Below are 53492 nucleotides of genomic sequence, written 5' to 3' on the forward strand. Positions count from 1 at the left end.
GTTAAGGTAAAAGTTCGAAGGGGCGGTTTTTGTACATTCTGAGGAGACCCAACAATGTTGTTCGATCCTCGGTCGTTTGTTCCTGACATCCATCCGGGACAGCAACCCGCATGGACGCCACACCGAAAGCATCCCGCTGCCGGAGGTCGGCCTGCCCATGATTTTCTGACGCTGCCGAAGCTTCCAGACTCTGTACCAGCTACTGCGCGCCTCACCTATGGCGATGAGATGGAGGTCGTGGATCTGGTGCTCGCGCAGTTTGCGGCCGGCATGCTAAGGGCTAGCGATGTGTCGAACCCGACCAGTGCGGGGGATGCTCTCGCACAGGCCATGTTCGCATGGCTGGGTAAGCGAATCCCAACGTGTCAGCGATTGCAGTTCGGCGTGACGCTGATTGATCGCGGCGCTGCCATGGACCAGGTCATGCAGTTCGGCTGGGAAGACGGGCTTGAAGCGCCGCTCTACCTGGCCATCGAATTGCCCGGCGAGGAGGTCTATGCGATCGGGGAAGCGCGGGCGCAAGCCATTCGTGCGGCCCACCCGTCGTTGCTCTTCACCGCAATGAACCTGATCAATGCCGCGTGCGGCAAGTCGCTGTTCGTCCGTACGCCTGACATGCTGCTGGACCAGTTCGCCCGCTGGCATTGGGATCACGACGCGACCCTGGCCGACGATGAGAACGCCCGGCAGTTCCTCAAAGAGAACTTCGGCGGCGAGGAAGCCGACATCGAGCGCTATCTGCCGTCGGTGGTGCGCGCCGAGCTTGCACCGGACGACACCCTGCCACTGTATGCGCACGTTGATGCGGCTTCCGCGCATCTGCGGGAGCTGGGTCCGCGCAACTTGCGCGCTCTGGCTCGCTTGCATAGTGGGTGGCTGGGCGAGCTTTGTACGGCGCTCGCCGACCTTCGGCTGCTGCTGGCCAGGGCGGGGGAGCGGTCGGCCATCGCCGGCGCCCAATGGGCGGAGCCGGCCTATTCGGCCGCGACCATCGCCTATCGTCCCAGTGACTATGTGTCGGAGATCCTTGACGACCACTATGAATGCCTGAACAACGCTGGCGACGCCACGATGTTCCAGTGCTTCATTCCTCTTGCAGACGACGCCGCGGCGATCCGCCAGCAGTTCCGCGATATGGCGGACATGCTGCAAATCATCGGCGCGCTTGACCGCGTGCTCACACACATTTCTTCATAGGAGGGCCCCCATGGCCGAGATCCTGACCACTTCGCGGTCGCATGACGTGGTCCTGCAAGGGGCCATTTTGCTTTATGGCCGCGCTGTCGGAGACTTTTCGTATGCCACTGCGCATCGAATTGAAACGGACGGAAACACCGGCCGCCCTGTGATCGGGGCCGGCACGCCGCTCAATCGGCTGGCGCTGATTCAAGCGGTGCGCCAGGTCGCCGAGGCCTCGTTGCCAAAGGGCGAGTTCCTGACGCCCAATGTGCTGTCGATCAGCCCCGCCGCAGTGACGTGGTGGAGTCCAGCAGCGCATCGCCGTGTGTTCTTCAACTGCAAGGAGCTTGGCGAGTGCAGCGCCGTGGTGCCGCATCCGGCCCTCGTTTTCCAGGCGTCGCACACGGGGTTCCGTGTCTTCGCACTGCCCGGGCAGGAGCGGCCGGTGTCGGCAACGGTGCTTTTCGAGCCGCCTTACTTCAATACGTGGGACAACGGGAAGATCTGCATTGGGAGCGCACATGTGCCAAAGCAGATCGACGTCGCCTCCATTGCAGGCTGGGAATCCGGGTTCTTCAACTCGGCATTCACCCATCCCAACCACGGCGGCCAGCGCGTGAAGTACAAGCGCGGCGCCTACGCCTTCTGGAAGGACATGCTTGACGGGAAGTTTCCGGACTACCCGAGGCAGGTTCTCATCCCCATGAAACGTACGCTGGCCGATCTGATCGCCGGCAAATTGGACCATTGACCATGCATCCTGCTGATGTGACCCTGCAACAATCCTTCCCGTCCATCATGGTTCCGCGCCTTTCCACGCTCGAACCCATGACCCGGGCGGGGGAACGGCTGCTCATCGCAGCCAACGGTGTGTTCCTCGAGATCACGCGGCCCTGGCTAAAGGTCGTTCGCCGGCTCGGCGGTTTCCAGCATCGCACGACCATCCCGTATGGCAACGCGAGCGAAGAGACCGATCTTCTGTGCGGCCGCATTCCCGCACGATTGATCGGCGAGTTTGCCGAAATGGCGCGCACCGCGTATCCCAAGGAAACGGGTGCGTGGGTGGTGTGGAATACTACGAGCCAGGCCTTCAGGCTGGTGCCAGTGCAGATCCTCGAGCACAGTGCTGGCCACCTGAAGTATGACCGGCCAGCGCTGGCAGACGATGATGTGCTGGTCGTGGACTGCCACTCCCATGGCCGATCGCCGGCCTACTTCTCGTCGACGGACGATGTGGACGACCAGCACGACGTGAAGTTTGCGTTCGTGTTGGGCAACTGCGCTGCGCCTGTCCCTTCCATGGCCCTGAGGCTCTGTGCCAAGGGCATCTTCGAGGCGGTGGAGAGCGTGCCGGCAGAGTGGTACGCAGCTGCCAGCCTGGAGGTCGTGTCATGATCGAGCATCGTATTCCCGAGGTCATGACCCGACGCGCCTGGAATGTCGTCGTCGTTGGTGCTGGCGGTACCGGCAGCGCCTTGCTTCCCAATCTGGCGCGGCTGCATCACGCCATGCTTGAGCTGGGCCACCCCGGTGGCATCGAGTGCACGGTCTACGATGACGATACGGTCAGCGAGACCAATGTCGGCCGCCAGGGCTTCTATCCCGTGGACGTCGGTCAGCCCAAGGCGACTTTGCTGGTCAACCGGCTCAACAATCTGATGGGCACGCGCTGGGAAGCGCGCGTCTGTCGCGTTGGTAGCCGGGATCGCTTTACCTGCGACATGGTGGTCGGGTGCGTCGACACACGTAAGGCTCGCAAGGCCATCCTGGGCGCGATGAGCCGGGGGACCGGTGGCTACTATCTTGACTGCGGCAACGAGTCGGACAGTGGCCAGGTCATCCTCGGTCAGGTTCGCGGCAAGGCCGCTGAGCGACTGCCTCACGTGGGCGATCTCTTTCCGGCGCTGTTGGACCCGAAAGGGGACAAGAAGGACACGGCTCCGTCGTGCTCCATGGCCGAAGCACTTAGCAAGCAGTCGCTGGTCATCAACCAGGCGATGGCGGTGCAAGCGTACAACCTGCTGTGGACGCTGTTTCGCACGGGCACCCTGCAGTACTGCGGCGCGTTCGTGAATCTGGCGGTTGGTCGCACGAACCCGCTGCCAGTTGATCCTCAGGCTTGGGAACGATTCGGGTATCACCTCCCCGAGCCGAAGCGGCGGGGGGGAACCCCCCCCCGGAGCCGAAGCGGCGGGCGAAACCCGCCCCGCGCCGAGCCGGTTGAGCCCGTCATCTCCGCGTTGTTGGGGATGGCTTTTCCCTTTGGCGCGTTCGGGTTGCATTAATCCGGGGCCTGTTTGACCGTTATACCCGCGCCGCTGGCGCGAACCACCTTCATCAACCCCTTGGGGCACTAGCCCTGCGGGCGTGCTCCATCTCTTACCTTGGAGCACTTCATGAGCCATTCTTCCAACACGCCGCGCGCTTATCGTCGCATCTTCGTGACCGGGAGCTGGCTGCCGGACAACACAGCGGTCGGCGCCTACTGGAACGGCACGATGTGGAACGGCTTTCCGGTCCCTATGTTCACACGCGAAGACGGCGACGGACTCTGTGCGGCCATGCCGAACCTTGTCTACGTGGAGCGCCGGCAGGCGTTCCTTTTCGACGAAAATCAGCAAGTTGAATGGTTTCGTCCCTCGATCGCCGTGGTGGACGGCAAGGAACAGCACCTCTACGCAATCGGCGATGGCTGGTGTTGGCAGTTCGCGGACTACGCGGTCGATCCGAACCTGGAGAACTGGCTTGCGGGTAGCTACCTGCAACTTCACCTGCGACCAAGTGTGCGGGCGTGGATCCAGGAACTCGCATGGGCGAATGGCCAGTCGCTGGAGCACCACGCCGAATTTCTTCTGGCGTGTTTCTGCGAAGAGCGCAGAGACGGGCGGCCCAAGTTCGATCTATCCGGCTTCGAGGCTACAGCGTCGCGCGCGCAGCACACAACACCCATTTCGGGTGGCGATGCTGTGCGCGCGCGCCGTGGGCCGTGGCTCAATGTCGTAGACGCTGTGTTGTCGCTTGTCGCAGCCGAAGACGGCGGCGAGCCATCGAGGCTCTCGCGCGAGATATTTGCAGAAGTCGTGCTGGATGGTCTCGCTCGCGAGCTCGGCGGTGTGGTGTAGCCGGACCGCTCCACATTCTCCGCCGAGCCTGCTACCATTACGTTACCTACCGCGTCTCAGACGCATCGACCCTTCCGGTTGTATAGCCGGACAACTCTTCTCTCCCCACCTACGGGCCTTCCTGCCCGTGGGCATGTTGGCCTTTTTTTCCCCTGAGGCCATCATGTTCAAGCGATTCTTTCTGCTTTTCCTTTGCTGCGCCATTTTCACCGGCTGCGCTGCACAGCCGACTTCGCCGAACACCTATCGGGGTTCCGAAGCGCTGCGCCGTGGTGGTGCCGAAGCTGTCACGGTCCTCCGGGTCCGACCGGTCACGATTGTCGACAGCGACGGATTGATGTCCGCAAACACCGGCGTGCCTGGCGTTCTTGGTGCCGTTGTCGGCGCGGTCCTTGGCGCTCGCGTCATTGGTAACGGCAACGGTCGTTACCTGGCTGGCGCCTTGTCGGGCACCGTCTCCGCGGTGATCGCGCAGACGGCGGCCAACCATCTGGGCCGCCGCGACGGTGTTGAGGTCATTGTCCGCACGGACAACGGCCGGCAAATCGTCGTCACCCAGGATGCCGATCAGCAGTTCGTCACTGGCGAGCAGCTGTACCTCGTCTCGTGTGCCGGTGGCTATCGCCTGACTCGCTAACGGGCTCCAGTCCGGAGCCTCGTCTCTTTCACCTTCCCCACGCGGGCCTCCCGCGCGGGGGGCTCTGTCGCGACCTGGAGTTCACCATGTTCGACGTTGCAGAAGCATCACCCATCACCATTACCCCGATCGAAACGAAAGGGAAATACATGTTTGAAGTCGCGGATGGCATCCGTCGGCAACTGCGCAGTGCTGGGCTCGAGCCGGAATGGCTGAACGCCGCCAACTTTATGGATGACGACAACGAAGCCTTGTACGGTCCGAAGTCGTCCCGTCAGTGGCCCCAGTTCGGTGCACGTGAACGGCTTGCCGTCTCCGTGCATCGTGGCTGGTCGGAAGGATGGGCGGTCTTCGTTGACCGCGTTGGTTATACCGACGATGCGTCCAACCTGGTCACCACTGCCCAGAAACTGTTGGTCGGCAAGATGCTGTCCGAGCGCCAAGCTTGGGACACTGTCCGCGCGATCAGCAAGATGTTCGATATTGCCTGATATCCAGGCCTATCCATTCGCAAGCCCGGGAGGGCTTGCCCAACCCCTTGGGGTTCGGCAAGTCGCTTTCACCCGCGTCATCGACGCATCGACCCACTGTCCGGCAACTCCGGACCAACCCATTGCGGGACACTCGTCCCGACAAGGGAGGGGATGTCCCCATCTGATTCGAGGATATCCATGAAGCTTCCCAAGTCTCTTCTTCGTCCCCACGCTCCCGGCAATCCGGCAGCATGCCTGGTGCTGCGTCGCGACGCATGCCGCATGCTGCGCCGCTTTGCCGGTGACATGGCATTGCGCCCACGCGATTACACGATCCGTGAGCATCGTCAACGCCGGCGCGAGGTGGCCGTGTTCGCGCTTCAGACGGAATCGTTGCTGCTCGAGATCCAGCATCGGCCAGGCGCCGACGGCATTCGCATGTCCTATCGGACGTGCCGCGGTCGCAATGACCTCAGCGGTGGCAGCAACAACGCCATCGACTTGCCTTCACTCTCCACCGATGAGGGCTATACCAATCTGCTGACCACGCTTCGCGTGGTTGCCGGTCGGCGCAGCTGAGGGATCATCATGACGACTCTTATCAAGGTCACATTCACATCGACGGCAGGCGAGGAGATCAACGGTCAGGCGCAGTTCGAGCCGATGTCTGAGCTCGTGACGCTGCCCTCACGATTGCTTGAGCTTGTAAAGCGAGCCAGGGCTGCAGGTGATGGGCATGCCCTCGTCGCACATGAGGACGGGTATCGCTATCCGCTGGAGCCGGTTGAAGTTGGTGTCTACCAGCTTGACCGCTCGCGTCGGCATCGGCAAAGGCTGCTGGAGCAAGCCTGGAAGGCTGTTACGGCTCCAACCAAGGATCAGCGGCAGCAGTCTGGCCGCTTTGCACACACGCTGTCAGCCGCTGCGCTCATCGGCGCCAGCGTCTACGTGGGGTCTAGCAACGTATGGACGCTGATCGCCCTAACCGACGTACTTTGCCTCGTCGGCGTCGGCGCTGCACTATTTCTCGTCGGCACAGTTCTTTCCAAAGGAGACTGAGCTATGACTCTCGGCCTTTTTGTATTGATTCTCGGCGGTGCCATCTCGGCCTTCCTGCTCTGGGCAGACCGAAACGGTCGTCGTGTACACAAAGACTAAGCGCTGTTTCGTCCAGGCCCAGCCATTTGCGGTCGCAAGTCCGCAAGCGCCGATCCAATCGGCTCACCGCATGAACGCACTCCACATAAGGATTGCGTTTTCATTTCCAGACCCACACGGGCGTCGTCCCGATGGGGCGGCTCCCTCCCAAAGGAGTATCCCCAATGGACGACATCGTCTATGGCGCTGGCTCGGCCAGCTATCCTGCTGGCGTGCTGGTGCGCGTTGGCCTCTATGGCTCGAACCTGCGCCCGGCACTCCAGCTGGTCTGCGCTGACGATGGCATGCCCTATGCCTCGCTCAGCGTGAACTTGCCGGAGGCGCCATTGCTCGCCGGCGAATTCTGTGTGGCGGCCGACTGGAACCTGCCCGCAGACCTGAAAGCGGCGTTGCTTGCCACCGGCAAGTTCGCTGACACGGGCCGCGGTACCGCAGGCTGCGACCAGGGCGGCTCTATCTGGCGCATCACGTGTCCCGAGCTGCTGTCGCAGGTTGCGGCTGCCCGGATTGTCGCCAGCCGGTCCCGTCCGACCCCGCGCATGGCCGCCTTCGCTTAGCACTACATCCCATTCCAACCCTTTCGGGGCACGTCCCCGAAGGGGCGTGCTCCGTCCTGGAGCACATCATGTATGTCATCACCCTCGGCCAGCGTGCCGAAACTCGCACGACGCTCGCCGGCGTGCTGCATCTGCTCAACGACGACCGAGGCGAGACGGCCCAGCCGCGCTTCGAAGAGATCGCGGTGCGCCACGTGGAGGGCGGCAACATCCCCGTTGTGTGCCTGTCGCATGGCAAGCTCGGCGTTCGTCCTGGCGGAAGCGCCCGTTCGATTCTCGCGCGGGTCATCGATGAGGTGGATCGCTTCCTCGTGCGCGTGGGCGGAAAGGTCCTGCGGCCGCAGGAAATGAGTCGTGCCTCCTGGGGTGCCGTACTGGCGGCGGGCCGCTTGGCCTACTTCCCGGAGGAAGCCATCGACTTGTCACAAGGCGCGGCCGGACCGCTGTTCCAGACGGCGGATCTCTTCGAGAAGTCGGGGCCCTTCGACATTGCGCAGTACGTGCAGTCCGAATTTGTCCGGCGCTTTGGCTATGGCACCAACGGGCCGTTGTACGACCCAGCGCAGATCCCGAACGCCCGTCATGAAGTGCACGTCGCGTACGCGCTCTTGCGAGGCGAAAAGCTTCGTGAGTGTGTGCTGAACACGTACCGCGACAATCCGCGCTTCGGGCGGTCGGACCTGGACTGGCTGGAGCCGCTGATCGCTGTGCCTGCACTGCGTGGCGCGCTGCCGGCCCATCACCTGCAGGCTCTCTGCCGTCTCCTGCGACTTGAGAAGATCGCAATCACGCCGCAGAACGCGCCGAAGCTCCTGGCGATCGTTCGACGCGTCCCTGCCGACGGCACCGATGTGCACATGGACGACGCCCTGTACGAGGCTGGCGTACTTGCACCACGGCCCACCCCTGTGGCGCGCCCGGCGGAGGGGCAGGCCGCAGCGCCCGTCTCTGCGCTTGCCTCGCGGATTCATCACCTCATCACGCAGCGGCAGTTCCATGCGACGATGGATAGGGCGAAAGCGCAGCGCGAAGCGTTGGAGATCAGCCAGCGGCATTTCGATGATATTGCCAGGCGCGCGGTGCATGCTCGCGTGTCGACCAGCTTCGACTGGCCCAACAAGGTTGCACTGGCGGTCCTTCAACGGGACGTGGCCACGCTTCTGCATATCTTCGACAATCCGAAGGACTGGAATGTCGACTCCAAGCGTGCCTTGCGCGAAGAGCTCGACGTCGATCTGCTGCAATGCACGGCGTCGGTTCGTCGCCAACGCATCTTTGAGATGTGCGGCTTCTCCGCGGCGGAGCAACAACGCTGGGAGCAGCAGGCGGCGGCCGCGAAAGCTAACCGGCTGGCGTTGCAGGATTTCGAGGATGCCCGCACGCGGGCTGAGGCGTCGAACTGGCGGCTTGAGAGCGGGAAGGTACTCAATGGCCGTGAGTACGTGGACTTCTGCATTGCCGAGGGCTTCTCGGAGATCGTCGATGTGCCGCGCGGCCGCGCGCGCGAATATCACATCCGCGATCCGCGCCGCAGCATGTCCCGACGCCTGCGCGCCAAGGATGGCACGCTGGCCTATGCCAGGGCAAAGCTGGCGCAGGCCGGAACGCCCAGGGCGCTCGCAGCCTGAATGAACTTACCCCTGGCCAAGCGGCCGGGGGATTTCCCTGAAACACATAGCAAAGGTGCGAGTTTTCAGCGGCACCGAACGTCACGTCGTCAGTTAGCCTCTGTCTATCGCGAGCTGTGTTCGCACTGATCGGAATCAGTCCAAACACAGTTTCACCCGCGTCCTGGACGCATCGACCCCAACGCCGGCCTGCCGGCCATCTCTTGAACCTCCCCACAGGGACCGCTCCCTGTGGGGACGGCCTGTGGGATCCCCCTAAGGAATCCCATGGAACTCAGTCCTTCCCAACTGCAGAAGCTGCTTGCTGCTTGCATTCCGGACACGCTGCCCGTCCTCGTGACGGGTGCGCCTGGCATCGGCAAGAGCGATCTCGTCGCCCAGGCCGCCGCGGACGCTGGCCATGAGCTGCTCATCTCTCATCCCGTGGTCGAAGATCCGACCGACTCGAAGGGCTTGCCCTTCCCGTCATCCGACGGCGCCCATGCACGCTTCCTGCCCTTTGGGGATCTGGAGCGTGCCCTGAACGCACGGCGGCCAATGGTCTGGTTCATCGACGACCTGGGCCAGGCGGCGCCAGCCGTCCAGGCAGCCAAAATGCAGCTGCTGCTGGCCCGCCGGATCGGCGAGCATGCTTTGCCGCCACATGTCACCTTCGTTGCCGCGACCAACCGCCGTGTCGACAACGCCGGTGTCTCCAACATTCTCGATCCGCTGAAGTCGCGCTTCGCGACCATCGTGGAACTGACAACCTCGGTCGAGGACTGGACGCGCTGGGCGGTAGCAACGAACCAGCCGCCGGAGCTGATCGCGTTCTTGCGCTTCAAGCCTGATCTGCTGCTGTCCGAAGACCGGACCCGGGAAATCGAGAACCTTCCCAGCCCCCGAAGCTGGGGGATGGTCGGCAAGCTGTCGAAGGTGGTGCCTGCCGAACTCGAGCATGTAGCCTTCGCCGGCGCTGTCGGGGAGGGCGCTGCGACGGAGTTTGTCTCGTTCAAGCGCTTATTCCGCCAGATGCCGTCTCCGGATGGCGTACTTGCGGCGCCCGCCACCGCACCGATCCCGACCGATGTCGCGGTGCAGTACGGCATTGCCACGGCGCTCGCGCGCCTGGCCAACGCCAACAACTTCGATCGCGTGATGGTCTATGCGAACCGGCTCCACGAAGCGGGGCTCGGCGAGTTTGCCGTGCTTCTTGTGCGGGACGCCGTGGAGCGCGATGCGTCGATCGCCAGCACCCCTGCATTCATCGTGGCGCAGGGCGGCCCGATCGGGGCTCACATCCGCGGCGAGTAAAGCCGCCTTTCTGCAACAGCAACACATCTGCCGGCCGGCTCGGGTCTACCCGAGTCGGCCTTTTTCCTTTCCGCTGCCGCTTTGCGGCACATCCCTCTGAGGATTCATCATGAACATTACCAACCTGACGTCCCGCGTCATGCTGTCGACCCTCAACATCTCCGTCTGGCGCGCACGTCGCTTCGATACCCGTGCTACGAAGGAGGTGGAGGCCAAGCACGAAGCCAAGGACATCGGTCGCTTCAACAAGCGGCTGCTGACCGACGGTGCAACGTCCTACAAGGAGGTCTGCGCCATTGGCAATCGTGCACGCTCGCTGTTCGATAGCCACTCGCTCGACTACGACCAGCTGGGCGTGCGTCTGCTGCCCACGACCGTCTACATGGAGGTCGCTGAGAAGCTGCGTGCCCTGCGCGACGAGTTCGACGGCGCCACGGCGCAGTTCCTGGCCGACTATCCGCGCCTGAAGGACGAAGCACGGGTCGCGCTCAACGGTCTCTTCGACGAGGCGGATTATCCGACCGAGGCAGAGCTGCGCAAGAAGTTCGGTATCCGCTTCTCCGTGCTGCCTTTCCCCGATGCTAGCCAGTTCGGCATCGATCTGCCGCCCGACGTGCTACAAGGCCTCCGCGATCAGATGGACGCGCGAGTCATGGGCGCTGTGAAAACGGCCAACAACGACCTCGTCGGCCGTCTGTATGAGGCCGTGCAACACTTCGCCAACCGCCTGTACGGGGAGGGCAACGTGCGGCTTGACGTGGCCGACAAGTTGCGTGAGCTTAGTGCGCTGCTGCCGAAGCTGAACTTCTCGGACGACCCCGCGCTTGCGGCCATCCTCGCCAAGACTCAGGATCAGCTTGCCTGCTACACCGGGGCGCAGCTCAAGGATGACCCGTTGCTGCGGCTGAACGTGACTGAGCGCGCGATGGAAATCGAAGCGCAGATGGCCGCATTCATGGGCGGCCCGCAGCCGGCGATGACGCGCGAGCGGAGCGACATGCCCATGCTCCAATTGCTTGCTGCGTGAGGTTGCCATGCATGCGCGAATCGTGAAGCAACGCGCGGCGCTGGTGCTATCGCAACCGTTCTTCGGTGCGCTGGCCCTGCGCCTGGCCCTCGTTGAGGATCCTGCCTGCGAGAGCCTGTGGGTCGATGGCGTGCGCCTGGGCTACAACCCGGCGTATGTCACGTCCCTGGATGACCTCGAGCTGCGGGGCGTCCTCGCGCACGAAGTGCTCCACGTGGCCAATGGCCATTGTTGGCGCATGGGCGCGCGGGACCAGGAGCGGTGGAACCGCGCGTGTGACTACGCGGTGAACCCGCTGGTGCTCAACGCCCAGTTCAAGCTGCCTCAGGGCGTCTTGCTGGATGGGCGATACCTGGGCAAGTCGGCTGAGGAAATCTACGCGATGCTGCGACAGGAAGAATCGTCGCAGCAGCCGGATGCCGCGGCGGGCGGCGGCTCGGGAACTGGGTCGTCACCGCAAGCCAGTGGCCAGCAGCCAGCACCACTGTCGACAGGATGTGGCGAGGTCCGGCAATACACGGGCGCGGACCGGCCGACGGTGGAGGGCGAATGGCGCGTAGCCGTGAATCAGGCTGCGAAAGCGGCCAAGATGCGCGGCGCGCTGCCTGGCGACCTTGAGCACCTGGTGGAAGCCGCGCTTCGGCCGTCTGTTGACTGGCGAGCGGTGCTGCACCGCTTCGCCGCCCAGGCGGCCCGGTCGGACTACAGCTGGAAGGTGCCCAACCGTCGTTATGCCCATTTGGGCCTCTATCTGCCGTCGTTGCATTCCGAAGCGGTGGGAGACGCGGTGTTCGTGCGCGACTCCAGCGGCTCGGTCTTCGACGAGACGCAGCGGCAGTTTGCGGCGGAGATTATTGCGCTGCACCAACAGCTGCAGCCGGCTCGGCTCATCGTCATCGATTGCGATACGCGGGTCTCGCAGGTCCAGGTTTTCGAGCGTGACGAGGTGGTTGATCTCCGGCCGTTGAAGGGTGGGGGAGGAACTAGCTTTAAGCCGCCATTCGTATATCTGGAGCAGGAGGGAATCGAGCCCGCCTTCCTCGTCTACCTCACGGACCTGTATGGGGCGTTCCCTGCCGCGGCACCGGCCTATCCAGCCCTCTGGGCTTCAGTCACGCCGTTGGACCGCATCGCCGCACCTCCTTTCGGTGAATGCGTAGAGGTGATCGTTTGACCTAAGCCCTGGCTCCGGCCGGGGCGCTTGGAACGAAGTCACTACTGAGCTGTCAATTCCTGTCACCCTCAAGCGAGCCACAAACGTGCCGATGGTGGGTACCGAAGTGGTCGTAGCAGGCTCCAGCCCCGGCGCGCCCGGGGCTCTTCTTTTTGGATTCCTATGTCAGCAAGCATTGTTCAATCCGAAGTATGTGGTCGGACTATTCGCGTCGCCGAAACAACGGCAGGTGCCAGTCGCAGTGAGCGGCTGGACCATTGCCAAAGGCGGCGCGCGGGTTGCCGGCAGGCCGAGGAGCGAGCTTTGGAACCCCAGCTTCAAGTGACGGACGTCGACCGCCTGCCGCGACATGGCATCGCCCTGCGTGTCGACGAGTGGTTTTCAGTTGCCCACAACGGACATTCCTCGCCGTTTGACGACTGGCTCCCGATTGTTGCAATGCCCGTGCAATCTGCAATTGTGGGCATGCGATTGTCGCAAGGCAATGTCGCGTTCGAGCTGCGCCACGGCAAGCAATACGCGATCGAAGACTCGGTGCATGGCGGTCGGACATTTCAATGCATCATTGACAGCTGCGTGCCGCTTGTGGCCTTCATTGACGCGCGAGGCAGCCGAGGACCGTGGATCACGGTCCGAAATCTCTTTACTATCGAAGAGATCGTGAGCATGCGGGAACTGAGTGAATGAAAAAGGAAAGGGCCCGACGCGTCTGCGTGTCGGGCCCTTGTTCTTTACCGTTTTGGGAGAAAGACGACGCTTACGTGCGAGCTTTCCGGAAAATTGCCTTGAGCATGCTCATACTTTTGCCGCCGGCTCGGCCTCCGTCGTCGGCGCGGTGGCTTCGATTGTCGACTCCAGAGCGTCGCCATAGGTGAGGGTGGGAACGCGCGAAATGTTCCCCTCCAAGGCTGCAGAGGTTCCAAGCCGGATGGTACCGGCATAGGCAATCCGGCCTTTCACACGACCATTGATATGCAAGGAAATCCGGGCCGCCACATCTCCCTCGACGGTGCCATCAATTAGCACGTGATCGCCTTCAACGGTGCCACGAATCAGCCCTTCCGCACCGATATGGACCAAGCCTCGGGACGAACGCAAATCGCCGTCGACCAGGCCAAAACAGCTGACGCCGTGATCGCAGGCCATGTGCCCATGGATGCTGAGGCCCGCTTGAATCAAGCTGAAAGTTCGTTGCTGGGTCATATCTGGAGTCAGAACAGTTTGATCTCGTTTCCGCGGCTGGATGCTGGGGTTACTTGCGCGGTCTGTGCGGGGGAGGCCTGTTGCTGCCTGGTGGGCGCCGGCGCAGCCACGTTCTGCTTGGGCGCTTGGGGCTTCGCCCGGGCCTCGGCAGCGACTGCTGAGCTCGCCGCAGGCGCGGGCGCGGAGACCGCCGGCGCAGCCGAGGGTGAGGGGACAGGTGCAGCGGCTGGCTGCGCGACGCTCGGCTGCGACGCGGGCCATCCGTGGCCGCCATCTTCAGCTGGCGCATTGGCCGCTGGCAAAGCGGCTGCCGTCGACGACTCGGGGCGCTTGTGCGTCTCGCCCGACGCGAGCCATCGACCGCCGCCGAAGGCGAGAACGGCAATCAGCACAATGCCAAGGCCCTGCCAATGGATCGGCTTGATCCGCGCCCAGACGGGCACCGGCTCGTTGCCGGACGGCGTGTGAGGTGGGGGCAGCGCCAAGGAGGCGCTAAGGCTCACGGCACCGGGCCGGGCCAGTTCGATCGTGACGGGCGGTTCCGCGTAGTGCGCGTGCAGGCGTTCGATTTCCTTGATGTCCATACTGTCTTTCGTGTATCAGGCTTGATCGATCAGCTTTCCGTCGGGGGAGAAGCAGTCGTTGTCGGGGATGCAAAGCCGGTGGATCGCGCGGATTTGTCTCGCGGCGCCAACAATTGCTTCGTCCTTCTCAGTGTCGGTAATGGACTGGGCCATGTATGCCCCGAGCGCACGGTGAAAGAGCCTGTCGTGCTGGTTAAGCAGCCGGATTAGCCGTCCGGCTAGCGAGTGTGTCACCACGAGCTGCCGTTGGTCGAACCTGAGGCTGAGATGCCGCCTTGGCTGCCGCTCAATCCACTGCAGCCTCGCGTCCATCCATTCCTGCGCCGCCCGAAAGGCCTCGTCCAGGGCGAGGATCTTGCCTTTGCTGGCCACTGAGAATTTGGACGTGATGTAGTTGTAGTCGCTGCGCAGGAAGTTCCGTACGAAGTCGGTGCAGTAGGACACTTCTGTGCCGCTGTCCGTTTGAGGAACGATCTTGGCGACGCGTCCCTCGCTGAGCATCCGGCGGATGGGCTTGGGTCCGGCGTCGGCTGCGGTGGTGTCAGAAGGCGCGTCCCGCGACGATATCAGCGGTATCGGACGCGGCTCGCCATCGGGCAGATGGTGGGAAGGTTCGGCCATGTTTCATGTGGTGGGATCTCTCTCAGCAGGAATTCTGAGACAAAATACTGCACACATGCCCGGAGAAAGCGACACATAATTGGCGAGCTTTCTGACTTATTTCCGGGTGCTGATATGCCACAATTCACTCACACCTCGCGTCACTGACGCATCGACCCTGACTCCTGGCGAGTCCATCCTTTGCTTCAAGTCGTGCCATTTGCGCACGCGCCGACCGGCTGGCTACCGGTGTGGATATTCCTTGTGATAAGTGTTTTCGCCGAACACTTCCCTCATCAGCTCGTAATACGCGTCTTTCGCTGTGCCTCTTCATGAGTGCACGCTGGACACCGTTCGAGCCTGGGACCATGTGGCGTCTCTCTCCAGGCCCCTCCTAGGCAGAACGGCTGACGTCGAGCCGATCCGTGAACCTGCGGCCGAACCTGTGGGTTCGCGAAATGGGTTGTTGTGCAGCGTGACCATGCTGCACGAGGACGACTTTACGTCCTCAGCATGAGCGGCGCGTACGTAGCGCGCTGCTCCCTGAGTGCCACGCCCCCGGAAGGGGCGTGGCATGCAGGTCTCACGAACAAAGCTCGCTTTCCGGCGCACCCGGGACGCGGGCTTTCTTTGTTTGTGAGAAGCCTGTTTCGGGGAGATGCCATGCACCACGATTCCGAGATTTCCGCCGCCATCGCGGCAATGCTGGTTCGTCGGCGTCCGATGTACAAGGACATGCCGGCAGCCTGGCGAAACCTTTGTGAGGCGGCACACGTCGCCAGTCTTCCGGAAGCCGCTCGTGCGGCCTTCCTTTCCACCGTAACGACCCAGCGCGGGGCAGACACAGCCTTGCGCCTACGGGAGCATGGTGCGTCCATCCGGGCGAACGTCGTTCGATTTCTCTCAGAAAGGAGAAAGAACGCATGCATGCACCCATCACCTACAGCGGCTTCGACGGACCGAGAAGCCTTCTAGAAGAGCGGCCCATGCGGCCGCCCCTCATCGGCAAGATCCGGCCGGGAATCAAAGTCCTGACCCGCAAGGCCCGGGAGAATCCTGAAGCGGTGCGAATCCACGACGCGATGCTTGCCCAAGGGCATTCATTTGAGTCGATCGGCATCCAGATCGAGCGCGAGACCCAATTGCGCAACGCCCTCGTGCCGAAGAACGTGCCTTGGTTTACCTGCCGGGGCTCGGACTTCGCGAATCCTGCCGTGGCCGACGACATCCTGCAGCGCTACGGCGAAGACCGCGGCGATGGGAATGGCCTGAAGCTATGGCGCTTCCCCGTGGTGTTCGCCTTCGATGACTGGCTGCGCAACATGCCAAATGAGCTGGTGACCTACACGGCCAGCGGCAGGCAGTTCTTTTCGGAGTACGGACCGGACGGCTTGCGCTACTGCAAGACCTACGCGCTGGTGCAACGCGATGCGCGAGCCAATCGTGCGAAGCGCGTGTGGGGTGGTCGACCAGTCGTCCTCCGTCAGGACGAGGCCATCCCGGACGGCCGGTGCGATCCACACAGCTGCCCGCAGTACCAACAGGGCTTCTGCAATCTGTCCGCCTCGTTCTTGTTCGCGGTCCCAAGCACTCGGGGCCTGGGCTTGATCGAATTGCCGACAACGTCAATTTACGTCCTGCAGAAGGCGCACGCGGCCATGCAGACTGTCGCGCTTGCGCGAGGGCGTCTGGTCGGGGTCCAGTTCTTTGTGAGCAAACAAGAGGTCGAGATCAGCCGGATCGATCCCGAATCCGGCAAGCCGGTGCGGCAGATGCAGTGGCTCATCACCCTCGATGCGGATCTTGACTTGGCAGGGCTGCTCGACGGCTCCGATCGGCCGGAACTCTCGCATGTCGAAGCCGCGCAACACGCGATCGCCGCGCTCGAGGGCACACCGGATACGTCACAGCAGCGTGAGTCTTCAGGCGATCTTTTGCAAGAAGAAGGGCGCACGTTTCCCGATGTGCAAGCCCAGCACGTGGCTGAAGAAGACCTGGCCGCGGAGTTCAACGAACTCGCCGGGCGCCTCGGCTTTGGCAACGAGCAGGATCGCATGGATCTGCGCGTATTTCTGCAGAACAGCTTTGGCGCCGGGTGGACGAAGCGGCCCGAAGCGGTTCGGCAGGTGGTGAACGACATGCGCAATGCATTGGCGAACAACCCGGTCGCATACCGCGAGCAGGTCAAGGCTATCGCCGCCGAGATCTCTCCCTGAGCCTGGCCTGCGTGCCGGCTCGACTTATGGACGCCCGATGGCGTCCATGCTTCTTTTCGCTTCGCTGGTTATTCCGCCGGCACATTCCCTATCCATAGGAGGTTCCATGCTCAACGAAGACGAAAGTTTGCGTCTGGGTCATTTTTCAGACCTGCATTACTCGCCCAGCCATCTGGCCGAGGCAGACCGCTGCTTTGGCTTCGCGGTCGACGATGCGATAGCGTCGGCCTGCCACGTCGGGGTCGTGTCGGGAGACGCCACCGATCATCGCCTTGACGCGCACACGCCAGCGTTGTCCGCGCTGGCCCGCCGGATTCATCGGCTGTCGGCCCACATGCCCGTCCTGCTCCTGCAGGGCACTTATAGTCATGAACCCCCAGGTACGCTAGACCTGTTCCGACTCATCGGTGTGCACTATCCCGTATACGTAGCCGATCGCATCCATCAGGTAGCGCTGTGCGCGGGGCAGTTTGTACCGTCGGACGGGCCTCTTTTCTCGACCGCTGAAATCGACGTGTTGCTGCCCCAGCACGGCATGCCCGAAGTTGTCTTCACCTGCGTGCCGACCGTCAACAAGGCGGTACTGGCTGCTGCCGCCGGCGTGGCCAATGCGGCGACGGCGGTGGGCGACTATCTTGCCCATTACCTAGCGGCGGCAGGGGCTATCAACCGCCAATGGCGGTCATTTGGCGTGCCTACGGTCGGCGTGTCACACGGCACGGTGAATGGCTGCCAGACCGAGCACGGCGTACCCATGGCCGGCTTCGATCATGAGTTCACCATCGGCGCGCTGTTCGAGGCCGAGTGTGACGCCTTTCTGCTTGGCCATATCCACCGCGCTCAGCAATGGGAGCGGGAGGGCAGGGTAGTGGCATATCCCGGCTCCATCGGGCGATTCCACTATGGCGAGATCGGGGAGAAGGGATACCTGCAGTGGCAGGTGAGCCCCGGACATGCCACGGCCTCGTTGGTGGCCACGCCTGCACGCGAGACGGTGTGTGTGGACTTCGACGGCCCGCCGGACATGGCAAGGCTTGCCGACATTGCCATGGAAGCCGCTGACAAGTTCGTGCGCATTCGTTGGACGGTCAACGAGGAGCATCGTCAACTGGTCGACCGTGACGCGGTTCTTGCGCTGTTCGGAAAAAGCGCCGAGGTCAAGATCGAGGCGCGCGTCTTGCCGGCCGTGCGTAGCCGCGCCGAAGGCATCAGCCGGGCCGCCAGCCTGCCGGAAAAGCTCTTCCGCTGGGGTGAGCTGACCGGCGTTGACACTGCCCCGTTGGTGGACCGTTTGACCATGCTGGAAACGCTCGAGGCGCAGTCGATCGCCGACGGCGTGCTGGCCAAACTGTGTGAGGCTGGTGCGGAAGGACCTACCCGAGCGGAAGGGACACCAAGCGGCGTTGAACGCTCCGACCCGAGCCCGGACTCCTTGGCGGTTCTCGCCTCGGCGCCGCTGGCCGACCAGTCAAGTATGGACTGGCTCACCGATGACCTGTTCGCGGGGCAACCCGCCTAACCCTCCGAACGTGCGAGCCATGTTCCGACAGCCGTGAGGGCTGTCGAAACCCGGTTTCACCCCGCGTCATTGACGCATCGATCCAGCAGTATCCATTTCCTTTCTATTTACCCTGACGGGGTGCTTCCCGTCAGGGGTGCGCTCCGTCCAATCCCTGGAGTGCAACATGATTCTCTATCACGCCGGTCCGAAGTGGCTGCATGTTGAGGAAAGTGCCATGACCCGTACGGATCTGGCCAAGCGGTTGTGCGAGAACCACCAGTTCACGCAATGCATGATGTATGAGCCGTTCGGACGCGGCCGCGGCGCTGTGATTGCCAAGCGCGATCACATACTGGTCATGGCGATCGCCGCCGACGGTGGCAACACCTGGTACTCCGTGGCTCCGTCCAAGGAGCTGCAAGACCTTATCTGGTCGTTCTCGAACGGCTTTGCCGGACAGTGGAGCGCATTGGAGCTCAGGGCCATGACCGGCCTGGACGACTGGAAGGCGCTGCTGCGAATGGCCGGAGTTCAGTTTGCAGCGGCGGTGCGTTCGGTTGAACGCGCGATCACTGGCCTGCCGGAGCAGGATGTGCCGGCCGTGGCCGAGATGCCAGTGTTTGATGGCGACGCTATGGAGCTGCCGTCTGACTATCTCCACTCCTTTGGCACGGAGGTCGTTGAATGCGCCCATTGAAACTGACCCTCGCCGGCTTCCACGGTATCCGCGACGGCATGCACCGGGACAGCGTTACGGTGGATCTGACCGATCTGCCGGCTGGCCTGATTGCGATTGTCGGGCCGAATGGCGCCGGCAAGACCACGATCATGGACAACCTGCATCCGTACCCGCTCATGCCGAGCCACGCGACGAAAATGTCGGCCGACGCTTTCTCGTACTGGGACCACCTCTGTGCCCCGCGCGCTGAGAAGGACCTCGAATGGGAGCACGGTGGCAGGGTTTACCGGTCGGCATTCGCGTTTCGCAACCCGGGCAAGAGCCGCAAGGCGGAGTACTACCTGTTCGAGAAGAACGCGACGGGCGACTGGAAGCCGGTGCAACTGGCGGACGGTACCGTATCCGATGGCAAGGCCGACACCTACGGTCGCTGTCTTGACTCGGTGCTCGGATCGGCCGAAGCCTTCTTCACCAGCGTGTTTTCCGCGCAGAACCGGCGGCCGCTGGCAAGCTACCAGCCCGCCGAGATCAAGAAGCTGCTCGCCGAGCTGCTCGGGATCGATCACCTGCGCGAGCTGTCCGCGAAAGCGGGCGACGTGGCCAAGGCGCTGAGCCGTGCTCTGGATGGGCTGCAGCGGGATGTGCTTGCGCTGTCCGGCAAGCGCGACACCGTGGCAACGATGACCAGGGAGATTCAGGAGATCGACCAGGCCCTTGCTGCTGAGCGGACGCATCGTACGGAGCGGCTCAATCGAGGCAGCAAGCTGGAGCAGGAACGTGCCACGCTGGCTGCCAAGCAGGCGGCATCGGCCGGAATCGAAGCCCGGTTGCGCGAGTTGCATCAGCGCAAGCGGGAGTTGACGGCACGTGGCCAGCAGCTTGCCATGGACGATCGCACGGCGATTGCGAAGGCGACTGCGCGGCAGCGGGACCTTGAGGATACCCTGGCGACGAGCCAGGCAACCGTCGCTCAATCCGAGGCGATCACCGCGGCCGGCGCGCAACGTGATGGCGTGCAGATGGCCCATGGCCGTCGGCAAGCAGAACTTGCCGAACGGCAGCGGGAGCTGGCCGAAGTCGAATCCCTTGCGACCCAGCATGCGGGGCTGATAAGTGAGCTGCGCGGGATGGAGCAGCGCGGCTCGGTGGCGGCACAGCTGGCGCGGACCCTCAAGGCCCAGACCGATGTCATGGATACCGTGCCTTGCAGCGGCCACCCAATGCACAGCCAGTGTCCGTTGCTTGCGCAAGCCCGCGAGGCGACAGGCCAGTACGAGGCCCAGGCTATCGTGGTGACCAATCTGCGTACCAGCTACAGGGATAAGCAGGAAGCCCTGAGGCCAATGGACGCGGCATTGCAGCGCCTGCCAGCGGCTCGTGAAGCGGTGGCATCCCTGCAGCGAGACATCGCGCGAGACAATCAGGAGCTTCAACGCCTGACTGCTCTGGCGGCGCAGAGACCGTTGCTTGACACCGCCGCCGCTGCGCTTGGGAAGGCACGGGGCGACCTGGCAGCCCTGACGCAGGAGGAAACTGAACGGAAGGACCGGCTCGTCCGGGATCTCCAGGATGTTGAATCCCAGCTGGCTGCGGTGCAGCGCGAGGTTGACGCGCTGGCCGTGACCGACGTGACTGGGCTGATTGCTGAGCTCGACCGCCACATTGCGGGCGTACGGGAAGGGGTCAGCGCGGCCGATGGCAAGATCGAAACATTGATCCGCCGTCAAAGTGCGCTGGCCACCGACCGTGACCGCATCGAGCGAGAGCTTTGTGGTCTGCCGGCGCTTGAGTCGCAGGTGCAACGCCTGTCCGACGAAATCGCGCAGTGGAAGCTGCTCGGCAAGGGGCTTGGCAACGACGGCGTGATCGCGTTGTCGATCGATGATGCGGGGCCGGCCATTACCGGCATCGTCAATGACTTGCTGCTCGCCTGCTATGGGCCGCGATTCACGATCGCGATCCAGACCCAGACGACGCTGGCCAGCGGGGAAGCCCGGGAGGGATTCTCCATTGCGGTGCTGGATGCCGATAACGGTAGCTCGAAGGAGTTTTCCGTGATCAGCGGCGGCCAGAAGGTATGGATCAATGAGTGCCTGACGCGTGGTATCGCCCTGTATCGGGCGCAACACGCGAAGCAGTCCTTTCAGACGCTGTTCACTGACGAAGCGGACGGTCCGCTGGACCTGGAGCGCAAGCGCGCCTTCATGAAGATGAAGCGTGAAGTGCTGCGGGTTGGCGGATATGAGCGAGAATTCTTCATCTCCCAGACGCCGGAGCTCGTTGATGAAGCCGATGGCGTGATCGACGTCACGGCGCTTGCTGCCGGGGCCTAATCGCCTTCTCTATTTCATTCGATGGCCGGCTCCGAAAGGGACCGGCTTTTCCTTTTCTTCTGACCAAAAACCGGAGCAGCCATGGGTCTGATGGTCGTAATCGTTGTTGAAAGTACCACCTTCGATGGCTCGGACGAACCGGCGAAAGCTGCTGCGCTCATGCACGTGTTGGCCGACGAGGTTGTCGCTCGGATTCCGAAACTTGAGCCGGGCCAGTCGACGCGTTGCGCTCGCGGGCGGTGCCTTTCGAGGACCTGCCGGCGGCCGGGCAGTCGGCGTGGCGGCGCGTCGCTACGCCGTCCAGGCAATGTTCCATGCAAAAACGCCCCGAAATCGCGATTTCGGGGCGTTTTTTTCTGTTCGCGGGAATCGTCGTGATTACGCTGCGGCGTCCTTCAGCTTCTTCATCGCGCGAACCTTCACCTTCACGCTGGCCGGTTTGGCGGCAAACCATTGGTCCTGGCCCGTGAACGGATTCTTGCCGAAGCGCTTTTTCGTGGCCGGGACCTGGATCGCCGACACCTTGAACAGGCCCGGGAACGTAAATTCGCCGGCGCCCTTCTTGTGGATTGCGCTCACGATGGTGTTTTCCAGGTGAGTCAGAACGGTCTGGACGGTCTTCTTGTCCAGTTCGGTCTGGGCGACCAGATGGGCGAGAAGGCTCGACTTGTTGAACGTGTCCTTCAGCGGCTTGGCAACCGGGGAGGCTGCGGCAGCCTTCTTAGCCGGAGCGGCTTTCTTTGCTGGGGCAGCCTTCTTTGCGGCGGTCTTCGTTGCAGTCTTCGCGGATGCTTTCGTGGCCATAGTCGTACCTAATTAAGAAACGCGTGCGCGCGGGATATCGCGTACATCGCATCCGCGAAGAATAGCAAAAGCAAGCGCGAGTGCAATAGTGAGATGCGCTGAAACCCCTATGATTTCAGGATTTTTCGTCGTCGGGAAGCCGAAATGGTAGCGGCAATGCGGTCGCAGGTGCGATTGCTGGCAAGCCCTAAGATCCGGGTCACGTCGTCGTGCGTACAGCCTGCGAGCAGCTGACGCCGGCAAAACGTATTGCGCAGCGTGCGGGGACTTGGCTCGACGCCGGCGAATTCTATCGCTTCCAGCGCGGCGGCCACGATCCGGCCGAAGCTCATGTCGGTGATGGGGCGGCCATCCGGGGTAAGGGTAAAAAGCAGGTCGCCTTCGACGGGAAGCGTTGCGCGGCGGGTTTGCCAGGCCTGAAGTAGCGGTACGGCGAATTCGGCCAGGTGAACAGTGCGCGCGTCCCGCGCCCCATGTCCGGTCACGAAGAGATAGGGCGGGTTTGCATCCGGGACTAGGTCCCCCAAACGCGCGGCTCGCGCTTCCGCCGCGGTAATCCCCGTTGCGAGAAACATCGCGACGATCGCCCGGCTACGCAAGCCGGCCAGATCGTCGGCAGGGGATTGAAGATAGGCCTGCAGCCGCGCGTCCTCGGCCTCGTCAAGGAACTGGGGTGTGGGCTCTTGGTCTGGCCAGTGCTCGGCGGAGAGCATCAGGGCGGCTGGGTTGTCCAGGCGCACACCGACGAAGACCAGATGCCGGCACAGGCGGTCCAGCAGCTTCACGTACCGCATGCGTGTGGCCGGAGAGTACGACTTGGCGTCGCGCGTCTGCAAGAAAGCCTCGATATCGGCGGTGCCAAATGAGGTAACGGTCGCGCTCCTCGCCAGCAGGTGTCGTCGGAAGTTCTCGAACATCGCCTGGTGCTGGACGATCGAGCGCGCGGAGAAAGGGCGGCGATCAGCGCCAGCCGCCTCACGCGCCTGCCAGTCACGGTAGGCCAGGGTGGGATTGCTGAGCCAGAGTGAGTCCATTTGTGCCATACTCGCTGTTATATACTGAATTGGACCCACCCCACACCCCTGCCCCCCCCCCCCCCCCCGGGCCGCCGCTATGCGGCGGATATGGCTTGCAGGCGAGAGGTCAGAACCGCGGCCGCCCATAACGGTTGCGGCGCGCGGCGAGCCTTGCGCGGGTGCAGGCATAGCGGGGATAGGCGGCATCGAGCATGCCCGCGATCCGCTCCAAACGATCCTCCTGCGTGAAACAGCACGCGAGCAGGCATTCGTCGACGCAGTAGCGCGTGATCTTCAGTAGCAGCGCATACCGCTTTTCGGGCGGGAACTGGAGATTGCCGATCTTCGCCCACGCCTTCAGCCCTGTGTGGGCCAGCGCAACAAGTTTGTCGGGTGTTGCCGGTCCCGTTTGACATAGCTCTACCGCTTCCCGATGCAGCTCCCGGTCAAAATCGCTCATGCCGGCTCCTTGGTGGAAGTGTGCAGATCTGCGACGCTGACCCAACGCGGGCAGATTCTCGTGCGCCCGCGCACAAGGTCTTCCACCTCAACATCAGCGGTGGGGCCGCTCGGCCCATTGAAGACCGAGAGCACGCGGGCCTGGCGGGGGGGGAGAGCGGGCGCTGCCCGGTAGCGCAAGGTAGCAACGTCGCCAGCCACGATTCGTCCATAGGCGCGAAAAATCGGTGTGCCGTTGGCATGCTGACCGATCTGGTCGCGGAATGCAGGCTTCAGCCCGGCAAGGAAGGCGCCGAGCTGAGATCGCTGCATGCCGATACCACCATAGGATTCCTGCAGGACAGGCAGGGTAGGGCCGTACCGGCGCGCCAGCGCGGCGCGCATGACGCGCCGATATTCGGCACCGCCGGCGAGCATCACCGATCCGACACGCGTTGGCCAGGCACGGGGCCGAAGATAGCTCGACAAGTCGGCCATCATCTCGTCGGCGCGTTGCCGCGTCATGCGCTCGTCATATGGCGCAATTTCGGTGTCGGGATGCAGGAAGCCGTGACGCGCGGACAGGATCAGGACACTAGGCGCCGCATCGGTGCGCAGGTGTGCCCGGTACGATTGATACATGACGCCCCGGTATAGGTCGATAGCACGCGCATCCCGATCGAGCTTCGAGCCGGAGCAGGCCATCAATAGCAGGGCTGGCTCGGCGGTATCGTTGCAGAGCGTTGGCGCGAGGGGAAACAGGGGGAGTTGTGTAGTGGAGAGCATGAGCATGGAGTCGGGTTGCATGCTTTTTACTCTACAGAGCGACCGCCGAAGTCAAGTCAGCCGCGCGCTAAGGCGTTGGACCGAGCCGAAGCTGGCAAACAACGCCATGGAGGACGAAGGCCAGTAGAGCGAGCAGCGAGGCTTTGCCATTTTGGTAAGAGGCACGTTTGGGAGGTTCCGGAACACCACTGCACACGCGCCTAGGGTATTCTGGAGATGACGATGCCGAGAATCCGTTGAGCGTGGTTTCGCTATTTCATCGCCGACGGGACGCGGTGCCTGCGCGAGTACTAAAAGGGAGGGCTTTGGATGACCATGGAAAAATTCCACAAAATGGCAGCGGCGATGGACCAACGTGTCCGGCAACTCACGGGAGAAGGGGTTACGGGAGGCGAGCTGATCCATTGTATGGCGGGCCACATACCCGACCTGCAGCGTGTTTGGGTAGGTGCCAGTGACCAGCAGCTTGCCAAGTTGTGTCAGGACTATCCCGGCTTCTACCATTACGCGAGCCTCATGGAAGAGGCGGCCGAAGCGGAGCGCGCGAACCCTACCAAGAAGTACCTGGAAATGCCGGAGTTGAATGCTCCGTTCAAGTCATTGCTGGCGGCGCTGCTCACTGATGCGGCGACGCTGGAGCTCCGCTATCAGGCACTGATCGAAGGGGCAAAACGAGACGGCATGGGCGGTAAGCTCAATGAACTGAAACAGCGTCATCGTATTTGGCTCGCGGAGCGTGACCGCTTTGTTGGGGCCTTGAAGGAGACGAGCGCGCCGACAATCGTGCTGGAAGTGGTCGTTCCAGCCCTCGACCAGATAGCAGACCGCGTTGCCCAGCTCGAAAAGCGCGTCATCGCGGGATGATCATTACAACGATTGTCGCGGGAATAGCCTGTCATCCCATTGCACAGGCTCAGGCGTAGAGACCTGGATGCGCGACGCATCGGGATGGTGGGGATTGACGAGGGCGATCCACTCCAGACGGGCTACCACGGATGGCACCAGCAGGATCGCAGATCGGCTCTCGGCCAGCCATCGATCACCGAAACTACGGGCGGCGCGTGGGTCTTCCAGCGTGTCCCAGCCGGTTGGCAATAGGGCGACCTCGGCTCGTTCCACCGACATGTCGTCAGGCACCGAGCCAATGACGAGGACATGCCGGCGTGGAACCTTGCCGATGCGGGCATGCACCAGCACCTCGAGCATTGCGCCAGCAAATGTCAGGGCGCCATAAATCAGGGGCCGCCCCGGGCTATTAAAGCGCCCGCCGACCAGCATGGCGCCTGTGCCGTTCCAGACCTCATGCCGTTGGTCCGCAATCCGAAAGATCTGCATCAGGCGGACATGCCGTAGAAGAGCCGCCACAACAGTTCCTCAACGCGCCTGGCGCCGAGCTCCGTCATGGCAACATCTAACGGCTTGCTGCCGCCGAGCAGCGGATGGGCGGCATTGAGGAATGCGCGTGCGTCCTCCTCATCGTCCCAGACGAAGTTTGCGGTGGCGAAAATGCGCGCCAGCCGCTCTGTCTTTTCCGATTCGTCCGGGGTGAGTCGGTCCTTGCGACGTTTAAAAGTGGCTTCCGGCACGATACGGGACATCAATACGCGTCGTTCCTCGGAAGTCCGCACAACGTGGTCGACGATTTCCCGCAGCGCCGACTTGGGAAGACCTTCGCGGACGGCCGCGTCGAGTTCGGCAATCGAGAACAGCGGCGGGGATAACGCCATCGCGGCGCTAATGTTCTCAGGCGAGACGACCAGCATGGCATCACCTCTAGTATCAGTTGATACCGAATTGTAGTTCAAATGAGCGTGGAACGCCTTGTTGGACGATAATTTTGCAAAATATATGATCTAAAAGACACACAGCAACTGTTATGTTAAATTGTTACGCTATATAACAATGACGAATTCAGTTGCCCGCGCGACGCTTTTACTAAGAGGCGTATGCTGCTCGTGGGATGCGCCGCAATCAAATGACCATCAAATAGAATCTCTAATTCTAACTTATTGAATTAATTAGCATTTCTCGCGGTGAGAACCACGCGGCACGGCTTACCATTGGGAAGTGGGCGTTCGCCCGCCTCGTTGCCCCCGGTGACCAGAAATCTGCTCTCGTGCTGTGTTGTATGGCCCCGCACCGTCTGCTGGCAGAGGCATCGCGGTTAGTTAAGGCCGCTTAACGCGCGCCGTGTCTTAATCAAAAGTTCTGGCAAAAATTTTATTAAGATGTCCCGACGCTGCAGGCCCAAGCTAGCCGTATCGCCGTAGCCGGCAAAATATGTGGGAACTGGCGGCACAGGATGAAGTAAGCCATCAAACGGTATAAAGGGCAGGCCATTCAGCGTTGCAGCGTGTAATTTCACCATCATGAAAAATCGGGCGAACAGCCTCCACCCTGACTTTTTTACTTTGAGGACGGGCCCCCATGTCGCGACCACTACCTGATCCAACGCTGCCTTCGCGCGCGACCACGCCCTGTGTGTGCTGGACCGGCTGGGTGCTTTCCTCGACCGGTACGGCAATGCCATTCGCTGTCATGCGGAGCGCGTTTATGGCTTGCTGGTCCATCCGATGCGGTGCCGCTCCTGAGGGCGGCTTTTCCCCGGCTACCGTGTGGGCGGCAACCCATGCGTGCTGGGGGTATAGGCGAAGAAGCACTCGTAGGACCCCAGTTGCAGCGAAACAATCATTCTGTCCCGGCCCCTCCCACCATCCGATACCCCATTGCCCGGTACCCGCGTTGGCGCTTGTCCCACATCCGCAGCAATGCTGCATGGCCGGTGTCCACAAAATCTATGATCCGTACGTCAGTCTTATCGGCATGTTCGCGGTGCAGCCGGCCCGCGTACTGTTGCAGCGTTCCCCGCCACGACACAGGCATTGCCAGCACCAAGGTATCGAGTGGCGGGTGGTCGAAACCCTCGCCAACCAGCTTGCCGATCGCCAGCAAGACGCGCGGTGCGTCGGCTGGCAGGGCGTCGAGCGCCGCGATCAATGCGGCGCGTTTCGGCTTCGACAGCCGCCCGTGCAGTACGAAGAGGGGGGAAATCTGCCCGCCCAACGCAGCTTGGATGGCGTCGAGATGTTCGGTGCGTTCTGTCAGCAGCAAAATCTTGCGGCCTTGCCTGAAGGCCTCGAGCACTTCCACAGCGATGGTGTCAGTGCGGGCTTGGTCTTGGACCAGGTGCCGGAATACCTCCTGAATGCCAGACTCGGGCGGCAGTTCGATTGGCGCAAGGCAGGTGTGCGGTACGACCTCCAAGGCGTGCGGCGAGCTGGCCGGCTTCGCCGCCGTGTACCGGATCGGCCCGCACTGCATGAAGATGATGGGCTGCTGGCCATCACGGCGAATCGGGGTCGCGGTCAGGCCGAGCACGTACTTCGCCTTGGCCCGTTTCAGGATCGCGTCGAACGAGACTGCGCCGATGTGGTGGCATTCGTCGACGATGACATGACCGTAGTGCTCGACCAGCGGATTGACTTCACCCTGCCGCGACAGAGATTGCATCACTGCGATGTCGATCTGACCGGAAGGCTTGGCCTTGCCGCCGCCGATAGTGCCAACCACGCCTTTGCCGACGCCCAGAAAGGCTTGCAGGCGCTCCTGCCATTGCTTGAGCAGTTCCGTGCGATGTACCAGCACCAAGGTGTTCACACCGCGACGGGCGATCATGGCGGCCGCCGTCACCGTCTTGCCGAAGGCGGTCGGTGCGCATAGCACGCCAGCATCATGCGGCAACATCCCGGCAATGGCGGCCTCCTGGTCAAGGCGAAGCGTGCCGACGAAGCCAACATCGATGGGCTCGCCCGCACAGCGCTCGTCGCGTAGCTCACAGCGGATGCCGTTGTCGCGCAGCAGTTCCAGCGCGGCATCAAGACAGCCGCGCGGCAGGGCGATGTGCTGCGGGTAGTTTTCTGCATTGCCGATCACGCGAGGCTTGTCCCACACTGACAACCGCATCGCTTGCGCCTTATAGAACTCGGGGTTCTGGAATGCCGCCAAGCGAATCAGGCGGTTGGCCAGCGGCTGCGGCAGTTGCGCCTTCTCAAAATAGATCAGGTTGGCCAGCGTCACGGTCAGCGCCTCCGGCATCTTGCCCGTGACCTTCCTTGTTGTCGGCGCTTCGTGCTTCCATGGCGCGGCCAAGTCCTCATCGCCGATGAAGGTAACATCCAGCGGGTGGACGCTGCCCGTGGCACGAAAGATGGTTGGCTCGATGTCGTGCGGGACCATCGGCTGGATTGACGCCAGGAAGGCCCACTGGTCGGGATAGGGATGAAAAGCGGCGTCGACGAACACGCTGCAGCCATGCTCACGCGGTCGCTTCTGCAGTGGCAGGGCAATCAGATTGCCGAAGCCGCCTTTGGGCATCTTGTCCTGGTTTGGGAACAGACGGTCATAGGACGCCAGCTTGAGCTGCCGGGTGCGCGAGCAAGTGTGGCTGATGATGGCTGTGCCCAAGCGGCGCGCATCGCGCGCCGAGACCTTGCCCGCGAAGAAGACCCAGGCATGCGCACCCTGGCCGGAACGAGAAATTTCCAGCGCGACTGGCACACCAAGTTCACTGCAGGACTGCACGAAGGCACGGGCATCGTCTCGCCACTCGGCCTCATCGAAATCGGCGGCGAGGAAATAGCAGGTGTCATCTTCCAGCAACGGATAGATTCCCACCGTGTGCTCACCGGCCAAATGATCGTAGATGACCTGATCCGAGAGCGGGATCAGCAATCGGTTGCCGCAGTCGCCGCACTTGATGCGCGGTTTCTCGCAGAGGCCGGCGCGCCATTCGTTGGCGCAAGCCGGCGTGTAGCCGGACTTGCCTGTGGACTTGCTCTCCCAGCGGATCGGATAGACATCCGTGCGCCCGCGAAACAACCGGCGGAACAGCGCCACCTTGTCGTCCGTGGACAAGTGCGGCTGTTCAGCCCCCAGTACGCCAGGCGCGGCCTCCTTCGGCGGCAAGCGCCATGCGATGCCATGCGATTCCAGTAACGCAATCAGGCGGGCGTTCTCGGCTTGCAGCGCGGCGAACGCATCACGGTCAGCCATCGACGCCATATTCGGCCAGCAAAGCATCCATGTCATCGCCTACCCCGTAGCCGAAATTGTCACTGGTGCTACGCACTTGGGTAAGGCGTGCCCAGAGTGCCTGCCGCTGTGTATCGGGCAAGGTAGCGATCATTTGCAGCGCCTGCTCGAACATCCGTACCAAGGCATCAAAATAGCCGTCGTCCTGGTAGCCAACGTCGGCGCTGAAGCCGGACGCCCGTTCGCAATAGAACACCATCAGTTCGGCCATCCCTTCCGGCTGGCCATTGGCCTTCTTGTACTCGGAGATCGCCTTCTTCGCCTTGGCTACCGAGGTGTCCTGATTTTTGAACGCATCCGGCCACAGCCAGCGGTCGATGGTCACCTTGTATGGCTTGAGCACATCGCCGCCCAGCATAAACCGCGCGTGCAGGAAGGCCTGGTTGTCCTTACTCGCCACGTACAGGGCCTGTACCAGTCCGATTAAGCCGGCACGGTCGAAGTCGGTCAGCTTGGCTTTGACATCGCTCCAGGAAGGCGAGGCTTTGCGGGCGGCCTTTGGCTTTACGTCTGGCATTGACTTGCTCCCCAACATCGGTTCGTTGCTCGCTGACGAGGCAGTGATGCTGTCCTCCCGTCGTCGACCTGTTCCGACGTGCCGCATTCACAGAAGGTGTCAGCCGCGGTTATCACGCTTGCGCGCGTAGCCACCCTTGTCATCATCCTCTCATAGTCGATTGGCGAATCGCGATCGATTGTATCAATGTGGGATGACTGGCTGGCATTCGCCGCCCCAGGAAGACGGTCTGGTTGGATTGCCATCGAGTGGAAGAATTTCAGAGCACCCCCCATTTCGACCCCGGCATGCCTTGAAGGGAAGGGCGCAGCCCTTCATAGTGATTACGGTCGGTACAATCGTTCGCACCGCTTCCTTCAACACCCACTGCCGGGGCGGTCAGAAGCTAGGGCCGGCCCGAGCATCACACGGACCGCGAAGACGCAAGCATCCTGACGTACGCCGGCAAGTCCAGGCACTGGTAGCCGGCGGCCGTCAGCGCCCGAGCCTCTTCGTCAGAAAAGACTGGCGAGAACAGCGCCTTGGTCAACGTCCACCCTTTCACCCGGCGTCCTTCCTTTGTCGACATGAATCGCTCGATGTGTCGCTCAAATTCGGAAAGCGAGGACCGGATGTGCTTGCTTGCACCGCGCTTACACGAGCCGAAGCGGATACGCCGCGTGTCCTCGTCGAGTGCGACGATGTCGATCTCGATCGCGTTCTGTTCGTCTCGCGGCCGATTCCAGTAGCCCAGTTCGATGGAGGTCAGCGAGAAATCGCCCACGCCCTTTCGCGAACACTCTACGTGCAACTGACGAATCAGCTTCTCGAACGCGTATCCCTCGTGCCCGTGCAGCCGAGGGAGCGTCAGATCGATCGCCTTCGATAGGGGGCGCATGCGGGAAGCGTCCCGTGCCGGCTTCACGACCGACAGCCACGCCTGCAGAAAGTTGTCGGTGATGTAATAGCGGGCATTGCGGCTCTTGCTCTCCGAGAACACCGGGTGGCGCTTGTCGACCATATGGTAATTCTCGACCAGGCGTTTGACTGTGACCTTCAACGACGCTTCGTCTTCATCCCGCAGCAGTGTGCCGACCAGTTGCCCGTGGCTCGAGCCTGGATGTTCGGCGAGGAAATTTAGGACTGAGAGCAGTCTGCCCTTCACCTCACGGAGGAAGGATGTGTCTGCCTCTTCGGCCAGAGGGCTGCCTTCGCGAAGGAACATCCGCTCGAGCAAGGCTTCCTGAAACCGGGCGCCCACCTGAAACAGGCCTTGGTCATACGCGTCCCGGTAGAACTTGGGAACGCCCTCGAAGAAACTCCAGAGCGTGAGCCAATGGTGCGGGTCGCGGATATCGTGTGCGCGGTACACCTCGATCAAGTCCTCGAAATCCCAGTGCTGCAGATCGATAGTCGCTGTGAGCCGCCCAAAGAGCGGCGCACCCTTGTCGTCGAGGAGCGCGCTCATTTCCGACTGCAGGGAGCCAAGGACAAACAGCCCGCCCCCTTGCGTATCGCGCAGCCGGTCCACTTGGTCCTGCAGGAATGAGTTGAAGGCGTAGAGCCTCGCCTCCGTGAAATACTGGAATTCGTCCAACACGACGATAAGGCCGCGGCGGCATAGCTGGCCGATCACGCCGGCCATCGAGGCGAAGTCAGTGACTTGCGGGGCCAGTGCATTTGCGATCTCGGATTCGCAGTCTTCCAGCGCCCGGCGGAACCCAGCCGCCACATCTCGCTCGTCTGAGTCTGGTATCTGCATGTAGACCATCCGGGCGAGTAGCGACGGTTCGCTCTTGGATAGCTCACGCAGCAGGGTCGTCTTGCCAATGCGTCGTCGGCCTTGGATGCGGCAGAAGAACCAGTTTGGGCCATGGACAATCCGGTCCAGAGTCTCCAGCGTGCCCATCCGTCCGTAAAATTCCCAAGAGGTCATATTATGTGGTTTAGTTACACATATGTATCTTAAAGTTTTGTTGGCCGCAAAGCTAGGTGGAAGAAGGCTTTGTGCCGAGGAAACCCAGCTCCCTTCGTCAAGCCGGTGAGCTCCGAGGGCGCATAAATTACGATTTCTCGTATAAGATACAATAATGTATCTTATACGTAAATGTCTAATAAGTATCTTATACATCCGCTGCAGATGTGCAAAACGCGACTTTTTTCAGTGAGAGCGCCCCCGGGCCACTCCAGCTGGTACCAATCGGAGCGGAAGCAATGCGGGGGTGCCGATCTGGTCGCGGTAGGCAGGCTTCAACCCGTCAAGGAAGGCGCCGAGCTTCGACCGCTGCATGCCGACACCACCACTGGTTTCCTGCAGGGCAGGCAGTGTGGGACCGCACCGGCGGGGCGCGGCACGCATGACGCGCCGATACTCGGCGCCACCGGAGAGCATCACCGACCGGACACAGGGTTACGGCTGGTAACTCCTAGCCCGGATAGTTCGTGTCTGCGGCTTTGAGCCAGAGACGGCGCAGCTTAGGCGTGCGTGGCAGTGAAATACGCTTGCGTGGATTCCGAGGGCACGAACCGCAACCGCATCAGCCGCCTGGTCGCTGCCGTCGACCTACACCAGTTCTCCCAGGCTGGCGCGGCGGTTCCTCGGCTGGTGCACCTTGGGCGGGCGCAGCTTCCTGGGCACCCAGAAGCCTGCGTCGATCATGATCCGGCGCACGCACGCGGGTGAGATCTCGATGCCATGGCGCTCGCGCAGCTTCTCGGCGGCCAGCGTCGGGCCAAGTCGGCATAACTGTCGCGGGTCAGGCCCCGGACACGGGATTCCAGCAACTGGTTGTGGTCCGGCTGTTCCATTTACGGGAGACGAGGCCTTGGGGCCGTCCTGGCGGAACCGTTGCACCAACCGCTCGACCTGGCGCTTCGAAATGTCGAGCCTCTCCGCGACGCGCCAGACCATTAGGAGCTATCGCGTGGCTGGTCTGGCATAGGGTTCTGGCAAACGCGGTCTGGGCTCGTCAGCAGTCTTACTTGCCGCTCGATCTCGGCAATGCGGAGTTCCTTCTCGGCCAGCGTTGCCGCCGTCACCGCCGCTCGCCTGTGGCGGCAGGCGCCGCTGCCAGCGGTGGAACTCCGCTTGGCGCTGCTGTCGTGGCCGCGCGAGGGCGGCAGATTGCGCACAATCAGGCTAGAAGGCACATCACTTCGAAATAGCTAGGGCCACATCGAATCCGCGTATGGCGAACTAGCCATAGGCACCAGGCCGTTGTAAGATCACGGCAACTAATAACCCAAGCCGCTTAGGTTTGGTACAATCAATGCCAACGGTCTTATCGATTTTCGGCCTGCGCGTGGTGATTTACCCCAACGACCATCGCCCGGCCCATGTCCACGTGATGGGCAAAGGCTGCGAAGCTGTCTTCAATCTGCCACTGCCCGAAGGGGCCGCCAGAATTGCGCGAGAACTATGGCTTTTCGGCCAGGGACTTGGGGAAAATCGTCGACGCGCTGATCGCCCATCTGGCGGCGTTGTGCCGCGACTGGAGAGGCATCCATGGAAATTACTGACGACGTGCTGGCCGCTGCGAATGCGCGCGGCGCGGCCAAAAAGGCCTCCTTCCCGGCGGTGGTGTCGGTGCGCTATGACCGGCGCGTCTCGCGCGTGGTGATCGCGCTGGCATCCGGCCTTGAACTGGCGTTTTCGCCCAAGGCGGCGCAGGGTCTGGAGCACGCCCACCCGGCGGACCTGGCCGATGCCGAAATCAGCCCCTCGGGGCTTGGCATCCATTTCCCCCACCTGGACGCGGATCTGTATCTGCCGGCGCTGCTCGAAGGTTTTCTCGGCTCCAAGCGTTGGATGGCGTCAGAGCTGGGCAAACGCGGAGGTGCGGCCTCGACGGCTGCCAAGGCGGCGGCTGCGAGGGAAAACGGTAGGCTTGGCGGACGCCCCCGCAAAAGCAAGTTGCCTGCCGCCGCGTGAAACAAAGAGCGCCCCTGAAGCGCTTCAGCAGTGGCCAACCATGACGCACTATCGTTGCGAATTAACCCGCGGCCGGCCGAAGTGGGTGGTGATTGGCGCCTGCAATTGCTCGAGGATGGCGAGGAAGTTGGCGGCGCGGTATTTCCCGCCGATCCCAACCCGGACCCGCATGCTGGCATGGCCTGGTTTAACGCACTCGCGGAGCCGGAACGCGCCAGGGGTGGAGCAGGGCGTGCCAGGCCTGTCGACGCCTAAGCGGCCTACCTGCGCCTCGAAGCTATGACGACGCGGAGGGCACGGCCCGGGACTGTTTGGCGTCCCCGCCGGGATAAGCGAAACACCCCCTATGGGCAATTACGGCGCACCAGGAGGCGCGCCGCACCGGCCGGCAGCCAACATGTCGTCGGCATAGGCATACAGGCGTTCGACATGATGCAACTTGCGCAGCCGCGTCAGTTCGGCATGATCGGCCAGCGCCATCAGCGCCCACACTTTCGCCCAGAAGCGTGGCAAGCCATGCCGGTCCACCAGCGTCACGCCGTGCAGACGCTGCGGCACCTCCGGCTGATTGAGCTGAATGACCATGGCCGCCGAGGTCCAAGACCCAGGAATCTATACCATAGACCATCCTGCCTGTTGCGCCAGAAGCGGGATTTCAAGGCCTCAGAACGCAACAGCCGTAAACCTACCGTTCCTTCGCATAACAATCATTATGTTAAATAGACCTTCCGACCCGCAAAGCCATACCCCGCGCGGCTTCCAACACTAAACCCCCGCCGCGTCGATAATTTTCAGCCCCGCCCACCCGGCCGGGGCTTTTTTTCGCCCACAAGAAGACCAAATATGTATCAACACGCCACTTTCAGGGAATTCGAGCACTACGCTACCGGAATCCCCGCCGATGCCCTGGCGCGCCGCCTGCGCTGCACCAGTTCCACCGTTACCGCCTGGCTGTCAGGCCGGCGCGCGCCGCCCTGGTGGGCCGCCGAGCTGCTGCGCCTGCAAGAGATGGAGCGCCTCGACATGGCCCGCCAGATGGGGTACAGCAAGGTCTTGCCGCGCCTTGGCCTGGTGCGCGGCCAGGTTATCGAAATGGCCCAACCCCGGTCGCGCCTCGCACACGTAACGAAAACCGTAACGGAAATGCCGCCACCCGGCGTGCTGCGTGCATGAAAAAGGCCCCACCCGGGGCCTTTTTTACTTCTTGCGCTTCTTGAAGCGGCCGTTCGCCTGGCGCGGTGGCGTCTTGCGTGCCGGCTTGCGTTTCTTCGTTGCCATGTTTCTCTCCTGTATCACCATAAAATGCGGTTTTGCTGGTCTTTCAGCGTCACCGTGCCTTGTGTTGCGATCCACTCTTTGAGCGCCGGGAAGCGCGACAGGATCACGGCCGCGCAGATCACTCCGCCGATCACGATCAGAGTTTCACGGCCAATCTCAGCCGGCGTGGGGATCCAGCCTCGCCCGCTCATCGGTGCCCCTGCAAATGGTTGTCCATGCGCTCATGCGCGCGGTTGATGCTGGCCCGCATGGCGTGCAGATCGGCACGGATGCCGCCATATACCGCGCCGGCACTCATCAGCGCCGTGGCGATGTATTTCAGCGCGTCCAGCGTGACCGCATCCATCATTCCCCCTTGCTCTGCTCGGGCAGGAACACGGCCAGCGCCGACAGTACGGCAGCGATGGCGGCAGATACCGCATTGACCTTGGTCGGATTCGCTCCGACGATCACGGCCAGACCCGACAGGCCGGCCATGGTCGACGGCTCACGCAGACGTTGCAGAAATTTCAAGATGCTCTCCTGATACGCGGGTAAACAAAGGCCGCGCCACCCGCATTTTCGAGCGTGACCCATGGTGTAATCGGACGGCTCGCAATGGTGCCCATCCACTCGGATAGCGGCGTCGCGTTGCCATATACGTCCGGCTGGCGGTCGCTCAATATTGAGCCAAGGAACGTTCCGGCCGGGCAGGCAAACGAGGCATCCCAGGTGCGCCCCTCGGCAATGGCCTGTTCGCACGCCGTCATGTCGGTACGCGGCACGCCGATGGCGTCACCGATGCCCAGCACCACGCCGCTCGCCGCATCGCCCGCCGCCCCGAACAGGGCCTTTACTACACCCGCAGCCACACCCTGGACCCCACCGTTTTTTTTTACGATGAAGGCCAGCGCCGCGACGGCTCCGGCAGCAATCAGCAGCTTGGCGGTGGTGTCTTTCATGTCAGCCGCCAAAGCCGGGGTATTGCACCAGCGACCCGAAGCCATAGGCGCCGTTCAGGTTGCCGATTTCCTTATCGGTCAGGCCAGACATGGACTCTTCGAAGTTGCCATAGCCGTTGTTGAAATTCGCCACGTCATAGCCACGCCCGCCGAAAATTCCGCCCACAGTGGCCGTGCCGCCGCCGCTAAAGAGCGCGTCCGGTGATCCCGTTCCGAACAGGTTGCCCAGCGACCACCCGCCACCGCTACCCGAACTACCGGAGCCACCGCCCAGACCGCGCAGCGACGCCAGCAAGCCAACCCCTGCCTGCGTATAGGCGATATTCCGCTGCGCGGTGTAGTCCGGCCGCAACTGCGATGCCGTGGTCATTGGCACGCCGGTGGCGCCAGCCGTGCGCGAACGCAGCGCAAGAAACGCCATGGCGCCCACCGCCGCGATCAGAAGAATGTCAGGGCCGCCGCCCCCGCCTTGCGATGCCTTAGCCATTCACCACACCTCCCGCCGCCTGATAGGCCGCTTGCAACTGGTTGAGCGCGACTTCCGGTTGCCCGTAGCCTGCGCCGGGCATGCTCGCCCAAATCTTGCGCACCTTGCGCACCGCCAGCGCGAAGCGCCCGGCATCCACGTCGCCCAGTGCGCCCGCCTCGCGGATCAACTCGATAGCCGCGGTGTCCTGGCTGGCTGGCGAGAAGTCGCCCAGCCCCAGCCGCGCCGCAAGCGTGTCCCACGTGCGGCGCAGGAACTGGTAAGCCCCGGCGGCGCTGCTGCTGATTTCCTTGCCGTTGGACATGCGCGTGATGACTTGGCGCGGGTGGTCCGCGAACGAGTCGAACAGCCCGCCGCCAAACAGCGTGCGGTAGCCATCGCGTCCGGCAGTGCCCTCGGCGGTGCGGATCGTCAGCAAGAAGGCGGCGCGGTTGTTCGCAGCTTGGCCCATATCCGTATCCTCAGTGCCCCCGAAGAAATTGCCCTCGGTGGCGTCGTAAAAAAGATTCTCTGCCTGGTCAATCAGGTCCGGCGACTGCGCGCCGATTTCCTCGCTGCGCTGCATGTCGCGCCACACCACATAACCCACGGCGGCCATCGCCAGCAGCGCGAATTCATAGCGCGTCATCCTCAGGCCTCGAAGTATTCGACCGAATAGTTGAGGGACTGATTCACAGTGTTGTTCATTGCGAACATCCCCCATCCAGGCGGAAGCACAATGGGCTCAACAAAGCGCCGCTGGTACGGAACGTTCGCCTGCAGCGATGTCCCAAACAACTGCGAGCCAGACGCTGCTGCACCGTTATAAACACGCCCCTCGGCGCCGGAAGCCGCGCCTCCTGCCAACTTGGAAACCGGATTGCTTTGCAGCGTACCCAGCGCGCCATTCGTCAGCCAAATATTGACGGCTGTCGCCGCGCCTGCCGATACTTCCAGCCCTTCCACGATCAACGAGACGTTCCGGCCTGCCGGGTTCCATAGCTGGCAGTGTGCGAGCGTGCCCGCCGTTCCACCGGCTCCGATGGCCGTAATGAATGAGGTATTGGCAAGCGTGCGCGCCTTGGCGTTGTCGATCACATTGACGTCACCTGTAATGCGCTGGTCGAAGAAATCCCCCGATCCAATCATCAAGGTGCCATACAACGGCAGATTGCTCTTGTTGAACACCACCCAGCGCGTCACCTGCTCGCTGAACCGGAAGCCCTGCCCCGGCTTGAGCGAGATATTGCCTTGCGCGTAGTTCGGACGAATCTCGATTTGCGCTGCCGGATCGCCTGCACTCAGGAAATGCACGCGATCCCCGGCCACGTCGATGTTTTGCGCACCGCCGGCAGGGATGTTCAGGTCGTAACTCTGTACGGATTCGATGATGCCCACGGTCAGCCCTTTTTCATTGCCTGCACGGCGACGATACCGGCGATGCACAGTGCGCCCGCCACCATGAATTTCTGCCCCGTGCCGATTTCCTGCACGTTCTCATAGGCCTGCGCCACGTTTTTCGTGGCGGTTTCGTTCACTGCCTTGGCTGTGTCGGTGGTGTCCCGCGCGAAGTCCAGCAGCTTGCCGAAACCAGACAGCAGGCCATCGGCGTTGATCTTCGCCTGACCAAGATTCAGCATCAACCCATCCTTGGCAAGCCCGATGGCATCCGCCGTCGATTTGTAGGTGGTTTCCGTGCTGCTCTTGGCGAAGTCGAACGCGGCATCAATGGCGCCCCCGTCCGTGATGTTCGCCACTACCTTGTTGCCATCGCCCGATACGCCGACACCGCCATCGTTGACCATACGGCGGTCCACGTTGTTGGTTTCGGCTTTGGTCTCGCTGCTGTTGCTGCTCGACTTGTTACATGGCGTCGTGGGCAGGCCCAGCGCCATCAACCGGACCTGTTCAGGACGCAGAATCATGGTTCCCCCGCTTGCGCAACACCACGGCGTCTACGCCGTAGCCAATGCGCTTCAGTTTCTTGATCAATCCGGGCCGGCATGTCTCGATGCGGATCGCATCGAAGGCGCGGCACTGTAACTCGATCAGCGGCAGCACATCGGCCACCAGATCAAAATCGGCGCGGCCATGCGCGAGCGCAATTTCCGCTTCGCTGCCGTGCGCGTACTTATGCCCCCGCAGCACGTACCATGCCACTGGCTCGCCGTCACGGTAGACCCGGCAGAACACGCCGCTGCGTACGCACTCAGCCGGCGCCATCAGACCCCGGCTGGTGTCGCTCTTGGCGTGCGTGGCAAATGCGCTATCGACCTCGGCCAACAGCGCATCGCTCCACGGCTCTGGCTTGATCTCAACCATTACCCGGCCCGGCGCGCAAAGGCGATGGCGACAGCGGCGGCAGCCAGCAGCACCATCGGGTTGTTGAACAGTGACAGCGCGTTGGCCGCCGTCGCCTGGATGGCGCTGGTGGCGGTCGGCACTGAACTGGCCTTGCTGCTGCCCGTGGATACGGTCCAGCCGGAGCCGTCGAAATGCTGGTCGAACATGCCCCCGCCCGACACGGCCGCCTTATTGCCATCCGGGCCGCCCAGCGTGCTGGTCAGCACCTGCGAGGCGCCCATGATGGCGGCGGTGTACGGGTTCGAGTACATGGCGGCAGATGCCGCCCCGCCCATGGCCGGATTCATCAGTGCTTCCCGCCGGCAATCAGCCAGATCAGGCCGCCGGCCACCAGCAGCGGCATCAGCCCGCCGCCGAACAGGGCCAGAGCCGGCGCGGAGCCGCGCGGCGCAGTCGTGACGGTCATGCCGTTTGATTGCAGCACGGCGGCCGTGTTGGTGCCTTGCAGCGCGCGCACGGTCTGCACGTCGATCAGACGCGACAGGCCCAAGCGGAGCAGATCGGCGCCAGTGCTCGCCAGCGGGTTCATGTCGCTGGCATCCGCCGCCGAGCTGGTCATCGGGTCGGAAAAATACGACTGCGGTTGCACAGAGTCCCATTCACCCATGGCCATCTCCCGATCAGAGGTTGAACGGCAGGTCGATCACCTCGACATACACGTCAAGGCCATCGGCGGCGGTAAGGAACGCATTGAACTCCAGCGCGGCGGCGTCGGCGGTGGTCAGCGCGCCCGAAGCATTGTTGTCGTACACGAAGTCCACGCAGTAGTGTTTCGGCTGCGGCACCTTGCGCTGTTCCTGCTCAATGAAACGCTGCACACGGCTGGTGGCGTCCCACACCACGAGGCCGTTTTTCTTGACCTCGACGCGGTTGACGTTGCCGTCCGTGGTGGCGGTCCAGTCGGTGCCGGCGTAGAACATGTGCACGCGCTTGATCAAGGCGCCCTTGGCGGCGAAATTGATCGGGAACTTGCCGCCCACACTGGTCGATGCCGGGAAGTACAGCAGCTTGTGGATCAGTTCGCCCGCACCCTTTCCTTGCGGCGGCGTCAGCACCATATACCCGGTCAGGGTCGGCGCCGTGGCGCCCGCGAGCGTGATTTCCAGATTCAGATTGTCCGGCCACGCGGTCATGTCGAAGCCGCCCACTTCCTTACCGTCGATACTCGGCGCATCGCGCTCGGTAAAGTCGATGGACAGGAAGTTGGCATCATCGTAGATGCCCTTGTACTTGTTGATCAGGTCCAGGCGGGCGCCGCTCACGTTGTACACGGTGCGCGCGCCGATCTTGACCTTGATGTCTGTGATCATGGCCTTGGTGAGCGCCGTGCCGCCCAGCGCGAGCACGATACGGTTGAGCGTATTGGCGTAGCGCGGGACTTGCAGCGTGGCAACGCCGGAGGCAACCACGTTCAGGAACGGCGGCAGCTGTTGAATAATGGACATGCGTTTTTCCTCAGCCTACCAGTGCGGTGGCAACGAGTTGATCAGTCACCGGCAGGCGGCGCAGCACATAGATGGTCAGGAGCACCAGGGCGGTGGTCTTGACGGCGGATTTGACTTCGCTCATGGGTTAGCCCAGCAGCTTGGCAGCTGAATCGGGCAGGAACCGCTTGACCTGATTGATGATGACGAGGGCAATGGCCGTCATGGCCACCGCCTTACCGATTTCCTTCACGCCCATGGTTTTCTCCCGAAAGATGCGTGGTGCAAAAATTCGGGGTTGGCCCCCGCTGTTGAGTCTTCACTATGGGCAAGCGGGGAAGGTGCCGCAAGGGGCTTGCAACGTTACGTTACGTTGGGCTCGGCGTCGGCCAACGTAACGTACGTTACGTTAGGAAATGGGCTGTTGCAGGGCCGCCACTAGCCGAGCCTGCCGACGACCGTTTTCCCGGTTTGCATGTCGCGTTCGATGAAGTCGAAGCGCCCACTATCCTTGTCGGCTACCATGCCGCGCACCTGCTCTTCACTCACGCCCAGGTAGCGGCGCATGGTCTTGACGTCGTTCTCGTCGTTCAGGCGGCTGCAATGGATCATGGTGCAATTGCCCAGGAAGGTCTTATCCATCAGCGTGGGCCGCTGGCTCGCGGCAAAGATCGTCATGCCCTTGTGCCGGCCCTGGCGTGACAGGCGCGACCATGCCGGCGGCGCCCAGCTGGGGCTGGTGACGTCCGCCAGTTCCTCGATCACCACGCAGACGCCCTCGATCACGAAAGCGAGCGCGCAGAAGGTGTCGAACTTCTTGGCATAGGTCGACATATCCGGACCCGGCCGATAGGTCAGCTTGAACGGGTCGCCCGGCTCCAGCGCGCCCAGCGTTTCAACGAGCTCGCGCAGGTCCGTGATGATGCGGCCCTGCTCGTATTCGTTGAGTGGATCCCAGATCAGCAGCTTGGCCGGGTTGCCCCGTGCCAGCGTGCCCTTGAGCCAGCGGCTCTTGCCGCTACCCGATGCGCCCATTACGCCGATGATGCGCGCGGTGTTGTGACTGCCTGCCATTACGCCCCCTGCGGCATCAGCCGCCCGCCGTTGTCCTGCATGTTCTCGCCCAGGTGCGACCGCGGCTGCGGCGGCACCACCTCGGACGGCGGCGCCGTCGCGTTTTCCACCGTACGTTCTGCCTCCTGCTGCGCGCGCCACTGCTTGTGCACCATCACATGGGCAAGGCCCAGCGGCGCCACCACCATCAGCAGGGCCAGCTCGGGCGAGCTCACCCCGCCCAGGTCTACCCCATACTTCTGCGCCACCGGCACGATGGCGCCGGAGAGCGCCTTGATGGCCTCCGGGGTGTAGATGGTCGGCAGGTAGGGCAAGGCAACGGTCCCCGCCATCACCAGCATAGTCAGGATGCCTTCCCATTCCTGCGCCGGGTCGATAGGCTCCGGCGGCGGCGACTCGCCCGGCAGCAGCGGCAAGTCTTCCGTTTCCACGGTTTCCGCCGCGTGCGCCTTGCGCCGGAGCATGTCCAGGGTGTCCGCGTCGATCATCCCCATACCGAAATCTCCCCCTGTTCCAGGGCGGCGCCCTGCGCGTTATCGTCGGACGGGTCGCCCGTAACGTTACGTACGTACGTTGGGCCATCGCCCAGGATGAAGCGTTCCCGGATGCGCTCGTCGGCGTTGTCGGAGCGGGCGAACAGCTGGATTCCGCAGCCGGGCGCGGTGCAGTTGACGCACACCCGCCCGTTTTTCATCGGCTTCCAGCGCGCGCCCTGGCCGCACACCGGGCAGGTGCACTTATCCACGGTGTCAGGCCCCCTGCCCTGCTTCCAGGCCGGCACGCAGCACGCCGGCCACCACGTCCGCGGCGGTGGTATTGGCCGGCATGTTCGCCATTGCCGTTACGCCGGCGGCGAGCATGGCCTCGGTGGGCACGGTCGGCGGCGCCAACTGCTGGTCGGCCATGGTCAGCACCATGTCGGCCTGGTGGCGCGCAGCGCCATAGGCGGTATCCCCGGTGTCCCGTACGTGGGGCTTGAGGCTGATCACGGCGTCAAGCAGCGCCTGCAATTCGGTTTTGATGGTGGTCATGCGTTCCCTTTCAGTTCGTCAAGGGCGGCCGCCATGTCTTTCAACAGTTGGCGGATATCGGGGGGCAGGATTGCCCCGTACACGAGCAGCGCCCGATTGGCGCGCTCAAGAAAACTGGGGGGTGGTTTCTTCACGGTAAAGCCCTCTTGGTTGTCGCCTGTTTGGCGCGGATTGGTTTTTCGTTACGCGTAACGGATTTAGCGGATATCGGATGCGCGTTGTTGCTCGACTGCTGACCTCTCTCCCGGAAACGGCCACTCGCTTTCCGGGATGTTTTTCGTTACCTTTTTGCCCGTAACGGATTTGTCTGCGAGCCCGCTGCGCGCGGCTTCCAGCTCGCCGCGTAGCGAGGCGATCACGGCGCCGGAGTCGATTGCGTTCTGTCGCCAGCGGCGCAACGCGATCAGCTCATCGTTGAGCTCGTTGATGGTCTCGTGCGCTTCGGCCAGCTCGGCCTTCGTGCTGTCCAGCTCGGCGTAAGCTTCCTGTAGCTCTTCTCCATTCGCGCGATGCATTGCGACCAGCTCGGCGTCCGCGAACTGAACCTTCGTGTGCACCAGGTCGGGCACGCCCGGCCGGGCATACGTCGAAATGCCATCGGCCTTGAGGCGCGCGCGGTAGGCCGCCTGGCGCTCGGCGTTCGTCATGGCGCCGGGCTTGCGCGGCCGGCCCGGCCGGCGCTTCGGCTCGACGTCGAGCAGCTCGGCGGTGCGGTTGTCTACGGGATCACGCATGGCTGGCCCCCTTCGCATTGCGCGGCCGCACCAGGTCGGCCAGGCGCCCGGCCGGTTTGCCGGCCCGGCTCGCCGCGACCTCGGCCGCAAAGGCGGATTCGCGGTTCGCCGCGGCTTCGGCCGCCGCCCTGGCGGCTTCGCGCTGCTCGCGTATCCGGTCCGCGTGATCGGGTATCCAGTCGCCTGCCCGCGCCTTGTCCACGAGACTGGCGAGGAACTTGTACGGTGCGCGTATGCCTCCGGCCTCCATACAGCCCCGCCATTCGTCTAAAACGGTCTGGGATAGATCAGGGTCTAGGCCGTCGAGATTTTTCGCGATAGCGGCTCTCCTGGCCTGCGCGATATCGACCGGCCAATGCAGCCGATCCGCCCAAGCGATCGAACCCCCATCCCTTGCAAGCCGGCGCGAAGCGCCCTCCCCCACCGAACCTGTGCCCTCGTGGCGTTGCTCTGAGAGCCGGTGCGTCCTTGCGTCGCGATGGTCTTGGGGGTCTATCTCACCCTCCCGCGCCGTAGGCGTGGGGGGCTGTTGATACTCCCCACCGGCGCGAAGCGCTGGGGGGGTAGGGGGGGGAGGGTTTAAGGTTTTACCGGTACTCGGATGTGTGTCGGCTTTCGCGTTTTCGGGTATGTCGGCTTCTCTGTCGGCTTCTTCCCTGAAACCCGCTCCGGTATTGCCTTGTGAGTTGTCGGCTTGCCTGTCGGATTGACCTGTCGGCTTACTGTCGGCTTTTTTCTGGACGTTTTTATCCGTCATGGCGAGCGGACAGAAAAAAATGAGTTGCTTCTCCCGTGAGCCAATGCGCAGCAGGCCGTTTTTAACGAGCTGTAGCGCCATGCGGCGGATTGCCTCTATGCTGGGGATGGTGGCCTTCACGCCGGGCCGTGGCTCGATGTAGAGCCATTCCTTGAGGGCCTGCCAGGAGATGCGGGGAGCGAGGCCAACGGCCCCGGTGCGGAAGTCCATGCGCGGACGGATGGCCATGACGTACATGCAGATCGCGGCGTAGTCCATGCCGGACAAGGCCGAGAGCTCGGCCTCATTGAGTTTGAGTGCTGGCATGGGCGTTAACCGCGCTTCTGCCATGCAAAAACGAACTCAGCCGCCTGGCGCTCGGCTTCTTCCATCGTGATGTAGCGGTCACGGTCGTACGTGCCGGCCTCCGGCCCCTGATACCAGAAGGTCGCCAGCAGGCGGCGCCCGTTCGTCACGTCCACCGTGCCGAAGCGGCCATCGGCGTGCAACTGCTTGAAAATTTGTAGCGTCACGATGGCGGGCTTCATTGCTTGCCCTCCAGCCGTGCGATGGTTTCCGACAGGCTGGCCTGAATCGCCTTGAGCTTTTCCAGATTGGTCACGCCTTCCAGCGCCTGCACGAACAGCCGCGCGCTCGCCTGGGCTGCGTCTTCGGTCCCGCAATGCGCGTAGCCGAAGTGGAAATCGACATTCAGCCCCTTCTCGTAATCCCGGACCTCGACCCAGCCCGTTTCTCCGGTGCCGTCTTCTTTCTGGAATCGCTTCGTGGAAATTTGTAACGACATGTCACACCCCTTTTCTCCCCACCCTGTTTGGGAGAACCCCCTATCGGAGGTAGATGCGCCGCCAGCCAGCGGATCAGGCCGGCCCTGGCGGGTGGGTTCCAGGCGGCGACGCGTCTGGTGGGCACTATAGTTACCGCATCGGTAACGGTCAATATGTATGTTACGTACCACACCCTGAAACGTTGCATGTTCCACAACACTTGACTACTCTTCGGACCGGGTGGAGTACTTTTTAAAAGGGGTGTAAGTGATGAAAACTACAGTTGAATTTCTTGATGCGGTCAGCCGCAAGATGGGCGGCGTATCGGATTACGCCATCGCCAAGCAGCTTGGCGTGACACGAGCGGCGGTCAGCCGGTATCGCAATGGCCTGTCCGGCTTCGATGACGAAACCGCTATCCGCGTTGCGCGGATACTCGACATTGACCCGGCCTGCGTGCTGCTGGCGGCGCACGCGGAGCGCACGAAGACGCCCGAAGCTAGGAACGTTTTTGCGGCCCTCGCTGATCGTTTTGCCCTAAATTTTGATCCGCTCCGCACGCGTATCCGGATGGGCCGCACCCTAGTGCTGGCCTAGCCTGCGGAGCTTTTTCCGGAAGGTCTTATCATTATGTTAAATATAAGTCACATTCAGGCATTGTACGCCAACGACCTGGACAACGACTCGCTTAACGTGGCGTGGCGCATACGGATACCACGGTCCCGCGCTCACCCCCTTGGTTGTATCTCAATTGAGATGCATAATGTAGGTCAAAGCATAGGAGATTTCCATGGCGCATACCTCAATGCTGCACATCCGCGTGGACGACGACCTCAAAGCCCGGGCCACGCAAAACCTCGCCAGCGTTGGACTAACCGTGTCCGACGCAGTTCGCATCCTGTTGACACGGATCGCCAAGGAGGGCGGGCTGCCGCCCGGTCTGACGACGGATCCCGAGACCTATGATGCTTGGTTCCGCGCCAAGGTCCAGCAAGCGCTGACGGACCCGGCCCCGCCGCTCCCGCATGACCAGGTCATGGACGACGTTCAGGCGCTGATCGACCGGAAACGCCGTGCGCGCGGTTGAATGGACGCGGTGGGCCAGGGCCGATCTTCTCGCCATCGTTGACTACATCTCGGATGAGAATCCGGATGCGGCCCAGAGCCTGAAGGACGAGCTCGAAGCGAAAGCGGCACGGCTGCCGGAACACCCCGAGCTCTACCGAGCCGGCCGCGTCGCGGGCACGCGCGAGATGGTCGTGGCGGCCAACTACCTGGTCGTGTACGCCGTGGATGCCACCTCCATCCGGATCCTGCGGGTACTCCATGCCGCGCAGCAATGGCCGTCGCCCGGTTGAGCCAGGCGAGGACTGACCAAAAAAAAATGGGTGCGCCGCCCTGCCGCGACGCGCCTTCGGCGATCACACCAGCCTTGCGTGACAGACCGCCTGAGACCTCCAAGCACTAGCGCTGCCTGGCGTCGTCGTCCTGGACGCGCAAACACGGCGCGCCGGCTTCGACGCTGGTCGTCGTGGCAGCTCGTCGACTGCCTTTTTGAGATTGTTGCCGCGCGTTGGATGTGACTGCCGAACTCAGGGGCTAAGCACGAGGCCATCGCCGAGCTTGGCCGCCAGAATCATCAAGTTCTGGCAGAACTTTCGCTTCTCCTCTGGCACCCCCCGCTGGGCGGCGATCCATCCCTTGAATGCGTAGTAGGACTCGGGGGAGATCGCTGTCAGGCGCTCCATGACGCCCGTTTTGGTAAAGACAATCGTGCTTACCCGACCGCCACGCAGGAGCTTGGTCATCCCATAGGACATGGCTGCTCCACTGTCATCCGCAATCGTGGTCGACAGCGTCGCTTCCGGCGTGCTCGCTTTCACGGCGCCAATGATGTCGACCACGAAGCCGACTTCGTTTCGCCCGCGCACGCAGGCCCCCATCCTGGGGGCGAGGATGAAGGTCGGATCCACTGCCTGGAGTGCGGGCAGGATGACTGACTCTGCGATGGGCTTCGCCGTGACGAACTGAACGCGCTTGTTGTAGAGCCCGAGTCTGACGGCATCTTCGATGCGGCAGCCCGCGGCGGACGCATAGGCAAGCATCGCGTAGTTCCCAATCACCGAGATCGTCTCCGCGAAGGCTGCGCGGCGAAACGCCTCCAACAACTGAACCAGAATCTGTGGGGCATTCCCAGGCGCGTAGGCGGAAATGTCGGCTTCGGTTCGCGTCAGTTCCCGCCGCTTGGCCGCGGCGCGGCCTGGGCGGGTCTCCCCCAGCTCCTCCGCGCGCACGGCGGCCTCCCATTCCGCAAAGCGCTGACGTGCGACGCCCTGCTGGTCCAACTCAAGGCGCTCGAGATGGCGGACTTCAAAGCCGCCGCATTGGAACTTGCGACGCCCAGACGAGGAGGTCGCTGGCTCTGGGGCCTTCTTTGCACTCGCAAAGTCGTGAGCCGCTTCGCGGGGCCGTTCCGGTGAGGGAGCGGGCCTCGCCGGACGCTCTCGCGTTGCCGCCTTCTTCGCCGGCGCGGCCGGCCGCGGTTTGATGACCGGTTCGCGCCCGGCAAACCGGCGCAGGTGATCGAGTCGCTCGTCCGCGAACGGCCCCTTCGGCAGGGTCAAGACCACCTTCGCAATGGCGTCTCCCGTCCGGCCACTCTTGGCGTCACGCAGGCCCTTGCCGGCAAAGCGCAACGACTTGCCGCTGCCCGTATTCGGTGGGACGTCTACCTCGAAGGTTCGCCCCACGATCTCGATGGTGGTCTTGCCTCCGAGCCACGCCGTGATGCAATCGATCTGGATCTCGCAGCGGACGTCGAGACCCTTCAGATAGGTAGACCCGGACTTCACCACCCGGATTTCGCAGAGGAGATCGCCGGCCGCGCCACCGAACTCCCCTGGCATGCCGCCACCGACTGCACGAAGGATACGACCGGCCGGGGTGTTCGCCGGCACTTGGATGTTGAAGCGCTTGGTCTGTTTGAATGCACCCTTCCCTTTGCACTCTCTGCAGCGCCAATCGACCCCCGATCCCTTGCATCTGCTACAAGTGCGCTGCCCCCAGCCATCCGCGGAAGGATGCCACCCGTGGCCGTCGCACTTTTCACACGCTACGGGAGAGTCCGTTTCCCCTGAGCCCCCGCAATACGGGCATGTGTCTTCAACTTTGACCTCGACGGTTGCCTGGCCACCGCGGACCGCCGTGTCAGCGTCGATTGACGCCTTGCAGCGGATGTCCTCGCCTCGTACAGGTGGTGGTCTGGATTGACGGCGTCTCCGCTGGCTCTGGTGAAACTGCTGGCGAAAGAGGTCTTCGGAATTAGCGTCGTCTTCGTCCGGCCCGGCCCACCAGGGATTCCCGCTACGGGTCGCGCCATGGCCCAGGTCGTACTCCGCGCGCTTCTGCGCGTCGCCAAGGATGCGGTTAGCCCTCTCGATTTCCTTGAATTTCTCCTCGGCCTGCTTCTTTTCCAGGGCAGACTTGCCGTGCTGTCGGTCGGGATGGAATTTCATCGCGAGCCGCCTGTAGGCCGCTCGGATCTCCGCCTCGGTCGCGCGAGGCGAAACGCCGAGAGTGTTGTAGTAATCGATCATCACCGGCTATTCCGATTCACCTCGCTCATGGTCTGCGGGCCGGGACTGTGCTTCGGCAATCGAGACGGCGGACTGGCACAAAAAGATACCACTACCGATCCATCACGGCGGAAGCACGAAATATACCGATTGCATCACTTAGCCGATCGCGGGTTCAACTCCGTGGGCGTGCATGATTAGTTCGCCTCTTGCGTCCCGATTTCAACGCCCTACTCCCGCGTTTATCGTCGGCAGCGCTTGTGAGTTCTCCGGCGAGCAGTGCATCCGACTCAAGGCGCAACGCCGAGCGCTCAAACAGCCTCGAATTGTGGCGGCCCTGCAAGGTCGAGGATGCTCCATCGATCGTTCAATGGTCTGCTCGCTGCGTGACAATTTTTTCGCTGGCAAAAGAACTGCCGGGAAAAATAGCTCCTAATCCTGTGTTGCGCGATGTTTATATCGCCGTATCCTGCTTCGGTAGGCCTGCTACCACCCGCGCCCCTTCCCTGGTGAGCGCGGGTTCTTTTTCCGCGAACCGATGAACTGCGCGGCGCAGGCTGGATTGCCGACCACGGCAACGGATACTGAATTTGGGTGGCGCCGCAAGGTGTTACCCGATTTCTTCTTGGACGTTCTGCGGCTCTCCTCCATCGGAGCGAGGGCTGTTTCTTTGGTCGCGCGCACTATCTGGCAACCGGCGCGTCCAACTTGCCGACGGTAGCCGCCGCTGTGCGATCGATCACCGGATCTGCCGGTGTCATGTCGACCTGCGGGCGGTCTGACCTGCTTGCACAATCCGAAAGATCGCCAGTTGTTTGCCCTGCCCGCTGGCGCCCAATAGAGTTGCCAGTGAACCTCAACCGCCGGTCTAGCCTCCTTCGTCTTGATCCGGACAAGTCAGGACGCTGGGCAAGAACGCTCCGTCGATCGTGGCTACCGCGCACGCACCGAGACCGAAGATGCGGCACAGTCCTGTGGTGGGATAAGCCGTGGATTCGTGGTGATGGCCGTGGAAAGCGCGTTGCACGCCCATCGCTTCGATGAGCGTGTCAATCGCCTCGAACCCGTGTGGGTCACAAGCCGGAGCCTCGTGGCTGACCAGGACATCCGCATGCTGACTCAATAGCGCGTTGTAGGTCTGCGGGAAGATCGTGCTGCGATGGCGCCGCGGCAGACCGCCCCGCCAATAATTCCCCTTCCCACATTTGGCAAGATAGTCGGCCTCGCTCACGAGGCGTGGTGCTTCGGGCGGCATCCAGACCTGGCCGCGAAAAATCCCCCCTAGCCCGGCAATCCGAAGGCCTGCGATCGTGACCACCCTCCCATCCAGGTTCCGGTGGGCCAGGCCCGAGCCGAACAGGTTGTCGTAATCGGCATCGCTGTCGGTGTCGTGATTGCCGGGAATCCACCACACCTGCGTCAGGGGAAGGATACTGGCGAGTTCCTCGTCCAGCGGGCGCTTGGCCTGGATGTCGCCTGCGAGCACCACCGCCTCGGGGCGGTGACGGTGGACGCATTCGATCAGCGGGCCGAACTCACCATGGGGGTCGCCGCAAATGAATACATGGCCTTCAGGCATCGTTCGTCGGGGCAGGTGAATTGTTTGAGTGGAACAGGCGCTTCGATGACGGTGACCGTGGCTAGCCGGCGGTGGCTGCGTCGGGCTGACGTAAGCCGCGCCGCCCGCGTCTCTGCCACGGTCCTGGCGATCGCCACCCGTACAGCCTCGAGACATTGCGCACGCATGACGTATTGGGAGAGTTCCGCTCACAGTGTGGCGGTCCTCGGTTACCCGGTTATCCCTGAATTATCACCAATTTGCTTGATCAGGCGTCGAAGGCGTGACCGCGACCGCGCCCAAGCAAGAATACTGCGTTCGCCAATTGGTGGCCGAGATCTATATCCACATGAGATGAAAGAGACCCCTTAGACGTTGCAGACTGGAAGGCGCAACGTGCAGAGCATGCGCCGGCGGCGCCTGCCGGTGCGAGCCGCGTCTTCGTGACGGGCAAGCCCTTCCCAGTTTTGACTCGGCGGCTTGATTGGTGTGCCAAGACACAGTTCTTGTGGTAGCGCCTCGTCATGCTTCGCCGTAACAAAACCAAACTGCCGTACGCAGAAACAGGTACGCTCGTCCGCTGGGTAGCGTCCTTGGCGCAACGATAGTGGTGTGGAATTGGGCGCCCCGTGAGTCGAACACGACACCAATGGATTATGAGGCTCTCGCGCTGCATTTGCTTTCCCCTTGGCGGTGGCGACGGCTAAGGTGCAATGAATTGGGCCGCAAAGGGCGACCTGCATCTAAGATGCAAGCAATCGATCGGTCGATGCCAAGCCTCGCAGGGTCTTCTGCTGTAGTCACAAGGTCTTTGGGGGCCAAAATTCCGTCTTGCGGCCCAATCTGTTACACCCTGAGGCCCTTCGCGCATGACTGGTTTGTCAAGCCGCAAGACGTTCTGCGGCTTTCTGCTACCGGTCGAGAGCCGTTTTTGCACGGGTCTTCGCCCAGCAATTGTTGTCGGCGCAGTTCTGTGCCAGCAGTCACGGTAGCGGTTTTTCAACGATGGATTGCCGCTGTGCCCTTCACTTCGACCCGAGAGCGTCCACGCATGGTCGACATGCACTGTGGCGTCAATTCTTCGAAACTAAGACGGCACGGCGGCCGCGTGGATCGGGAACGTACCGCCCTGCTTCCCGTGGGCGGCCGTTTGGTCTTGGCCGGCAAGCCTATGAGCCTCGCTTCGATATCAAGCGCTCATCCTTGCGAAGGATGTCGATCTCTTCGTCAATAATGGCTATCAGCTCGGCCAGGGACCCGGAAAACCGTTGACGTATTTTCTGACGCGTTCTTCGCTCGCTGGCCGAGCGCACCAGCTCATAGCTGCCGCCAGCCTGTTGCGAAAGGCGGATCACTCTGAATTCCTTGCTGAACGGAAGCCGGAGCCAGTAGGCATAGCTGTTCCGTATCCCCCGCTCGGTACGTTCACGAGGAACCAAGTTTGGCCGGGCGAGCATGATATCGGCATGAATCGCTTCAAATGACATGGCGATTGCTCTCAAAAAAGAAAACCCCTGCATGCAGGGGTTGGACACATTCTGTCGGAGACGAGCGGTGCCTAGTTACGCCTCTTCTGCAATCAGGAACTTGTTAGGGCTCTTGCCAAGCCAGGACGGCGTACGGCCGCGGCCAGACCAGGTCTTGCCAGTCTTTGGATCCCGATATTTCGGGGGCAATCCCGCTTTCGCCTTGCCAGCGCCGCTGCCGGCAGGACGGCCACGACGGCGTTTGGAAATATCTTCGACAGTCAGCCCGTATTCCGCCATCAGGTTCTGAATCTGCTCGATGACAGAGGCGACTTCATTCGCACGCACCTCTTCCAGGTGAGCTTCCAGAGCTGCCTTCTGCGCCATCAGTTCTTTGTAAGTTGCCATCTCCTGATTTCCTTTCCGATCGAGGGATACAGATAGAAGGTAGTTTAGAGCCAATTTGCTCTTCAGGGCGCATAAACTTTAACCTTATGGGTAATGAACAGTCCAATGACTCGCTTGGCGGCTCCGAATCATGACCAAAAAACTGAGCGAGAACGTATGACAACGAATGAGTACCACCACGCCACGTTGAGGCTCCATGGGGTAAGGGCAGCGAGAACTGCATTAAAGGGAGCGCCGTAAAACAATGCGCGTGATTCGGGTGCAAAGCCCCTCGGTTTGAACTGATAAGGACCAGCTTCAGGTTCGTGGACCTGACCGAGACGCTCACGGCAATCGGCCGGCCAAAAAGATTCCGACCGAGTACTCGAGGCTGCATTTGTCTAACAATCCTTGGTCAGAACGTTCGCAGAAACGGGTACGCCGCAGCCTGGACGTGGGGCAAACCTCCGAGCTCGGCGGTTTTCGCATGGTCTCCCGGCACCGCTACGACTGCAGGACTGAAAACTTTGTAGTGCCGTTGTGCGCGACGTTGAACAGTGAACTTCGCGCGAACTGCGTTCAGGCAAGGTAGGCCAGTGATCGCTTGAAGCGTGCCGCGATGCGTTGGTCCGCAATTGGCCCGTTGTGCTTGAAGGATCGCGACGACCTTCGAGCCGCACTGTCGCAGCCGCCTGTCCGGGCGGCTATCCCAATCGGCAATGCCTCCTCCGCTGCCCCGCAGCATATTCCTTACTTGCTTTCCACGACTGAAGGATTTACCGTAAACGTTCGGTGTCGCGCTCCCGGCCTGTTCCTTGCACCGACATCATCCAATTGCGGTTCTCAACTCCCCCGTGGAGCACGGTACACAGATCAGCCGTCGCAGTTCCCTTTTGACCCGATCAAGGAGACCGACATGCTAAGTCCGCATGAAATCGCAGCATTGCTGCTGCTTGGCGATGCACCGGACATTGACGACCTCGATCCCGAGCGATTGGACACCTTGTTGGAACAGAAGCTGGTCACGATGGAGCATGGTCATGACAGCGGCGCCCATCCGCGCCTGACAAGCCGGGGGCATTCCTTGCTCGACGCCGTACGCCGCATGCGCTAAGCGTTAAACTTGGGCGCAAACGGAGCCGCCGGCTCCACGGCAGAAAGCGGTCGTCTCCGCTTGAAGTTGGCGACCTAAATCGTGGCTTCAGGGCGGCGGCTTTTGCGTTCTGCCGACCGCTGTGAGTGCCACGCACCTTGACAAGGCGCTTTGCGGTAGCGACGCGTTTGGCGCTGCCACCGTCCGCAATTTGGGAGTGATGGCGCTCTTTCTCCTGGCGCATTCGTTGGTTTGGAGTCCGCATGCTCTATCAGATTTTTGAATATCAGCGGACCATGATGAAAACGTGGGTGGATGAATCTGCCCGAGCCTTGGTCAGCCCTCTTAGCCCACTTGCATATTTTCCGGGGACCGGGAATTTTGCCGCCTGCTGGGAAAACCTGTATCGCTTGAGCACGGCCAGCGAAGAACCGACGTTTGGCATTACAGCTATCCTTCGTGACGGCCGTGTTGTTCCCGTGGTCGAGCAAATCGTTTCGGAAAGCCCTTTTTGCCGCCTGCTGCGCTTTGAAGCTACCCCAGCGGTTGGGCATGATAACGGGCAGCAAGCGATTCCCGCGGTACTCGTCTGTGCGCCGCTTGCCGGCCATCACGCCGTCATGCTTCGCGACGTGGTGCAATCGCTACTGCAAG

The 53492-nt window shown here is 62.3% G+C and carries 68 protein-coding genes and 1 pseudogene (1 of these 69 running past the window's edge); 30 read left to right on the plus strand and 39 right to left on the minus strand.

From position 1 onward, the window contains the following. Nucleotides 1-54 precede the first annotated feature (54 nt). From CF70_RS20700 to CF70_RS20770, 15 genes are all read left to right on the plus strand, one after another. Entirely contained in the window at nt 55-1197 is a 1143-nt protein-coding gene (locus CF70_RS20700; protein WP_035868834.1) for a PRTRC system protein F, read from the plus strand. 10 nt (nt 1198-1207) lie between these two features. Continuing rightward, nucleotides 1208-1930, plus strand: a complete 723-nt coding sequence (locus CF70_RS20705; protein WP_035868837.1) for a PRTRC system protein B — start codon at nt 1208-1210, stop codon at nt 1928-1930. Between the two features lie 2 nt (nt 1931-1932). Beyond that, entirely contained in the window at nt 1933-2574 is a 642-nt protein-coding gene (locus CF70_RS20710; protein WP_035868840.1) for a PRTRC system protein A, read from the plus strand. After that, the gene (locus CF70_RS20715; protein ID WP_235185134.1) at nt 2571-3464 is read left to right on the plus strand and encodes a PRTRC system ThiF family protein; all 894 of its coding nucleotides are present in this window, start codon (nt 2571-2573) and stop codon (nt 3462-3464) included. Before CF70_RS20710 ends, CF70_RS20715 begins: the two co-directional genes overlap by 4 nt. 111 nt (nt 3465-3575) lie before the next feature. Then, on the plus strand, nt 3576-4301 hold the full coding sequence (locus CF70_RS20720) for a hypothetical protein (protein ID WP_035868843.1): 726 nt from the start codon (nt 3576-3578) through the stop codon (nt 4299-4301). Nucleotides 4302-4464: 163 nt separating this feature from the next. Beyond that, nucleotides 4465-4938 carry a glycine zipper 2TM domain-containing protein gene (locus CF70_RS20725; RefSeq protein ID WP_035868846.1) on the plus strand — a complete coding sequence of 158 codons (474 nt, stop codon included), beginning with the start codon at nt 4465-4467 and terminating at the stop codon, nt 4936-4938. An 86-nt stretch (nt 4939-5024) separates the two neighbouring features. Further along, complete coding sequence (locus CF70_RS20730; RefSeq protein WP_035868848.1) at nt 5025-5429, plus strand: hypothetical protein; 405 nt, start codon at nt 5025-5027, stop codon at nt 5427-5429. 180 nt (nt 5430-5609) lie between these two features. Further along, nucleotides 5610-5990, plus strand: coding sequence for a hypothetical protein (locus CF70_RS20735; RefSeq protein ID WP_035868851.1), 381 nt, complete (start codon nt 5610-5612; stop codon nt 5988-5990). A gap of 9 nt (nt 5991-5999) precedes the next feature. Beyond that, nucleotides 6000-6470, plus strand: coding sequence for a hypothetical protein (locus tag CF70_RS20740; RefSeq protein WP_035868853.1), 471 nt, complete (start codon nt 6000-6002; stop codon nt 6468-6470). 263 nt (nt 6471-6733) lie between these two features. After that, entirely contained in the window at nt 6734-7126 is a 393-nt protein-coding gene (locus CF70_RS20745) for a hypothetical protein (protein WP_035868857.1), read from the plus strand. 68 nt (nt 7127-7194) lie between these two features. Next, nucleotides 7195-8754 carry a hypothetical protein gene (locus CF70_RS20750; protein WP_035868859.1) on the plus strand — a complete coding sequence of 520 codons (1560 nt, stop codon included), beginning with the start codon at nt 7195-7197 and terminating at the stop codon, nt 8752-8754. Between the two features lie 267 nt (nt 8755-9021). Then, the gene (locus tag CF70_RS20755; protein ID WP_035868863.1) at nt 9022-10047 is read left to right on the plus strand and encodes an ATP-binding protein; all 1026 of its coding nucleotides are present in this window, start codon (nt 9022-9024) and stop codon (nt 10045-10047) included. A 109-nt stretch (nt 10048-10156) separates the two neighbouring features. Then, entirely contained in the window at nt 10157-11074 is a 918-nt protein-coding gene (locus CF70_RS20760; RefSeq protein WP_035868864.1) for a hypothetical protein, read from the plus strand. A 7-nt stretch (nt 11075-11081) separates the two neighbouring features. Then, complete coding sequence (locus CF70_RS20765; RefSeq protein WP_035868997.1) at nt 11082-12248, plus strand: DUF2201 family putative metallopeptidase; 1167 nt, start codon at nt 11082-11084, stop codon at nt 12246-12248. A 303-nt stretch (nt 12249-12551) separates the two neighbouring features. Beyond that, nucleotides 12552-12935 (plus strand): hypothetical protein, encoded by a 384-nt coding sequence (locus CF70_RS20770; protein ID WP_035868869.1) that lies wholly within the window; start codon nt 12552-12554, stop codon nt 12933-12935. Nucleotides 12936-13043: 108 nt separating this feature from the next. On the opposite strand, the gene CF70_RS20775 is transcribed toward CF70_RS20770, so the two are convergent. The 3 genes from CF70_RS20775 to CF70_RS20785 are packed head-to-tail and all read right to left on the minus strand — an operon-like array spanning nt 13044 to nt 14656. Then, nucleotides 13044-13451, minus strand: coding sequence for a bactofilin family protein (locus tag CF70_RS20775; protein ID WP_035868872.1), 408 nt, complete (start codon nt 13449-13451; stop codon nt 13044-13046). A gap of 8 nt (nt 13452-13459) precedes the next feature. Then, a complete protein-coding gene (locus CF70_RS33890; protein ID WP_051648699.1) occupies nt 13460-14035 on the minus strand; it encodes a hypothetical protein in 576 nt (191 codons plus the stop codon). Between the two features lie 15 nt (nt 14036-14050). Then, nucleotides 14051-14656 carry a hypothetical protein gene (locus tag CF70_RS20785; protein WP_051648701.1) on the minus strand — a complete coding sequence of 202 codons (606 nt, stop codon included), beginning with the start codon at nt 14654-14656 and terminating at the stop codon, nt 14051-14053. Between the two features lie 714 nt (nt 14657-15370). Here CF70_RS20785 and CF70_RS39175 point away from each other — a divergent pair. The 5 genes from CF70_RS39175 (at nt 15371) to CF70_RS20805 (ending at nt 21364) form a co-directional block, all read left to right on the plus strand. After that, nucleotides 15371-15610, plus strand: a complete 240-nt coding sequence (locus tag CF70_RS39175) for a DUF7696 family protein (protein WP_422646241.1) — start codon at nt 15371-15373, stop codon at nt 15608-15610. Beyond that, a complete protein-coding gene (locus tag CF70_RS20790) occupies nt 15559-16851 on the plus strand; it encodes a hypothetical protein (RefSeq protein WP_035868875.1) in 1293 nt (430 codons plus the stop codon). The genes CF70_RS39175 and CF70_RS20790 overlap by 52 nt, the downstream gene beginning before the upstream one ends. A gap of 106 nt (nt 16852-16957) precedes the next feature. Continuing rightward, nucleotides 16958-18370: a metallophosphoesterase family protein gene (locus CF70_RS20795; protein ID WP_035868877.1), complete on the plus strand. Its 1413-nt coding sequence runs from the start codon at nt 16958-16960 to the stop codon at nt 18368-18370. Between the two features lie 166 nt (nt 18371-18536). Then, nucleotides 18537-19049 (plus strand): hypothetical protein, encoded by a 513-nt coding sequence (locus CF70_RS20800; RefSeq protein ID WP_035868880.1) that lies wholly within the window; start codon nt 18537-18539, stop codon nt 19047-19049. Beyond that, nucleotides 19037-21364 (plus strand): AAA family ATPase, encoded by a 2328-nt coding sequence (locus CF70_RS20805; protein WP_035868883.1) that lies wholly within the window; start codon nt 19037-19039, stop codon nt 21362-21364. The genes CF70_RS20800 and CF70_RS20805 overlap by 13 nt, the downstream gene beginning before the upstream one ends. A 378-nt stretch (nt 21365-21742) precedes the next feature. Here CF70_RS20805 and CF70_RS20810 read toward each other — a convergent pair whose 3' ends face one another. The 4 genes from CF70_RS20810 to CF70_RS20825 all read right to left on the minus strand — a co-directional run bounded on the left by CF70_RS20810 (nt 21743) and on the right by CF70_RS20825 (nt 24429). Next, on the minus strand, nt 21743-22168 hold the full coding sequence (locus CF70_RS20810) for an HU family DNA-binding protein (RefSeq protein ID WP_035868885.1): 426 nt from the start codon (nt 22166-22168) through the stop codon (nt 21743-21745). A gap of 107 nt (nt 22169-22275) precedes the next feature. Then, nucleotides 22276-23202 carry a tyrosine-type recombinase/integrase gene (locus CF70_RS20815; protein WP_051648702.1) on the minus strand — a complete coding sequence of 309 codons (927 nt, stop codon included), beginning with the start codon at nt 23200-23202 and terminating at the stop codon, nt 22276-22278. Between the two features lie 109 nt (nt 23203-23311). Beyond that, entirely contained in the window at nt 23312-23644 is a 333-nt protein-coding gene (locus CF70_RS20820) for a hypothetical protein (RefSeq protein WP_035868889.1), read from the minus strand. Continuing rightward, nucleotides 23641-24429, minus strand: a complete 789-nt coding sequence (locus CF70_RS20825; protein ID WP_235185135.1) for a DUF6884 domain-containing protein — start codon at nt 24427-24429, stop codon at nt 23641-23643. The genes CF70_RS20820 and CF70_RS20825 overlap by 4 nt, the downstream gene beginning before the upstream one ends. A 118-nt stretch (nt 24430-24547) precedes the next feature. On the opposite strand from CF70_RS20825, the pseudogene CF70_RS39015 reads away from it, so the two are divergent. Both CF70_RS39015 and CF70_RS20830 read left to right on the plus strand, forming a co-directional pair. Further along, nucleotides 24548-24628: pseudogene (locus CF70_RS39015) on the plus strand (hypothetical protein); the annotation flags it as partial. 89 nt (nt 24629-24717) lie between these two features. Continuing rightward, nucleotides 24718-25272 carry a transposase gene (locus tag CF70_RS20830; protein WP_152561865.1) on the plus strand — a complete coding sequence of 185 codons (555 nt, stop codon included), beginning with the start codon at nt 24718-24720 and terminating at the stop codon, nt 25270-25272. A gap of 3 nt (nt 25273-25275) precedes the next feature. Here CF70_RS20830 and CF70_RS20835 read toward each other — a convergent pair whose 3' ends face one another. The 6 genes from CF70_RS20835 to CF70_RS20855 form a co-directional block, all read right to left on the minus strand. After that, the gene (locus tag CF70_RS20835; protein WP_035868895.1) at nt 25276-25743 is read right to left on the minus strand and encodes an RES family NAD+ phosphorylase; all 468 of its coding nucleotides are present in this window, start codon (nt 25741-25743) and stop codon (nt 25276-25278) included. Then, entirely contained in the window at nt 25743-26171 is a 429-nt protein-coding gene (locus CF70_RS20840) for an antitoxin Xre/MbcA/ParS toxin-binding domain-containing protein (RefSeq protein WP_035868898.1), read from the minus strand. The genes CF70_RS20835 and CF70_RS20840 overlap by 1 nt, the downstream gene beginning before the upstream one ends. 552 nt (nt 26172-26723) lie before the next feature. Then, entirely contained in the window at nt 26724-26978 is a 255-nt protein-coding gene (locus tag CF70_RS36145) for a hypothetical protein (protein ID WP_152561866.1), read from the minus strand. 118 nt (nt 26979-27096) lie between these two features. After that, nucleotides 27097-29460: a TOTE conflict system archaeo-eukaryotic primase domain-containing protein gene (locus CF70_RS20845; protein ID WP_051648716.1), complete on the minus strand. Its 2364-nt coding sequence runs from the start codon at nt 29458-29460 to the stop codon at nt 27097-27099. After that, nucleotides 29453-30016 carry a hypothetical protein gene (locus CF70_RS20850; protein ID WP_035868904.1) on the minus strand — a complete coding sequence of 188 codons (564 nt, stop codon included), beginning with the start codon at nt 30014-30016 and terminating at the stop codon, nt 29453-29455. The genes CF70_RS20845 and CF70_RS20850 overlap by 8 nt, the downstream gene beginning before the upstream one ends. 403 nt (nt 30017-30419) lie before the next feature. Next, complete coding sequence (locus CF70_RS20855; protein WP_035868907.1) at nt 30420-31931, minus strand: ATP-binding protein; 1512 nt, start codon at nt 31929-31931, stop codon at nt 30420-30422. 1333 nt (nt 31932-33264) lie between these two features. Between CF70_RS20855 and CF70_RS39020 the strand changes: the two genes are divergently transcribed. Then, a complete protein-coding gene (locus CF70_RS39020; protein WP_200876780.1) occupies nt 33265-33615 on the plus strand; it encodes a DUF4160 domain-containing protein in 351 nt (116 codons plus the stop codon). Next, complete coding sequence (locus CF70_RS20860) at nt 33501-33926, plus strand: DUF2442 domain-containing protein (RefSeq protein ID WP_035868910.1); 426 nt, start codon at nt 33501-33503, stop codon at nt 33924-33926. Before CF70_RS39020 ends, CF70_RS20860 begins: the two co-directional genes overlap by 115 nt. 354 nt (nt 33927-34280) lie before the next feature. Here the strand turns inward: CF70_RS20860 and CF70_RS20865 are convergent, their stop codons facing one another. Beyond that, nucleotides 34281-34511 (minus strand): hypothetical protein, encoded by a 231-nt coding sequence (locus tag CF70_RS20865; RefSeq protein ID WP_035868912.1) that lies wholly within the window; start codon nt 34509-34511, stop codon nt 34281-34283. 258 nt (nt 34512-34769) lie between these two features. Between CF70_RS20865 and CF70_RS20870 the strand changes: the two genes are divergently transcribed. After that, nucleotides 34770-35099 (plus strand): transcriptional regulator, encoded by a 330-nt coding sequence (locus CF70_RS20870; RefSeq protein ID WP_051648707.1) that lies wholly within the window; start codon nt 34770-34772, stop codon nt 35097-35099. A gap of 119 nt (nt 35100-35218) precedes the next feature. Here the strand turns inward: CF70_RS20870 and CF70_RS37015 are convergent, their stop codons facing one another. The 21 genes from CF70_RS37015 to CF70_RS20955 form a co-directional block, all read right to left on the minus strand. Continuing rightward, a complete protein-coding gene (locus tag CF70_RS37015) occupies nt 35219-35395 on the minus strand; it encodes a hypothetical protein (protein WP_200876781.1) in 177 nt (58 codons plus the stop codon). Beyond that, nucleotides 35392-35553, minus strand: coding sequence for a hypothetical protein (locus CF70_RS36695; RefSeq protein WP_160172278.1), 162 nt, complete (start codon nt 35551-35553; stop codon nt 35392-35394). The genes CF70_RS37015 and CF70_RS36695 overlap by 4 nt, the downstream gene beginning before the upstream one ends. Continuing rightward, complete coding sequence (locus CF70_RS37020; RefSeq protein ID WP_200876782.1) at nt 35550-35717, minus strand: hypothetical protein; 168 nt, start codon at nt 35715-35717, stop codon at nt 35550-35552. The genes CF70_RS36695 and CF70_RS37020 overlap by 4 nt, the downstream gene beginning before the upstream one ends. Beyond that, nucleotides 35714-36145: a hypothetical protein gene (locus CF70_RS20875; protein ID WP_035868918.1), complete on the minus strand. Its 432-nt coding sequence runs from the start codon at nt 36143-36145 to the stop codon at nt 35714-35716. Before CF70_RS20875 ends, CF70_RS37020 begins: the two co-directional genes overlap by 4 nt. Nucleotide 36146: 1 nt before the next feature. Next, nucleotides 36147-36632 carry a hypothetical protein gene (locus tag CF70_RS20880; RefSeq protein WP_035868923.1) on the minus strand — a complete coding sequence of 162 codons (486 nt, stop codon included), beginning with the start codon at nt 36630-36632 and terminating at the stop codon, nt 36147-36149. Then, nucleotides 36625-37260, minus strand: a complete 636-nt coding sequence (locus CF70_RS20885; RefSeq protein ID WP_235185136.1) for a glycoside hydrolase family 104 protein — start codon at nt 37258-37260, stop codon at nt 36625-36627. The genes CF70_RS20880 and CF70_RS20885 overlap by 8 nt, the downstream gene beginning before the upstream one ends. 2 nt (nt 37261-37262) lie before the next feature. Continuing rightward, nucleotides 37263-38009 (minus strand): hypothetical protein, encoded by a 747-nt coding sequence (locus tag CF70_RS20890; RefSeq protein WP_035868926.1) that lies wholly within the window; start codon nt 38007-38009, stop codon nt 37263-37265. 2 nt (nt 38010-38011) lie between these two features. Beyond that, nucleotides 38012-38506 (minus strand): hypothetical protein, encoded by a 495-nt coding sequence (locus CF70_RS33895; RefSeq protein ID WP_051648708.1) that lies wholly within the window; start codon nt 38504-38506, stop codon nt 38012-38014. 13 nt (nt 38507-38519) lie between these two features. Then, complete coding sequence (locus CF70_RS20900; RefSeq protein ID WP_235185137.1) at nt 38520-38894, minus strand: hypothetical protein; 375 nt, start codon at nt 38892-38894, stop codon at nt 38520-38522. Between the two features lie 38 nt (nt 38895-38932). Next, nucleotides 38933-39262: a hypothetical protein gene (locus CF70_RS20905; RefSeq protein ID WP_035868932.1), complete on the minus strand. Its 330-nt coding sequence runs from the start codon at nt 39260-39262 to the stop codon at nt 38933-38935. Next, entirely contained in the window at nt 39262-39582 is a 321-nt protein-coding gene (locus tag CF70_RS20910; protein ID WP_035868935.1) for a hypothetical protein, read from the minus strand. Before CF70_RS20910 ends, CF70_RS20905 begins: the two co-directional genes overlap by 1 nt. A gap of 13 nt (nt 39583-39595) precedes the next feature. Next, a complete protein-coding gene (locus CF70_RS20915; RefSeq protein ID WP_035868938.1) occupies nt 39596-40420 on the minus strand; it encodes a major capsid protein P2 in 825 nt (274 codons plus the stop codon). A gap of 417 nt (nt 40421-40837) precedes the next feature. Next, nucleotides 40838-41473: a hypothetical protein gene (locus CF70_RS20920; protein WP_035868942.1), complete on the minus strand. Its 636-nt coding sequence runs from the start codon at nt 41471-41473 to the stop codon at nt 40838-40840. Further along, nucleotides 41473-41967, minus strand: a complete 495-nt coding sequence (locus tag CF70_RS20925; RefSeq protein WP_152561868.1) for a hypothetical protein — start codon at nt 41965-41967, stop codon at nt 41473-41475. Before CF70_RS20925 ends, CF70_RS20920 begins: the two co-directional genes overlap by 1 nt. Continuing rightward, nucleotides 41958-42218, minus strand: a complete 261-nt coding sequence (locus tag CF70_RS20930; protein ID WP_152561869.1) for a hypothetical protein — start codon at nt 42216-42218, stop codon at nt 41958-41960. Before CF70_RS20930 ends, CF70_RS20925 begins: the two co-directional genes overlap by 10 nt. 4 nt (nt 42219-42222) lie before the next feature. Next, the gene (locus CF70_RS20935; protein WP_035868950.1) at nt 42223-42504 is read right to left on the minus strand and encodes a hypothetical protein; all 282 of its coding nucleotides are present in this window, start codon (nt 42502-42504) and stop codon (nt 42223-42225) included. After that, a complete protein-coding gene (locus tag CF70_RS36700) occupies nt 42501-42638 on the minus strand; it encodes a hypothetical protein (protein ID WP_160172279.1) in 138 nt (45 codons plus the stop codon). The genes CF70_RS20935 and CF70_RS36700 overlap by 4 nt, the downstream gene beginning before the upstream one ends. Nucleotides 42639-42701: 63 nt before the next feature. Continuing rightward, nucleotides 42702-43238 carry a hypothetical protein gene (locus CF70_RS20940; RefSeq protein ID WP_051648710.1) on the minus strand — a complete coding sequence of 179 codons (537 nt, stop codon included), beginning with the start codon at nt 43236-43238 and terminating at the stop codon, nt 42702-42704. Continuing rightward, entirely contained in the window at nt 43231-44301 is a 1071-nt protein-coding gene (locus tag CF70_RS33900; protein WP_051648712.1) for a hypothetical protein, read from the minus strand. The genes CF70_RS20940 and CF70_RS33900 overlap by 8 nt, the downstream gene beginning before the upstream one ends. A gap of 5 nt (nt 44302-44306) precedes the next feature. Further along, nucleotides 44307-44522, minus strand: a complete 216-nt coding sequence (locus tag CF70_RS20950) for a hypothetical protein (RefSeq protein WP_035868953.1) — start codon at nt 44520-44522, stop codon at nt 44307-44309. After that, nucleotides 44519-44779 carry a hypothetical protein gene (locus CF70_RS20955; RefSeq protein WP_035868956.1) on the minus strand — a complete coding sequence of 87 codons (261 nt, stop codon included), beginning with the start codon at nt 44777-44779 and terminating at the stop codon, nt 44519-44521. Before CF70_RS20955 ends, CF70_RS20950 begins: the two co-directional genes overlap by 4 nt. 250 nt (nt 44780-45029) lie before the next feature. Between CF70_RS20955 and CF70_RS20960 the strand changes: the two genes are divergently transcribed. From CF70_RS20960 to CF70_RS20970, 3 genes are all read left to right on the plus strand, one after another. After that, entirely contained in the window at nt 45030-45356 is a 327-nt protein-coding gene (locus CF70_RS20960) for a helix-turn-helix domain-containing protein (RefSeq protein WP_035868960.1), read from the plus strand. Between the two features lie 193 nt (nt 45357-45549). After that, nucleotides 45550-45846, plus strand: coding sequence for a type II toxin-antitoxin system RelB/DinJ family antitoxin (locus CF70_RS20965; protein WP_022540171.1), 297 nt, complete (start codon nt 45550-45552; stop codon nt 45844-45846). After that, nucleotides 45833-46117, plus strand: a complete 285-nt coding sequence (locus CF70_RS20970; RefSeq protein ID WP_035868965.1) for a type II toxin-antitoxin system mRNA interferase toxin, RelE/StbE family — start codon at nt 45833-45835, stop codon at nt 46115-46117. The genes CF70_RS20965 and CF70_RS20970 overlap by 14 nt, the downstream gene beginning before the upstream one ends. Nucleotides 46118-46351: 234 nt before the next feature. Here CF70_RS20970 and CF70_RS20975 read toward each other — a convergent pair whose 3' ends face one another. The 4 genes from CF70_RS20975 to CF70_RS20990 all read right to left on the minus strand — a co-directional run bounded on the left by CF70_RS20975 (nt 46352) and on the right by CF70_RS20990 (nt 51766). Then, nucleotides 46352-48355 (minus strand): GSU2403 family nucleotidyltransferase fold protein, encoded by a 2004-nt coding sequence (locus CF70_RS20975; protein ID WP_035868969.1) that lies wholly within the window; start codon nt 48353-48355, stop codon nt 46352-46354. An 847-nt stretch (nt 48356-49202) separates the two neighbouring features. Then, the gene (locus CF70_RS20980; protein ID WP_035868971.1) at nt 49203-49913 is read right to left on the minus strand and encodes a metallophosphoesterase family protein; all 711 of its coding nucleotides are present in this window, start codon (nt 49911-49913) and stop codon (nt 49203-49205) included. Nucleotides 49914-51061: 1148 nt separating this feature from the next. Continuing rightward, nucleotides 51062-51379, minus strand: a complete 318-nt coding sequence (locus tag CF70_RS20985; protein ID WP_152561870.1) for a hypothetical protein — start codon at nt 51377-51379, stop codon at nt 51062-51064. Between the two features lie 75 nt (nt 51380-51454). Beyond that, on the minus strand, nt 51455-51766 hold the full coding sequence (locus CF70_RS20990) for an H-NS family nucleoid-associated regulatory protein (RefSeq protein WP_035868976.1): 312 nt from the start codon (nt 51764-51766) through the stop codon (nt 51455-51457). 895 nt (nt 51767-52661) lie between these two features. On the opposite strand from CF70_RS20990, the gene CF70_RS20995 reads away from it, so the two are divergent. Continuing rightward, entirely contained in the window at nt 52662-52859 is a 198-nt protein-coding gene (locus CF70_RS20995; RefSeq protein ID WP_035868981.1) for a hypothetical protein, read from the plus strand. Nucleotides 52860-53101: 242 nt separating this feature from the next. After that, on the plus strand, nt 53102-53492 hold the beginning of the coding sequence (gene phaZ / locus CF70_RS21000; RefSeq protein ID WP_035868983.1) for a polyhydroxyalkanoate depolymerase. It continues 839 nt past the right edge of the window; only the first 391 of its 1230 coding nucleotides appear in the window; its start codon is at nt 53102-53104; its stop codon lies off the right edge, out of view.

The organism is Cupriavidus sp. SK-3 (assembly GCF_000611145.1).
In the GTDB taxonomy this organism is placed as follows: Bacteria; Pseudomonadota; Gammaproteobacteria; order Burkholderiales; family Burkholderiaceae; genus Cupriavidus.

What these genes read in the sequence shown, in the direction of transcription:
- CF70_RS20700 (WP_035868834.1), top strand. Translation starts at nt 55, where the DNA reads ATGTTGTTCGATCCTCGGTCGTTTGTTCCTGACATCCATCCGGGACAG.
- CF70_RS20705 (WP_035868837.1), top strand. Translation starts at nt 1,208, where the DNA reads ATGGCCGAGATCCTGACCACTTCGCGGTCGCATGACGTGGTCCTGCAA.
- CF70_RS20710 (WP_035868840.1), top strand. Translation starts at nt 1,933, where the DNA reads ATGCATCCTGCTGATGTGACCCTGCAACAATCCTTCCCGTCCATCATG.
- CF70_RS20715 (WP_235185134.1), top strand. Translation starts at nt 2,571, where the DNA reads ATGATCGAGCATCGTATTCCCGAGGTCATGACCCGACGCGCCTGGAAT.
- CF70_RS20720 (WP_035868843.1), top strand. Translation starts at nt 3,576, where the DNA reads ATGAGCCATTCTTCCAACACGCCGCGCGCTTATCGTCGCATCTTCGTG.
- CF70_RS20725 (WP_035868846.1), top strand. Translation starts at nt 4,465, where the DNA reads ATGTTCAAGCGATTCTTTCTGCTTTTCCTTTGCTGCGCCATTTTCACC.
- CF70_RS20730 (WP_035868848.1), top strand. Translation starts at nt 5,025, where the DNA reads ATGTTCGACGTTGCAGAAGCATCACCCATCACCATTACCCCGATCGAA.
- CF70_RS20735 (WP_035868851.1), top strand. Translation starts at nt 5,610, where the DNA reads ATGAAGCTTCCCAAGTCTCTTCTTCGTCCCCACGCTCCCGGCAATCCG.
- CF70_RS20740 (WP_035868853.1), top strand. Translation starts at nt 6,000, where the DNA reads ATGACGACTCTTATCAAGGTCACATTCACATCGACGGCAGGCGAGGAG.
- CF70_RS20745 (WP_035868857.1), top strand. Translation starts at nt 6,734, where the DNA reads ATGGACGACATCGTCTATGGCGCTGGCTCGGCCAGCTATCCTGCTGGC.
- CF70_RS20750 (WP_035868859.1), top strand. Translation starts at nt 7,195, where the DNA reads ATGTATGTCATCACCCTCGGCCAGCGTGCCGAAACTCGCACGACGCTC.
- CF70_RS20755 (WP_035868863.1), top strand. Translation starts at nt 9,022, where the DNA reads ATGGAACTCAGTCCTTCCCAACTGCAGAAGCTGCTTGCTGCTTGCATT.
- CF70_RS20760 (WP_035868864.1), top strand. Translation starts at nt 10,157, where the DNA reads ATGAACATTACCAACCTGACGTCCCGCGTCATGCTGTCGACCCTCAAC.
- CF70_RS20765 (WP_035868997.1), top strand. Translation starts at nt 11,082, where the DNA reads ATGCATGCGCGAATCGTGAAGCAACGCGCGGCGCTGGTGCTATCGCAA.
- CF70_RS20775 (WP_035868872.1), bottom strand. Translation starts at nt 13,451, where the DNA reads ATGACCCAGCAACGAACTTTCAGCTTGATTCAAGCGGGCCTCAGCATC.
- CF70_RS33890 (WP_051648699.1), bottom strand. Translation starts at nt 14,035, where the DNA reads ATGGACATCAAGGAAATCGAACGCCTGCACGCGCACTACGCGGAACCG.
- CF70_RS20785 (WP_051648701.1), bottom strand. Translation starts at nt 14,656, where the DNA reads ATGGCCGAACCTTCCCACCATCTGCCCGATGGCGAGCCGCGTCCGATA.
- CF70_RS39175 (WP_422646241.1), top strand. Translation starts at nt 15,371, where the DNA reads ATGCCGGCAGCCTGGCGAAACCTTTGTGAGGCGGCACACGTCGCCAGT.
- CF70_RS20790 (WP_035868875.1), top strand. Translation starts at nt 15,559, where the DNA reads ATGCATGCACCCATCACCTACAGCGGCTTCGACGGACCGAGAAGCCTT.
- CF70_RS20795 (WP_035868877.1), top strand. Translation starts at nt 16,958, where the DNA reads ATGCTCAACGAAGACGAAAGTTTGCGTCTGGGTCATTTTTCAGACCTG.
- CF70_RS20800 (WP_035868880.1), top strand. Translation starts at nt 18,537, where the DNA reads ATGATTCTCTATCACGCCGGTCCGAAGTGGCTGCATGTTGAGGAAAGT.
- CF70_RS20805 (WP_035868883.1), top strand. Translation starts at nt 19,037, where the DNA reads ATGCGCCCATTGAAACTGACCCTCGCCGGCTTCCACGGTATCCGCGAC.
- CF70_RS20810 (WP_035868885.1), bottom strand. Translation starts at nt 22,168, where the DNA reads ATGGCCACGAAAGCATCCGCGAAGACTGCAACGAAGACCGCCGCAAAG.
- CF70_RS20815 (WP_051648702.1), bottom strand. Translation starts at nt 23,202, where the DNA reads ATGGACTCACTCTGGCTCAGCAATCCCACCCTGGCCTACCGTGACTGG.
- CF70_RS20820 (WP_035868889.1), bottom strand. Translation starts at nt 23,644, where the DNA reads ATGAGCGATTTTGACCGGGAGCTGCATCGGGAAGCGGTAGAGCTATGT.
- CF70_RS20825 (WP_235185135.1), bottom strand. Translation starts at nt 24,429, where the DNA reads ATGCAACCCGACTCCATGCTCATGCTCTCCACTACACAACTCCCCCTG.
- CF70_RS20830 (WP_152561865.1), top strand. Translation starts at nt 24,718, where the DNA reads ATGACCATGGAAAAATTCCACAAAATGGCAGCGGCGATGGACCAACGT.
- CF70_RS20835 (WP_035868895.1), bottom strand. Translation starts at nt 25,743, where the DNA reads ATGCAGATCTTTCGGATTGCGGACCAACGGCATGAGGTCTGGAACGGC.
- CF70_RS20840 (WP_035868898.1), bottom strand. Translation starts at nt 26,171, where the DNA reads ATGCTGGTCGTCTCGCCTGAGAACATTAGCGCCGCGATGGCGTTATCC.
- CF70_RS36145 (WP_152561866.1), bottom strand. Translation starts at nt 26,978, where the DNA reads ATGGACCAGCAAGCCATAAACGCGCTCCGCATGACAGCGAATGGCATT.
- CF70_RS20845 (WP_051648716.1), bottom strand. Translation starts at nt 29,460, where the DNA reads ATGGCTGACCGTGATGCGTTCGCCGCGCTGCAAGCCGAGAACGCCCGC.
- CF70_RS20850 (WP_035868904.1), bottom strand. Translation starts at nt 30,016, where the DNA reads ATGCCAGACGTAAAGCCAAAGGCCGCCCGCAAAGCCTCGCCTTCCTGG.
- CF70_RS20855 (WP_035868907.1), bottom strand. Translation starts at nt 31,931, where the DNA reads ATGACCTCTTGGGAATTTTACGGACGGATGGGCACGCTGGAGACTCTG.
- CF70_RS39020 (WP_200876780.1), top strand. Translation starts at nt 33,265, where the DNA reads ATGCCAACGGTCTTATCGATTTTCGGCCTGCGCGTGGTGATTTACCCC.
- CF70_RS20860 (WP_035868910.1), top strand. Translation starts at nt 33,501, where the DNA reads ATGGAAATTACTGACGACGTGCTGGCCGCTGCGAATGCGCGCGGCGCG.
- CF70_RS20865 (WP_035868912.1), bottom strand. Translation starts at nt 34,511, where the DNA reads ATGGTCATTCAGCTCAATCAGCCGGAGGTGCCGCAGCGTCTGCACGGC.
- CF70_RS20870 (WP_051648707.1), top strand. Translation starts at nt 34,770, where the DNA reads ATGTATCAACACGCCACTTTCAGGGAATTCGAGCACTACGCTACCGGA.
- CF70_RS37015 (WP_200876781.1), bottom strand. Translation starts at nt 35,395, where the DNA reads ATGAGCGGGCGAGGCTGGATCCCCACGCCGGCTGAGATTGGCCGTGAA.
- CF70_RS36695 (WP_160172278.1), bottom strand. Translation starts at nt 35,553, where the DNA reads ATGATGGATGCGGTCACGCTGGACGCGCTGAAATACATCGCCACGGCG.
- CF70_RS20875 (WP_035868918.1), bottom strand. Translation starts at nt 36,145, where the DNA reads ATGAAAGACACCACCGCCAAGCTGCTGATTGCTGCCGGAGCCGTCGCG.
- CF70_RS20880 (WP_035868923.1), bottom strand. Translation starts at nt 36,632, where the DNA reads ATGGCTAAGGCATCGCAAGGCGGGGGCGGCGGCCCTGACATTCTTCTG.
- CF70_RS20885 (WP_235185136.1), bottom strand. Translation starts at nt 37,260, where the DNA reads ATGACGCGCTATGAATTCGCGCTGCTGGCGATGGCCGCCGTGGGTTAT.
- CF70_RS33895 (WP_051648708.1), bottom strand. Translation starts at nt 38,506, where the DNA reads ATGGCGCTGGGCCTGCCCACGACGCCATGTAACAAGTCGAGCAGCAAC.
- CF70_RS20905 (WP_035868932.1), bottom strand. Translation starts at nt 39,262, where the DNA reads ATGAATCCGGCCATGGGCGGGGCGGCATCTGCCGCCATGTACTCGAAC.
- CF70_RS20910 (WP_035868935.1), bottom strand. Translation starts at nt 39,582, where the DNA reads ATGGGTGAATGGGACTCTGTGCAACCGCAGTCGTATTTTTCCGACCCG.
- CF70_RS20915 (WP_035868938.1), bottom strand. Translation starts at nt 40,420, where the DNA reads ATGTCCATTATTCAACAGCTGCCGCCGTTCCTGAACGTGGTTGCCTCC.
- CF70_RS20920 (WP_035868942.1), bottom strand. Translation starts at nt 41,473, where the DNA reads ATGGCAGGCAGTCACAACACCGCGCGCATCATCGGCGTAATGGGCGCA.
- CF70_RS20925 (WP_152561868.1), bottom strand. Translation starts at nt 41,967, where the DNA reads ATGGGGATGATCGACGCGGACACCCTGGACATGCTCCGGCGCAAGGCG.
- CF70_RS20935 (WP_035868950.1), bottom strand. Translation starts at nt 42,504, where the DNA reads ATGACCACCATCAAAACCGAATTGCAGGCGCTGCTTGACGCCGTGATC.
- CF70_RS20940 (WP_051648710.1), bottom strand. Translation starts at nt 43,238, where the DNA reads ATGCGTGATCCCGTAGACAACCGCACCGCCGAGCTGCTCGACGTCGAG.
- CF70_RS33900 (WP_051648712.1), bottom strand. Translation starts at nt 44,301, where the DNA reads ATGCCAGCACTCAAACTCAATGAGGCCGAGCTCTCGGCCTTGTCCGGC.
- CF70_RS20950 (WP_035868953.1), bottom strand. Translation starts at nt 44,522, where the DNA reads ATGAAGCCCGCCATCGTGACGCTACAAATTTTCAAGCAGTTGCACGCC.
- CF70_RS20955 (WP_035868956.1), bottom strand. Translation starts at nt 44,779, where the DNA reads ATGTCGTTACAAATTTCCACGAAGCGATTCCAGAAAGAAGACGGCACC.
- CF70_RS20960 (WP_035868960.1), top strand. Translation starts at nt 45,030, where the DNA reads ATGAAAACTACAGTTGAATTTCTTGATGCGGTCAGCCGCAAGATGGGC.
- CF70_RS20965 (WP_022540171.1), top strand. Translation starts at nt 45,550, where the DNA reads ATGGCGCATACCTCAATGCTGCACATCCGCGTGGACGACGACCTCAAA.
- CF70_RS20975 (WP_035868969.1), bottom strand. Translation starts at nt 48,355, where the DNA reads ATGATCGATTACTACAACACTCTCGGCGTTTCGCCTCGCGCGACCGAG.
- CF70_RS20980 (WP_035868971.1), bottom strand. Translation starts at nt 49,913, where the DNA reads ATGCCTGAAGGCCATGTATTCATTTGCGGCGACCCCCATGGTGAGTTC.
- CF70_RS20985 (WP_152561870.1), bottom strand. Translation starts at nt 51,379, where the DNA reads ATGTCATTTGAAGCGATTCATGCCGATATCATGCTCGCCCGGCCAAAC.
- CF70_RS20990 (WP_035868976.1), bottom strand. Translation starts at nt 51,766, where the DNA reads ATGGCAACTTACAAAGAACTGATGGCGCAGAAGGCAGCTCTGGAAGCT.
- CF70_RS20995 (WP_035868981.1), top strand. Translation starts at nt 52,662, where the DNA reads ATGCTAAGTCCGCATGAAATCGCAGCATTGCTGCTGCTTGGCGATGCA.